The sequence below is a fragment of the Collinsella sp. LCP19S3_A7 genome (assembly GCF_052121995.1).
Classification (GTDB): domain Bacteria; phylum Actinomycetota; class Coriobacteriia; order Coriobacteriales; family Coriobacteriaceae; genus Collinsella.
Genome location: NZ_JBQKDE010000010.1, coordinates 1 through 57,671, shown reverse-complemented (window position 1 = coordinate 57,671; position 57,671 = coordinate 1). Strand labels below are relative to the sequence as shown.

Sequence of the window (57,671 nt, the reverse complement as noted above, 5' to 3'; positions counted from 1 at the left end):
AGCCAGTAGAAAGTTAACCACGATGTCGCAAGATTCCTCGTCAAGTCCGTTGGTAGGCTCGTCGAGCACCAGAATATCGGGGTTCATCGACACGACGGCAGCCAGCGCCACACGCTTCTTTTGCCCGCCCGAAAGCTGATAGGGCGAAGCATCGACCAGATCGGCAACCTGAAACAGCCCCATGGCATCACGGACGCGGCGCCCGAGCTCGTCCGCCGAAAGCCCCATTTGAGCCGGGCCAAACGCGACCTCCTCGCCGACCGTGGCGCAAAAGAGCTGTGCATCGGCGTTTTGGAACACGAAGCCCACGCGCTGATGGAACCGCTGGGCCGTCGCGGAATCCTTGAGATATGCCGCATCGACCACATGTCCATCAAACAGGTACGTACCCGCATCCGCAAGCTCAAGGCCGTTGATAAGCCGCATGATCGTCGTCTTGCCACAGCCGTTGGGTCCAAGCAGCGCAACCAGTTCACCGCGATTAACCTGCAGCGACACGCCATCGACCACCGTATGGCCCGCATAGGAAAACACCACGTTGCGAAACTCGATGAGCGGCGTGGCCTTGGCGCCGGCAGCACCGCTCGCACCCATCGCACCATTTGTATCGTTTGCCAAAACGTCGCCCTTCCCTGTTCACATCGACGGCTTGACCGCCCGCGCTACAGCACCGCGCACAACACGGCGAGCAGCACCACAACGGCCGCATAGACCGCGTCGCGCCAGCCAAAGCCGTTCCGTGTAGGCGCCGGATATGCGCCGGCAAAACCGCGGCAAAGCATAGCCTCGTCCATCGCGCGGCTGCATTCCATCGCCTTGATAAAGGTCATGCCCATGATACCCGCGATCGAATCGGTACGCGAAAATCCTGCAGGCGCGCGGCCCACACTGCGAAGCATGACCGATTCGCACAGGTCGTGCGCCGTGCGACCCAGCACCTCGATGTGTTTGAGCGCCATATCAAACGTAAAGATAACCTCGTCGGGCAGGTGCAGCATCTTAAGCGCCGCCGACATGCGACTCCAGGTAAGCGTCCACGAAACGCCCAGCACCAATGACACATTAACAAAGGTCTTGAGCGCAATCTTGAGCATGGCGCCCGTGGCAGAAGCGCCCAGCAGCAGGGCAGGCAGCGCCAAAACCACGGCAAACCCCGCGGCAGCCAACGCCGGCACAAAGGTCGCGTGCAGCCCGCGTACGGGGCGCACCGCAACGAGCACCAACGCGATCGCTGTCATCAGCATCAAGTACAGCGGGCTCTGCGTCAGGCATACGCACAGGACGCAGACGAACATCCCCACCAAACGCACTGGCGCCGAAACGGCAGAAAGGGCGCGGTCGATAATCGACCCGCCCTTATGCACGCCGCCACCTAGGCGAACCCGCTCAAGGAGGCTCGCCAGGTGCAGGACATTCTTTTGCATCACACGATGCCGAGCCCCCGCGGGCTCATAACGCTGCTCGGCCGCAAGCCAGCTAGGCAGCTCGACCGTCGCCATGGGCTCCGCTTTCCTTGACCGTTAGCGAGACCAGACGGAATGCGATGGTGAGCACCGCCACGCCAATCACGCCCGAAAGAATATACATCGCGGCCTGGCCGGCAAAGCCAAGGCCCTGCTCCTCGGAATAGGCCTGCAGATAATCGCCCGTGGGCAGGGCATCGGCAAAGGTCGGGGTATCGAGACCGACCGAAGTCTGCAGACTGTCGTCACCAGCCTCCTGAACGGCGGTCGCGGCGCCCTCAGCGTCCCACTCGCCCCAGGCGTCACCGGTGGCCAGCAAGCCGAGCGGCGTGGCCACGACAAGCACGGCGACCAGGATGAGCGTGGGGACCAGTGAGGTCTTCTTGGCGGCAGCGCCCTCGGCAGCAAGCTGGCCATCGGCGGCCTCGGGCCCGACGATAACGCTCGGCGCCGTCTTCTTAATGAAACCGTAGATGGCGGCCGTCGCCACGCCCTCGACCACGCCGGCTACCAACATGTGCGGGATCATCATGGCCGGAATGGCAATAGAGAGCGGGAAGGGGCAGTACAGCGGAGCTCCCGAAGCGTTGGTAAAGAACATCGGCTGAATACCAAACTCGATCGCCGTGCACAGGGCCGCCAGGCACAGGCCGACCCAACCGCTTACGACGGCCGAAACCGAGGTGCCCCAGCTCTTGTCGTGCAAACGGCTGTTGAGCGCACGGAACACGATAGCGGCGGCAAACGGCAGCACGAAGGCCATGTTAAAGCAGTTGGCGCCAAAGGACAGGATGCCGCCGTCGCCAAACAGCAGCGCCTGCAGCGCCAGCGCGACCGAAACCGCGATGGCCGCGGCCTCCGGGCCCAGCAGCAGCGCGATGAGCGCGCCGCCGACGGCGTGACCCGTGGTACCGCCGGGCAGCGGCACGTTGAACATCATGAGCAAAAAGGAGAATGCGGCACAGATGCCCAGGAACGCCATGTGCTCGCGGTCGAGCGTGGCGCGCACCTTTTTGATGCAGTGAACCCAAACGGGCACCATCGCCACTGCCATGACGACATCGGTCTGCGGGGACAGATAATTATCTGGAATGTGCATGTACGCCTCCCGGTTATCGGCGCACAGAATTACAACGCCGCTTAAATCACCTTGCCAGTGTTACGTATTGTCAGATTCGTAACACGCCACGGGCTATCATAGCAAAACGGCGCACTGCCGACAAAGCAGCACGCCGTTATGCAATGCGCGTGTCATATATGCAGGCTCAGCAGTGCCTTATACCGAGGATAGCAGTCACGTAAGGCTCGGCAGCAGCCACCGCTGAACCATACCCCAGTGCAGGACCTAGCCGCGGACCTCGCCGTTTACGCCCTTGCACACCTTGGTGACGATCTTCTGGTGCGCTTTTTCGACCTCTTCGCTGGTAAGCGTGTGGTCGTCGGAGCGATACGTAAGCGCAAAGGCCATGGACTTCTTGCCCACGCCCACGCGGACCGGATCGCGGTAGACGTCGAACAGACGCACACCCTCGAGCAGCTTGCCGCCGGCGCTGGTAATGCGGCGCTCAAGGTCCTCGCAAGTCACGGAGTTGTCGACCACGATAGCAAGATCGTGCTCAACAGCCGGGTACTGCGAGAACTCGCGGTAGTTCTCCTGGTTGCGGGCGCCCTTGATCAGCTTGTCCAGGTCGAGCTCAAAGGCAACGACGACCTCGTCGATGCCCATGGCTTCGCGCGCCTCGGGGTGGATCTCGCCGACCCAGCCCAGCACGGTGCCGCCAGACAGAACCTCGGCGGCACGGCCCGGCTGCAAGAAGGCATAGCCCTCGCCCTCGACGGGACGGAAGCGAACCTTCTCGATGCGCAGCTGGGCGAGCAGCTCCTCGACGATGCCCTTGCCAAAGAAGAAACGCAGCTTGCGGTACTTCATGTTCCAAGACTGCTCGCTCCACTGGCCCGAGAGCACGCCCGCCACGGACTTAGTCTCCTTGGGCAGGCTGGCGTTCTCGCGGCCGTGGAACAGGCTGCCGACCTCGTACAGGTGCACGTTGGGCGTGCCATGGGCCTCGTTATAGGCCACAGACTGCAGCAGGCCCGGCAGCAGCGAGCGGCGCATCTCGGTCTGCTCGGCCACCAGCGGGTTCATAAGTACCACGGGGCAGCCGCGGCCCTCGGTGGACATGCCGATCTTCTCCAGGTCGCCCGGGGCGGCAAAGCCAAAGGTCGTAGTCTCGTTGAGGCCGCAGGCGCGCAGGATCTCGCCGACCTTGCGGGTGAGCTTCTGCTCGCGGGTCAGGCCACCGATGTGGTTCTTGGCAGCCGGGATGGTCGCCGTCACGCGGCCCATGCCCCACAGGCGCAGGACCTCCTCGATCAGGTCGATCTCGCGCGGCAGGTCGGGGCGGAAACTCGGCGGGGTAACCATAAAGTCCTCGCCGTCGCGCTCGACGGTGCAGCCCAGGCGGGTGAGCGAGCGCTCGATAAAATCGGGCTCGATGTCGGCGCCGCAGATGGCGTGCACGCGGGCCAAACGCAGCTTAATGCTGTCGATGGTCTTGGGCGCGGGGAACACATCCACGTAGCCGGGAGCGACCTCGCCGCCGGCAATCTCCTCGATGAGCGCGCAGGCAACATTGGCCACATCCACGCAGCCGGTCTCATCAACCTGGCGCTCAAAGCGGATGGAGGCGTCGGAGATCAACGACAGGTCGCGGCTGGTGTGCGAGGTGCGACCGGCGTCGAAGCAGGCGCTCTCGAGCATCACGTCGACGGTGTCGTCCTCGATCTCGGAATCCATGCCGCCCATAACGCCGGCCAGCGCCACGGGGCGCTCGCCGTCGGTGATAAGGCCCATGCCGGCATCGAGCGTGCGCTCCTCGCCGTCGAGGGTCGTGAACTTCTCGTCCTGCTGGGCGGCGCGAACCACCACGCGGCGCCTGCCCTCGCGCTCGGCAAAGGTGTCCAGGTCAAAAGCGTGCAGCGGCTGACCGGTGAGCATCATCACATAGTTGGTGATGTCGACAATGTTGTTGTGCGGGCGCACGCCCAGGGCGTTAAGGCGCTTGACCATCCAGTCAGGCGAGGGGCCGACCTTCACGTTGCGCACGATGCGGGCGACATAGCGGTCGCACAGGCCCTCGTCGGCGATCTCGACCGAAAGCTCGTCGTCGGTCGCGCGGCCGGTCTCCGCCTTGATGGCGGGCAGCTCAACGTGGAAATCGCGGTCGAAGATGGCACCGGTCTCACGGGCCATGCCGATCATAGACAGGCAGTCGGGGCGGTTGGGCGTGATCTCGCAGTCGAGCACGGTATCACTCGAGCCCACGTACTCGGCAAACGGCATGCCGCAGGGCGTATCCTCGGGCAGGATCATGATGCCGGAGTGGTCGCCGCCCAGGCCGAGCTCGCGCGCGGAGCAGTTCATGCCCATGGACACGACGCCGCGAAGCTTGCTCTTCTTGATCTTGACGTCACCGGGAAGCACGGCGCCGATCATTGCCGTGACGATGTGGTCGCCGGCCTCAAAGTTCTGCGCGCCGCAGACGATCTGCAGCGGGGCGGGGTTGCCGTCGGCGTCGAGGTTCTTGTCACCCACGTCGACCGAGCACACATACATATGGTCGCTATCGGGGTGCGGGGTCTTGGTGAGCACCTTGGCAGTCACCACGTGGTCGAAGGATTCTCCCACGGTGTCGATCGACTCGACCTCGGTGCCGGTACGGATATATTCGTCCGAAAGGGTCTTGGGATCCTCCGGAATATCGATCATGGTCTTGAGCCAGTCGTAAGAAACGCGCATCTAACTGGTCTCCTTTCATCTGTAACGTCTGCAATAAACAGACGGAAAACTCCAGCTACGGAGACGGGTTTCCGAGGTGCCGCAGATCGCCCCGAAAGAGGAGCGCCGCGTACTTGGGTACGCAAGCGACGGTTTGAGGGGCAAGGTGCGGTGGCTCGGGAAGCCGCCGGGACAGGTCAACTTAAAACTGATTCAGGAAACGCATATCGCCTGTCATGAGCGTTCTGAGGTCGGGCAGGTCGTAGCGCAGGGCAGCGACGCGCTCGGCGCCAATGCCAAAGGCGAAGCCGGTGTACTTCTCGGGGTCGATGCCGCAGTTGATCAGGACGTTGGGGTCGACCATGCCGCAGCCCAAGATCTCGATCCAGCCGCTGTGTTTGCAGAAGTTGCAGCCCTTGCCGCCGCAGACGTGGCAGCTCACGTCCACCTCGCAGGAAGGCTCGGTGAAGGGGAAGAAATGCGGGCGGTAACGCGTCTTGCGGTCCTCGCCAAACATGCACTTAACAAAGTAGTCGAGCGTGCCCTTAAGATCGCCAAAGGTGATGCCCTCGTCGACGACCAGGCCCTCGATCTGGTTGAACTGCGGCAGGTGACAGGCGTCGGCCGTGTCGGGACGGTAGACGGTGCCCGGGCAGATCATGTAGATGGGCGGCTTCTGCGACTCCATGGTGTGAATCTGCACGCCCGAGGTCTGGGTGCGCAGCAGCACGTCGGACTCGCCGTGGGCATGCGCCTCGGGGTGCGCGACGCTGCCGGGGTTGTTGTCGACCACATAGAAGGTGTCGCGGGCCGAGCGGCTCGGGTGATCCATGGGGGCGTTGAGCGCGGTGAAGTTGTAGTAGGAGGTGTCGACCATGGGACCGGACTCGACGGTGTAGCCGATACCGCTAAAGATGTCCTCGGCCTCCTCGATAATCTGCTTGATCAGGTGCTGATGGCCGATCTGCGGACGGATGCCCGGCAGCGTGATGTCGACGGCCTCGTGCTCCAGTGCGTGCTTGAGGGCGGCGGCCTTCATCTCGGTGGTGCGCTCGTCGAGCATGCCCTCGATCAGCTGGCGCATCTCGTTGGCGCGCTTGCCCATCACGGGGCGATCCTCGGGGGCGAGCTTGCCCATCATGCGCATCAGGCCGGTAATACGACCCTTGCGGCCGAGCAGCTCAACGCGCGCAGCCTCGAGCTTGGCGGCGTCGTCGGCGCCTGCGACGAGCTCCTTGGCCTCTTCCTCGAGTTTGACCAGATCATCAATCAGACTCATGTCTTCCCTTTCGTCTCTCGCGTTCCCCGCTCGCCAGGACGACTGCCGCCGTCTGGCGTTGCAAAAACGCGGCCCGGTTCGGTAACAAAAAACCGTCCTCGGGCATGTGCATTGCCCAAGGACGGTTGAATTCCGCGGTACCACCTTGTTTGACCCGGCGGATGTCTGGCCCGCCGTGCCCACTCTATGCCCCTTATCGCGAGGCTCACGGCTTCCCTACTGGGGCTTCGCCGCCGCTGGCCGCGCGCCCGTTGAGGTTGCTGCTCGGGAGTGAACGCTTGGCCCTTGCCACCGCAGGAAGGCTTGCAGCCCATGACCTTCCCTCTCTTGCCGGCGACGCGGCGGGCAAAACCCTCTCCGTCAACGCATTGGGCTATAGGATAACACATTCTGCGAGCATATCGCCGCGTTCCGTTTTGTTCGCACTGGGTACAAGGCAGGTAGCTGTGCAAACTGGCCGCACGCCCACCCGTGGCGTCCGGTCTGCGAGATCAAGGATATAGGTATGGGAAAGAAACTCGATAAGAAAGCCAAGGCCGCCGTGGCCAAGGCCTCTAAGAACGCCAAGGCGGGCAAGGGCATCAAGAAGCTCCGCAAGCTCGAAGGCAAACTATGGACCCGCGAGTACCTGCTCAAGATTGCCGAGTTCGATGGCGCGACGATTGCCCCCGCCAACGGCGCTGCGGCCCGCGCCGATGCTATGGGCACCCTTGCCGGCGAACATCACAAGCTCCTGACCAGCAAAAAGTCCGTCGAGCTTGTAGGCTCGCTGGCACACGAGACCGTCGCCGGCGGCAAGATCGACGACCCGCAGCTGCTCGACGAGATCCGTGTGCTCGGCCGCGACCAGCGCGAGGCAAGCGCCATTCCCACCGAAGAAGCCGAGGCCTGGACCAGGCTCACCTGCGAGGCCGACGCCGTGTGGCACAAGGCCAAGACGGCCAACGACTGGGCGAGCTTTGAGCCCTACGTGGATAGAATCGTCGCCCAGCTCAAGCATCAGGCCCAGCTCATGGACCCCAAGCGCGACCCATACGATGTTTGGCTCGACCAGTACGAACGCGGCCTTTCCGCCAAGAGCTTCGATAAGTTTTGTGACGAGGTCAAGGCCACCGTCGTGCCGCTCGTTCACGCCATCGGCGAGCGCGGGCAGCAGCCTACTGCCGACTTTTTGCACGCGCATGTGCCCGAGGCCGCCCAGCGCGCCATGAGCTTCGACCTGATGAAGCTCGTCGGCCTTAACCTGGACGACACCACGCTCGCCTTTACCGAGCACCCGTTTAGCGAGGGCTTCTCGGTGGGCGATGCGCGCATCGCCACGCACATCTACGAGAACGACTGCATCTCCAACGTCTATAGCATCATCCACGAGGCGGGGCACGCCATGTACGAGCTGGGCGTGAACCCCGCTTACGCGCGCACGTGTCTGGAGGGCGGCACCTCCATGGGCATTCACGAGAGCCAGAGCCGCTTTTTCGAGAACACCGTAGGCCGCAGTCGCGCTTTTATGGGCCCGCTGCTCGAAGTGCTGCGCCGTCACGCGCCCGAGGTCTACGGCAACGTGGACGAGGACACGCTCTACCACGCCGTGAACATCGCTCAGCCGTCGCTGATCCGTACCGAGGCTGACGAGCTCACCTACCCGCTGCATATTATGGTGCGCTACGAGATTGAGCGCATGCTGTTTGCCGGCGAGGCCACGGCAAAGGACATCCCCGCGCTTTGGAATCGCTTTATGGACGAGTACCTGGGCATTCCTGTTCCCGACGACACGCGCGGCTGCCTGCAGGATACGCACTGGAGCGGCGGCTCGTTTGGCTACTTCCCCACGTATGCGCTGGGCAGCGCCTACGATGCCATGTTTGTGCCGGCCATGTGCCGCGACGGTGTCGACCTTAACGGCGCCTGTGCGAGCGGCGACCTGGCACCCGTCCGCGCTTGGCTGGGCGAGCACATTTGGCAGTGGGGCCGCGCCAAGGACGCGCCGGAGCTCATCAAGGGCGCGTGCGGTATGGCATTCGATGCCCGCTACTACTGCAGCTACCTGCAGGACAAGTTCACCACGCTGTACCAGCTGTAAGGATTGACCAGCACGCCATCGCCAACGCCAACCATGTTGACGTCGATGTCTTGGCAACGTCAGCGAAAACGGCCCCAAGCGAGCAAGGTGACGTGAAATGAAAGGGCGCTGACCTTCTGGTCGCGCCCTTGAAATTGAACGCCAGATTGCCGCTTGGGGCCGTTTGTAGCGTCGAGCGGTTACGCGGTTTGGTAAAACCGCGTAACTACAGAGCCTCCAGCGCGGCGGCGATGCGCTTCATGGCGGCGTCGGCGGCGTCTTGGTCGGGGGCCTCGGCCAAAACGCGAATCACCGACTCGGTTCCGCTCTTGCGCACCAGCACGCGGCCCTCGCCCGCCAGCGACGCCTCGGCCTCGGCAATGGCGGCCTGCACGCCCATGTTGCCCAGCGCAGCATCCTTGTCCGCCACGCGTACGGCAACCTGCGCCTGCGGCAGCAGCTTACACGGCACCGCGAGCTGCGAAAGCGTCTCGCGCTCGGCACGAATCACTTCCATCACACGCAGCGAGGTCATTATGCCGTCGCCCGTACGCTCGATATCGCCAAAGATCGTATGGCCCGTCTGCTCGCCACCCAGGCTGTAGCCGCCCTCGCGCATCTTGGCATACACGTGGCGGTCGCCCACGCCGCTGGTCACGGCACTCAGGCCGGCAAGCTCCAGCGACTTAATCAGGCCAAAGTTGCTGGCGATCGTCGGCACCACGGTACCGCCCGAGAGGCGCCCGTGCTTGTTAAGATACACGCCGCACACGTACAGAATCTGGTCGCCGTCGACCACGCGGCCGCGCTCGTCCACGGCCAGGCAGCGATCGGCATCGCCGTCGTAGGCAAAGCCCACGTCCAAGCCTTGCTCCACCACATGGCGCTGCAGGCGCTCCATATGCGTAGAGCCGCAGTCGACGTTAATGTTAAAGCCGTCGGGTGCGGCGTTAATCACGCGCACATCGGCGCCGAGCGCATCGAACACCGGCTTGGCGACAGAGGACGCCGAGCCGTTGGCGCAGTCAATGCCAATCTTGACGCCCTGCAGCGAAAAGTTCGCGCTTGCAATGAGCGAGGCAATGTAGCGGTTGCGGCCCTGCATGTAGTCAACCGTGGCGCCAATGTGGTTGCCCGTGGCCAGTGGCACCTCGCTCTTGCCATCGATGTAGTCCTCGATGAGCTCCAGCACGTCCTCGTCCATCTTAAAGCCGTCGCTGTTGACGAGCTTAATGCCGTTATCGCAAAACGGATTGTGGCTCGCACTGATCATGATGCCGCAATCGAAGCAGCCCTCCACGGTCTGGTGCGCCACGCCCGGCGTAGGAATCACATGCAGCATATAGGCGTCTGCGCCGCTCGCAACCAGACCGCTCACCAGCGCCGCCTCGAACATATAGCTCGAGCGACGCGTGTCCTTACCCACGATCACGCGCGCCTTGGCCCCGCGCCTGGCGCCGTAATACCAGCCCACAAAGCGGCCGATCTTGTACGCGTGCTCCACGGTCAGCCCAACGTTGGCCTCGCCGCGAAATCCGTCGGTGCCAAAGTACTTCATGCGATCTCCTTACAAAATAGGGGCGAACAGATTGCCTGTCCGCCCCAAAATGGTACTCGATTATCTGCGCTACCAGAAAAACCCTACGCCGACGCGTTATCGCGAGCCGCCTGGCATGTAGGAGTCTGACGCAGCGCAAGCGGCTTGTCCCCCGCCTCGGCCGACGTGGTCAGCGTATACGTGATCGTCGTCGTCTCGCCAGCATGCAGGTCAACGGTGCCCGAATAGAAGGGGATTCCATGCCACGTAGCGGCGCCAAGACCAAACTGGGTGCCCTCAACCGTAAGGCCACTGATGTTGCCGCCCGTCGGGGCAAACAGTGAGACATACAGACGCTCGTCGTCGCGCGCGGCGTCGGGCGCGCTCGCCGCGACGTAGTCGGGCAGCTTGCCTGCCTCCTCCTGCGTCATGATGTTCGTCAGGGTAACGGTGATGCGATACGAGCACGTGCCGTCGCCGTTCTTGATGCCCTGGCCAATCTGCGTATCGGCGTTCAGATACCAATCGAGCTTGGAGAAGCTCAGGTTGTTAAAGTAAACGCCGGCAACGGGATCGGCACTCGGATCATCCGGATCGGGCAGCGAAGCGTCAATGCCCGTCTCCTTGATGGCATTCTGCTCATCATTGTTTCTCATCCAAGCAATCAGACGGCCCTCTTCGGCACCGCGCTCGAATGCACCGACAAGCTTCGTAACGTCGACGTCACCGATGCCACCGAGAATCTTGTCGAAGGCAGCGCTGGCGACGGATGCAAAGATGCCGTCCGACTCCTCGACCGGATAGTTCCAGTACACATCGTGCATGAGAACCTTCGCTGCGTTGGTACCGTCGACGACCGTACCATCAGGCAGCGAGACATTACCGACAAGGCCCAGCAGGTACTGCAAGAACACCGGATCGATGCCGACGACGCCATCAACGTCCTGCCCATACTGGGACTTCCACAGCGCGGCGACACGCTGCGAGTTGCGGGGCCAATCGGGCGAATACGCGTTACCAGAGTTGTACAGGTTACTGTGGTCACCAAACAGTGCCTCGTCCTCTTCGTCGACGCTCTCAACCGCCTCGTCTTTGCTACGCGCAATACGTGGAACAAAGTCACCGATCGACATCTGGCCGTCGGTGACCGAAATCAGGCCCTGCGAACCACCAAAACCGCCGCAAGCACGAATCTCGACGTTGTTCATGGCATACACAAGATAGTTGCGCGTCTGACCGTTGGCGCCGAGCATCTGGGGAAGGACGGGGGCGACCTTCTCCGCCGCGTCAACCGCGCCGTTGAGGGTGGCAAAGCCGTCCTTTGCCTTATCGACCAGCTCGGTCACCTGGGCGATATGCGTATCGCCAATACCCTGAATCTTTTCATTGGCGCTCTTGAACGCCCTCGAGCTATCGGAGAGCGAATCGGCGACCGCCTGCAGCGCGGACACGTTGATTGTTCCGTCCTGGAACAGCTTGCCGGGCGTTGCCTGAGCGAGATTATCGGCCATGGGGACCAGCGCGCCGCTCGAAACATCGGACAGAGCGTCGACCATGGTGCGGACGGCATTGATGTCGCTGCCGTACACCGGGACAAACGAGGCCATCGTCCACAGCGGGCTCGAGGTCTCCGCCTTCATGCTGCTGCAAAGGTCGTTGATCTTCTTCGTATCGTCGGGCAAGGTCGAAAAATCGCCCGACGTGACCTTACCCTTAAGGTCTGCGACGATACCCACGGCCTCCTTTGCCTGGGCCTTCACGGTCTTTGCCGAGTTAAAGAACATGAAGCCGCTCACGCCAAGTGCAACGAGGACAACCGCGACGACAGCAACGACCGCTGTGGCGGCATAACGGTTCTTGTTCTCGCCCTTGCGATGACGATGACGGACCAACCCGTCCGACGTCGTGCTCGACGAAGTGCCGCCGCCGTAGTTCAGGCCAAAATCGTAATAGTCTTCTTTGGAACCCGAGCCCACAAACTCGGCACCGCTATCGTCCAGACGGGCAAACGTGCCGGTCTCGGAAGCTCCCGTGTAAATCGTGCCCAAGTTGCCCGTGATTCCTACATCCTTGGACGACGAGGCGTTGCCGGCAGCATTGGCGCTGCCCGCATTGCCCGCGGGATTTGCGGAGACCTCGCGCGGCGGCACTGCGGGGGTAGCCCCGGTCGCAGCGGCCTGACCGTTTGCGCGGGCGGCCTTTTTTGCCTTCTGAGATTGCTCATACAGAGCGGTAAACATCGCCGTCTCGCCCGGAGACGTGCGATTGCCGGCGCCGTTCTGGCCAATGCCGCCCGGAGCGTCGGGCCTTCCCGCCCCATTAGAACGCGGCGGGACCGCCGGACGGCCGTCTCCGCTACCCTTAAAATGATTTCCAGCCATAGAGAAATCCTCGCAATACAAAAGTCGATAAACGTTATCAGTTTATGTCATATTGAACGCGCGCAGCTAAACTCCAGACATGCGTCCTGATTACACGCAACATGCGCGAATCCCTATTCAGTTTTTAACTTGTATCAGCCGCTGCGTCGACTACACCGTTAAAAACATCATTACGATAATCATGGCAAAGCCGATAAGGTCGGTCGGCAAAAATACCGTGCCCAGCATAACGGCGCTGGTAATGGTTGCCGAGACCGGCTCCACGGTCCCGATGAGGCTCGCGCGCACCGAGCCGATGTCCTTGACGCCCTGCATATAGAGCATGTACGCCAAAAACGAGCCCACGACCACAAACACCGCGAGCGCCTCGACGCCGGCGGCATCGAGCGCCGGCATATGGACCCAAGGCTGCACGATAGTGCAGGTGACGATACCAGCCGTGAGCATGGCTGAGCCCGTAACGATGGGGCTGCCGTATTCTGGCAGAATTTTGGCGGGAATCACCGCCATGCAGGTGGCGCTCACCGCGCACATAAGACCCGCCACCAGACCGAGCGGCGAGATGCTCAGGCTCGTGGGGTCGCCGCCGGTGGCGATCAAAAACGTGCCGCCAAGGGCCAGGCCAATACCGATAACCTCGCGCATGCGCGGTTTGCGGCGATCGGTGATGCAGGTATATCCCATGATGATGACCAGCTGCAGGCACTGAAGGACCGTCGCGGTTCCGGCGTTGGTCAGGCGCACGGCCGAAAGATAGCAAAACTGGTTGAACAGCAGGCCAAAGGCGGTAAAGAGCAACAGCTGCTTGCGGTCGGCCGGCGTCGTCCAAAGCTTAACCAGGCGTGCGCGGTCGCGCGTGACAACCACAGCCATAAAGAGCAGGCCGGCGAGAATCTGTCGTATGCTCATAAGCCACAGCGTATCGACATGGTAGGTATCGAACAAAAAACTCGCGCTGGTGCCCGAGAAGCCCCAAAACGAGCCGCCCACGAGCGTAGCCAACATGCCCACGATCATCTTACGCGTCTGGGCGTCGTTGAGGCGGTCGCGCCATGCACGGCGGGTGCTGCGGCTGAGCTCATCGGTGCCCTCGGGCACATCAATGTTCGATATATCGGTCATCGGCACCGAAGTCCCTGCGCCTTCGACCTGCTCGACACGCTCTTTGCTCATCCCGCTCCCCCGAAACAGCCTGGAAACAATTCGGCTTACCTTACCACGGCGAAGGCTCCAGCTGGGGGCTTGTCCGCTTATCGGTAGGACAATTCCGCAGACGTCTCTTCCATGGTTCGGCATCGCAACGGCTTTGCATTATGCGACAGCCAAATCGCGGCAGCGAGCTCTTTTAAAATGGGCGCGACAAAGCCCTTTGATTCCACAACGTTAGCGATTTTAAAAAATATTCTTGCCACCGAGTTCAAGCTCCGTTATATTATCCCTTGCGCACTTGCGCACCCTTGATCGGGCGTTTAGCTCAGGGGGAGAGCGCTTCCCTGACACGGAAGAGGTCAGAAGTTCAAATCTTCTAACGCCCACCAAATGTTCGCAGCCCAGAGGCTATGCCTCTGGGCTGTTTTGTTTTATGTGCTAAGCCAAAAGGGCGCCGTGGCACCCAAAACCGCTTCGGCAGCTCCAATAACCATCCCAATCGAGGCTGATACCGCCTCTACATAACCGGTAATCATCCCGGCAGACCCCAAGTTGCTTCGGTATCGCCGGCAATTACCCCTGCCACACCCAAAGTCGCCCAGACAACCCCGGCGACTGCCCCAACCAGCCCCAAAATTACCCAAACAGCCTTGGCGACTGCCCCGATCTGGCCTTCGCAAGCCTCGCGGCCACATCCGGACAACCTTCCCATAATCAGGTCTAATACTTTTCCCGAGAAGTGAACGACCTTATTTGGACCCCCGAAGCATCCACACTTTTTACAGCCAAAACCGCAGGATTCCAATGATAAAACCGCAGGAAATAAGCCACCAAAAGTGTCGATGTTTCGGGGGTCCGTTTTGACTCGTTCACTTCTCGGGAAAAGTATTAGACCTGACAATGAGGCCCTTGGTCCCATGCCCAGCAACCGCCCCTACCAATGTTGACGCGCCTCGATTACGGCCTGCCAAAGCTTAAACCGCTTCGCTTCGACGCGCTTGAGGGCAAAGTATCGCTGCTCCTCGCTCATGGGCTTGTTAAAAATGGGTCGCTTGTTCCGGTGCAGCTTCCGTCGGATGCGTTCGCACAGCCGGATGAGCTTGTCGTAGTCATTTGCCTGCTCAGTCGTCACGGTGAAGTGTGCCACGCCGCTTAACAGCTCCAACTCGTTGCGGCGCTCAGCATCCTTGTAAATCTTCTCGCGTCCGTCATGAATGGCATCGCTATCGTAATCGACCATCGCGGTCAGCACCTCTGGCAGCAGCCCGGCCTTTACTTTATCCATGCCCACCTCGACTTTAGCCGTAAGCGTTATGTCGGGTGTGCGCTCCAACACGCGAAGCTTGTGATCACGTCCGTCATTGTATCCATCGCGAATGAAGACCTTCTTGTTAAGGTCGGCCTTGCCCAATGCATACCCGCCGTAGCGCGCAGGCAGCGACATAAACATGCAGAGCCCCGACTCCCTCGGAGAGCGCGACCCCTCGATCACATATGCAAGCAGTGCCTTTGCCTTCGCGATACCCCTCACCTTGGGTGACTTCTCGATATACGCCGCGATGAGCTCCTTAGTCGTGAGCCTGCTATCGCGCATGCCCGCATCCCTGCCTGTTACCCCACCGGGAGCAAGGTTATCCAGCCGGTAATCCGATGTCATCGCATAGCCGGCATAGACGGCCGCTGCCATATCGCCATCGTGCACAGCCTGCAAAAACGCCAGCTCGGGAGAGCACACATACGCATCAAGGTCGCCCATCCAGTGGCCCAGCGAGATAAACGAACCCGCCGGGAGCTCGTTGGTGCACAGATGCGTCTTAACATGCTTGCTCTGCCGACGGCCGGCGCGCGACGGCACCAGCAAATCCAGCGTTTCGATCCCCAGGTCATAGCGATCGATAACCTCCTGCGCTTCTTGGTCCAAGAGCGCACAGGCACCTGCAATCGACACGACCTCTGGCTCCGAATCCCCAAAGCGAGGGTTCGGCATGTGCGCCAACAGCGCCAATGCGGCGTTATGTGAAACGATAAAGTACCTCATGGCGCGAAGATAGCACGCACGCCGGCGGCGGCTGGCGGTTCTGCTAAGTTTCCGACAAACGACCGGCGGTTTTTTCGCCGAGGTGCGCCAAAGTGTTCATTCGACGATGCCCAAACCGCAATCCGTCAAGCTTTTGGCAAGGTTGCCGCTCAACTGGCCAAAAGCCGACCATCTACTTGCCAGTTTATCCAAGGCGTAACCAACCAGTCCGCACCGCGGCTTCTCTGCAAAACGCCACAACGTCCACACCCTGCGGTATCCTTGAGCCACTTACACCTGCAGCACCAAGGAGCCACCATGCGCACCGAGCTCGATGTTCCCTTTTCGCGCAAAGAAGAAGCCAAGGCGCTGGGCGCCAAATGGGACCGGACCAAGAAGATCTGGTATGTACCCAGCGGCGTCAACCCCGAGCCCTTTGCCGAGTGGCTGCCCGGTGTTGACCGATCCGACCCCTCTGCGCCGTATATATATCTAGTACTGGGCAAGCGCGAATGCTGGAAATGCCACAAAGAGACCTCGGTCGCGGCCTTCGGCATTCCCTATCGAACCGATGACGGCGAGGGCATCGCCATCGCGCACGCACCCAACAAGGCCGGGCACATTGCCATCGACACGACCAATGCCAACGCGCTCGCCATTGTTCCCGCTCTTGGCTGCGTGCCGGGCGAGATCCGCGACTATCTTTCTAAGCGCTGTGGCTACAAGCCCGTAGGCGCGCGAGCCTCCAAAGCCCCATCGCTCGGCAACACGTGCACCAGTTGCGGCGCGCTGCAAGGCAGCCGCTATCTGTTCGAAGAACCCACGTCCCCGTTTGCCCTCACTGCCATCAACAAGCTGCCGGCACTGGAGTTTGTGCGCGTCGAAGTTGCCGGCGTCTTTGGCGCCCCGGCCACGCGTACCAATTTTGACCAGGCACTCTTTACCTGGGCACGCGACCATCACGCCGAGTTCCACAAGAAGCTCGGTGAGGGGGTTTATTTGTAGAGACGACATCGAGGTATCAAGGAGCAGGGGCTGATTGTTAAATAATCTCGAAACGCTACAGCCCCAGAATATGCTCCAGGTAGCCCTTGTTGAACCAGAACGATTGCTTCGTCATCCAACGCCCGTCGGGCAGTTCGTAAGCATTCCTTGCGATGTCACCGACCTCTGTTCCATCGGCAAACTTGTAAGCCGCTTTTGACGTATGCGGACGAACGTGAACAATTGGATTGTCCGCCATACCGGGCAGATTGTTAGTCACTTTGAGCTTTCCGCTCGCATCCCGATACGGATTGAGCTCAATGCCCTCACGTATAACCTTTCGCGTCTCATCCCAACAAGCTTTCGCAGGGCCTTCGATTTCGTTTTCTCCCATCGCCCAGAACAAACAACGGTCGAGACGCAGCACGCCATCGTGGTCCTCGCGAAACACAACGAAGAAGAAGCGATTGGTCTCAAGGCACGCATGAAAAGGCGACGTCTCCCAGTCTTCCTCGATCAAACGCTTGAACTCAAACGGTGGGAACGACATAGCCTGTTCGATGTGCCCCCTGTTGTTAACTCGAACGGTTCGGACGGATATGCCTGCCTTGACGAATTCCTCGGCAGCATTGTTCTTGATTCCGAGCATACGATAGACGAGCGTTGTCCACTGCGCCTTATTGCCCGTGTACTCCAACCCGTATTGCTCCGCAATCTGGCGATCAGTTTCGCCATAGTGTTGCTCGATAAGTCCAGTTACGTAACTTTCGAAATCGATAGACTTGCCATCGTCCTGAACAATGCTCTCCCCGACTCGCGGAGCACCGAGGACATAAGTGTGGAGCACATAGTCCATATACGAGCGCTTGAGGGAAAAGGCGCGACGCTTTGCGCGATGGTGCTCAATCTCACCCGTATCGGTATTGAAGTACTCATAATACTGGTCCGCCCACATCGTGGCCTCAGTTGCGCCCTTCGTGCAAGCACCCAGATAAGTCGTCATGCCTTCTGAAAGCTCGTCCGCACGGCCATCCTGAATATAAGAAATGATCTTCTCGTAGTCGGCGCGAATGATTTTCATATCCTCTTCGGGCAGTCGAACCATGACCGCACGCTCAATGCGCTGGTCGTATTTGTCGATAGAGCGATCGCGGCCGTAGTAAATCAGCAGGATATTGCTGAGCTTGGTCTTGAGATGCGAGCTGTCGTAGTCGAGCGAAACGGGACGGTCGTAGGGAATCATCGTCAAGACAAGACGTTCACCGGCAGATTTACGACCGTCTTTAAGTACGTCAAAACACGTTGCCTTGAGCTCGACACCGGCCTCGGGAAAGTCCGGCCGGTCGTCGCTGTTGGCCTTGTAGCCAAAGTAACGCTCCTCGATCAGGGTTCCCATACCGCCCTTGTACTTCTTAGACCCAAAGTCCTTGGGCGCGCTCTCCCCCTCCGGAGCAATGCCAAGCTCAAGAATATCGCGAAACGTCATCCCGTCGAGATTGGCAGCATAGCGCTCGATGCTTGAGGGGTCAGAAAAATCAGTATCGTCAAGCATGCGCTTGAAATCGAGGTGCTTCTTGGACATGGCAAATCCTCTCGAAATAAGACACGATCTAATATGTATGCTACTGTAAATTCGGGTTATACCGTGAAGATCCCCTGGGGATCGTCCATTTGCAACCCGATTTCTGTACCCTTGATCTTTGCATTTGCAGCGATTTGGGGGAGTGAGTATGTCAGAGGTCAAAATCGCCGAGCTTTTTGCTGGCGTCGGCGGATTTCGTCTGGGCCTCGAAGGCTATGCCGACCCTCGTTATCCCAATTTCTATATGAAACCGGCCGGCCCCTTCCGCACCATTTGGGCAAATCAGTGGGAACCGCCCGGAACCAAGGCGCGTCAGTTTGCGGCACGTTGTTACATGGACCGCTTTGGCGAAGATTCCGTTGTCAACGAAGATATCAATAAGGTCTTGGAGCAGGCTGAAGCCGGCGAAATTAAAATCCCCGATGTGCAAATGGTCGTCGGTGGCTTTCCCTGCCAAGACTACTCTGTCGCGCGTCCTCTCAATCAGGCGCACGGCATCGAGGGCAAGAAGGGTGTCCTCTGGTGGGACATCTATCACTTCCTCGAGATGAAGGAACCCAAGTTCGGCCTCTTCGAAAACGTCGACCGCCTGCTCAAATCGCCCGCGTCTCAACGCGGTCGCGACTTCGCCATTATCCTAAGCTGTCTTGCCGACCTCGACTACACGGTCGAATGGCGCGTGGTCAACTCTGCCGAATACGGTTTCCCCCAGCGTCGCAAGCGTGTTTATATCTTCTGCGAAAAGGACGCTGGCAGGGTTGATCTCGTTGATCGCATGCACAACGGCGTCATGGCTAAAGCCTTCCCCGCCATCTATCCCGACGAGATGTCCGAGCTCGACGTTTTACCCGACCCCTACGAGAACTCAACTCGTTTTGGCGTCGGCCAAAAGACCTCTCAATTCAAGAATGCCGGCGTCATGCAGGGCTGTCATGTTCTGACCTGCGCCTTTGCCGAAGACTATCACGGTGAGCGCCACGTGCTTGGCGACGTGCTTGTCGACGAGGCTGATGTCCCGGAGCAGTTCTACATCTCCGACGAAAAGCTTCCCGACTGGCGCTACCTTAAGGGCAGCAAGCGCGAAGAGCGCACTAACAAGAAGACAGGCTTTACGTACACGTATTCCGAGGGAGCCATGAGCTTCCCGGATGCCACCGACAAGCCGAGCCGCACCATCCTCACAGGAGAAGGCGGCACGGGAGCGAGCCGCTTCAAGCACGTCATCGAATGTCCCGATGGCCGTTTCCGCCGTCTTGTTCCCGACGAGCTCGATCAGCTTCAGGGATTCCCGAAAGGCTGGACCGATACGGGCATGACTGACGGCCATCGAGCCTTCTGCATGGGCAACGCACTCGTCACCGGCGTGCCCCACCGTATTGGTGAAGCTATGGTCGAAGTGTATGGCCTCTAAGGCAAGCAATCCGGAGCCGGCAGTTCACGCTGTCGACTCCGTTTTTTCCATCCCACTCCCCTGTATACTGATGTAGCACGTGTTTCATCCGGGCTTATTGGGCCGGATTGTTCATGGGAGGGTTTTGTGGCTGCTTCGAATCCGCCTAAGGGAAGCGTTTCTTCTTCGTCCATCAAGCCGGTTACGCGCAAGGCCGTGCGCTGCCAGCGCGAGGTCGCTTGGCTTGTCACGCAGGCGGCGGGCAGGCTTGTGGCGACCACTCAGGACGTCAATGCGCCTACGCCGAGCTTTGTGTTAGCGGCGGCGCTGGATTCTGTGCGCCAATTGGAGCTTGCCGCACAGGATGCCAGCGGCCACCTCGACTACCAGAATGTTATGGCGCCCGACCTGCAGACGTTCTGCCACATGGCCAAGTTGCCCGCCGCGCCCAATGCGCTTTCGGACGCGGGCTACATGTTTACGCTTTCGGGCGCGGACCTTATCCGCGATATCTACGCATACTGCAGCGAGCTCGCCGAGCGCCACGTCTTTGACGCGGCAGAAGTCAAACCGGGATATGCCATCAAGCTGGTTCTTAGGCTGTTCTTGATGGATGGGTTCGGGACTATGCCAGCGTAAGCCGGATTTTTAACTTCGCCGTCGACTGGGCAACAACCGCCTTACCTTAGCGGGCGCCAATCGAGAGTCGATTATTGGGTCACCTCGTCCGCTGGCGCATTTATTCCGCACGCTCCGACAGTCGATACTTGCGGTTGCGACTCGTCGCCGGCGCTGTGGGCTCAAGCTCGCCTTGAGCAATGAGTGTGTTGACGCGCGACCTAACCTGGGAAATTGTGAGCCCTGTGTGCTCCGCCAACTCGCGCGTACCCAGCTCACCGCAACGCTTAAGTGCCGCCACAATTAAGTCACCGCCGTGGTCGACCGGCTCGACCTTTGAGCGATAGAGAACCACTTTGAACCGATCGAATCCCGGGCAGAACAGGGGCTCGGCCAAACCATGAGCACACATGGCGTCGATCATCATCGGAATGCCCGAGCCATTGCCCTCAGCCGGCGAACCTGCGCCATCCGGCAGCGGAACAATCGACATGAGTTTCATGAGCGTCGCGTTGCGGCACCGGGAGCTGCCGTCAAACAAGTTCTCGCGAGTCTTTCCTCCGTATAGGCCGCCAGGATTCGTCACCTCGACACGATCGTCAAAGACGTCGACGGCAATCGATTGTCCACAGAACCGATCCCCGTATTCTCGGTGGATTACGGCGTTGGCGATTGCCTCGCGCAGGACCTCCTCGGGAATCTCCAGCGAGTCGACACGCGAGACGCCTTGGATCGTCGAGGTTCGCCGCAAATTCTTGGCGACTGCCGCGACGGCATCCGAGATCATTTCGCCCAACGTTCCCTCGCAGATCGTACGGTCCATGAACCTCAACGACCCCGCCGCGCCCTTCTGCGTTCCGGCATAGACCGCCACATCGATAAAGAGCTTAGGATAGAACTGCTGAGGATAGGCACCCGCAGCCAGGAGTCCGGCCTTAGTAACTTTGCCCTGGGAGTCGAGGAAATTCAGGCGCTCCAGCTTCGTTTTCTTGTCCGGCGCGCCGCGCATTGCCCGAGGTGTCAGCGAGAAAGCACGCTCTATCGTGCGATCGACCAGTGCCTCGTCAAGATCGCCTGCAACCGCGCCGGGCACTGCATCGCGATCGCTAGGACTCGTCCGCTCGTATGACGACAGTGCCAAAACCTCGGTCGATGAAAGTGGCACGTCTTTGTCATCAATGCGCTTGTAGCTGCCGCCCTGGGCGCCGCGTTCTATTACATAGCAGGGCTTGCTCGACGGGTCGAGCTCCTCAATCGTGATAACGAGAACCACGGTGCCCCGAAGCTCCACGCGCTCAATAGTGTATTTGGGCGGATTGGCCAGTTTTCCGCGACCGCCGGCATCACCCATGCCTGCGACAAATTGGTTGAGCACCTTCTCGGTCTCAAAGTCCTCAACCGGGACAAAGCCCGCGCGCTCGCTCACGCCGAGCACGATAATTCCGCCGGCGGTATTCGCGAATGCGCTAACCGTTTCCCATACGTCGCGAGAAAGCGTCGTGGCGCTCTCCTTGACCTCGACGCTAAGATCGTCCGAGCCCATGCGCCTTAAAGACTCGAGCAGACCGATCAGTTCGTTCTCGTTCATCTGCACGTCCTTTCGCTCGGTCCGGCGGAGAATGCCGCGAATAGATTTCCTTCGTCTCTCAGTTATCTCTCGTAATTATCTCTTGTCTCTCTGTTATCTCTCGTATTAGAGATGAGTGAAAGATGAGAGATAAGATATCTACCATCTGTTTCATTTAAACATGTTTTTGCTGGTAGAACAATCAGTATTGAGACAATACCGTGATTTCTTGTCTCTTTGCTGCTCAGTTATCTCTCATATTCATCTCTCGTCTTTCTGTTATCTCTCGTATTAGAGATGAGTGAGAAATGAGAAATGCATGAGTGATGGACGGTCCGAAAATCCGCGCTCGTGTGTCCGAATATCCACGCTCGCGCGGCGGTCACGCAGGGCCTTCGCCCAATCCGCCGGCATCGTCTCCAGTTCGCCGCAGAGCCGCGGCCCCATATGGGTATACTCACGAGGATTCGACTCGATTCGCCCCCGCTGGGGCGTCAAAGGAGACTGCATATGCCCACCACCTTAACCGACCCGCGCGCCGCTGCCGCCGCGCTGCTGGTGCCCGGCACCACCTGTCACGGCTTTGCCGTCGAGCGCTGCGAGACCGTGCCCGAGCTCGACTCGGACGCCTACGTGCTGCGCCACACCGCCTCGGGCGCTCGCCTGCTGTACCTGGCGTGCGACGACGAAAACAAGGCTTTTGCCATTGGCTTTAAGACGCCGCCGGCCGATTCCACCGGCGTGTTCCATATCCTCGAGCACTCGGTGCTGTGCGGATCGGCCAAGTTTCCCGTCAAGGAGCCGTTCGTCGACCTGATCAAGAGCTCCATGCAGACGTTCCTCAACGCCATGACCTACCCCGACAAAACCATCTACCCCGTTGCCACCACCAACGAGCAGGATCTGTACAACCTGATGGACGTGTACCTGGACGCGGTGTTCAACCCGGCCATCTATACCAAGCCCACCATTTTTGAGCAGGAGGGCTGGCACTACGAGCTGGACCTGCCGAAGGGCGCCGAGGGCGAGGGCAACGGCAGTTCCGCAAGCCTGCGCGAGGGAACGCTACGCTATAACGGCGTGGTTTTCAATGAGATGAAGGGCGCGCTGTCCGACCCCATGAGCGTGCTGGACGATGCCGTCAACGCCGCGCTTTATCCCGACACCGCCTATGCGCACGAGAGCGGCGGCGACCCGCGCGCGATTCCCGTGCTCACCTACGAGCAGTTCCTGGACACGCACGCGCGCCACTACAATCCTTCCAACTCCTACATCACGCTCTACGGCGACCTGGATGTGGACCGTGCACTGGCCTTTTTGGACGAGCGCTATCTGTCGCAGCCGAGTGCCGCGAGCCGCCGCATGGACGCTGCCGTTGCAGCCGGCGAGGACCCGTCCACGCTGGCGCCCAATCCGCTAGTCGTGCAGGCGCCCGTGACCTGCGAGTACAAGCGCGTCGAGATGGCAACCACACCCGAGAACGCCCTGGTGGGCCTGGGTCTTGTGCTGGGCAGCGCGCTCGACCGCAAGCGCACGATCGCGGCGGACATCCTGTTCGAGGCACTGCTGGGTTCCAACGAGGCGCCGGTTAAGAAGGCCATTCTGGCCGCCGGCCTGGGCGGCAACGTGGTGAGCTACACCGCGGCCGAGAGCCTGCAGCCCTACGAGCTCATCATGCTGCAAAACGCGCAGCCCGGCGTGGCGCGCGAGCTGCGCCGCGTGTTCCAGGACGCCTGCCGCGACCTGTGCGAGCACGGCGTTCCGCGCGAGCGCCTGGAGGCTATCATCAGCAGCAACGAATACGACCTGCGCCAGCGCGACTACGGTATCGCCGACGGCGTGGCCATTGCGTGCGACGCGCTGAGCACCTGGCTCTACGATGACGACGCCGCGACGCTGGCGCTCAAGTACGGCCCGGTGTACGAGGAGCTGCGCGGCGAGCTGGACGGCAGCTATTTTGAGGACCTGCTGCGCGAGCTGGTGCTGGAGAATGACCACATGGCGCTGGTCGAGCTGGTGCCGGTGGATGCCGCCGAGGGTGCGGAGAGTGCCGAGGCCGCCGAGCTGGCAGCCAAGCGCGATACCATGACCGATGCCGAGCTGGCCGATGTGGTCGAGCGCACGGCTGCGCTGCGCGCCGCGCAGGAGGCGGATGACGCGCCCGAGGCCAAGGCCACGCTGCCACGCCTGCGCGTGTCCGACATTGGCGAGGCGCGCCCCGAGCCGCCGCTGGTCGTGGACACGACCGCGCCCATCCCCTGCCTGCGCCACGGCATCCCCACCAACCGCTTGGCCTACGCCATGCAGTATTTCGACCTGAGCTGCGTCGCGTTTGAGGACCTGCCCTATGTGACCCTGCTCTGCCGCCTGCTCAAACAGCTACCCACGAGCGAACACTCGGCCGAGGAGCTCGACAACCTCATCGCCGGCAAGCTGGGCTTTTTGAGCTTTACGACCGAGGTCATGACCCAGCCCGACGTGGACGGCGTGCGCCCCTACCTGCTGGTGAGCGCCGGCGCCCTGTCCGAAAAGATCGATGCACTGGCGAGCCTGCCGCGCGAGGTGTGGTCGAGCACGCTGTTGCTCGATGCCGAAGCCGACCGCGTGCGCGACGTGCTCACGCAGATTCGCATTGGGCTTGAGCAGGGCTTTATTAACAACGGACACTCGGCGGCGCTCGGCCGCGCGATGAGCTACAGCTCGCCTTCGGCCGTGGTGCGCGAGCAGCTTTCGGGCGTGGACTTCTACCTGTTCCTGCGCGATCTGCTCGACCACTTTGACGAGCGCCTGGACGATCTGCGCGCCAAGCTTGCCGAGCTGGCAGGCCGCATCTTTGTGTCTGATGGCTGTCTGGCGAGCTTTACCGGCAGCGATGAGGACTTTGACGCGTACTGGGCCGCCGCGGGCGACCTGGGGTTGGGCGCGAGCGACGGTGCTGTTGCCGGCCGCGCCGCGCTCGTGGTGCCGACGCCGTGCGACCGCCACGAGGCTTTCGTCATCCCCAGCGACATCTGCTTTGCGGCAAGCGCATGCGACCCGCGTCGCTTGGGGCTCGACGTGACGGGCGCCTGGGCGGTTGCCGCCAACGCGCTCTCCTACGACTACCTGTGGAACGAGATCCGCGTGAAGGGCGGGGCGTACGGCTGCGGATTCCGCGCGGCAGGCGAGCGTCAGGCCGCGTTCTACACCTACCGCGACCCGGCAATCGACCCCTCGATTGAGCGCGTGGCGCGCGCAGGCGAATGGCTCGGCGGTTTTGAGCCCGACGTGGCCGCCTTTGAGGGCTTTATCGTGAGCTGCGTGAGCGGCATGGATGCGCCGGTGAAGCCGTACGCGCTCACCAAACGCCGCAACACGACCTACCTGGCCGGACTCGATCCGCATGCACGCGAGGAGCGCCGCGCCCAGATGCTCGCCGCCACGCCCGGTGAGCTGCGCTCGCTCGGCGCCGACGTGACGCGCATCGCAGCCGTCTCGCCCACCTGCGTCTTTGGCGGCCGAGACGTCATCGCTAAGAGCAACGCCGGCTTCAACGTCATCGACCTGCTGGGCTAACGCACAGCAAAGGTAGATTATTGGGACATGCCTGAAAATCTACCTTTACTTTTGCCGCTGCTTGGGCGGGGCAGCTCAGCCCGTCACACCAGTTTGTCTAAATCTGTAACATCTAGGCGACAATATTGGCTCCAGATGTTACAAATCGAGACGTTTTCGGATGACGCCGGCCCTTTGTCTCAATCTGTAACATCTAGGCCCGATTTTGCCGAGTTACTGTTACGGATCGAGACACACCGCCGCGAACACCCACTCTTCGTCAAAACCCACGAAGGTGTCCATGAACTGCTCCCCTTGCGATGGTTTGCGTGGTGGTTTCGACATTTGACCAGATAAAACCTACCAAAATAAACCTGTCCCTTTTTGGTAGGTTTGAGAGAGGGGCCGGGATGGATAAGGCCGAGTTGCGGCGGGCGGTAATTGCCCGGCGCGATGCTCTAGATTTGGATATGCGGGCGGCAAAGTCTGCTGCTGTATGCGCGCGGCTCGTTGAGTTGCTGGGCGGCTCGGGTCCCGCGGCCCCGCGCACCGTTGCCGTCTATGCCGCCATGGGCTCCGAGGCAGATCCTGCCGCGTTTGCCGCAGCGGCCGCAAAACACGGCTGGCGCGTGGCCTATCCGTGCATGTTCTCGGCAGCTGACACCGTGGCTTGTGGCCAGCGCATGTGCATGCGGGCAGTTGCTGCCGGCGATGCGTCCGAGGCCCCGTTTATCGCCCACCCTACGCGGGCCTTCGCAGCCACGGACGTCGACAGCAGCCGCTTTCCTATCGTGCCTGCCGAGGCGCTCGATATGATCGTCGTGCCGCTCGTAGCCTTCGACCACACCGGCGCACGCCTGGGCTATGGCGGCGGCTGCTACGACCGCTACCTGCCCACGCTCTCGCCCGCATGCCAAATCATCGGCATCGCCTTTGACGAGCAGCGTGTCGACCACGTTCCCACCGACACCCACGACCTGCCGCTACCCCACATCATCAGCGCCTAACCGCCGTTGTATCGCACCCGCAAGATGGGCATCCGAAAATCCACGCTCGTCACGCCGCAGCCGAAGCCACAACCGCAACCGCGGCCGTAGCCTAGTGCTCCTCGCCGGCGCGGGCCAGGTCGTAGGGCGTGGTCTGGTAGACGTAGTAGTTGAGCCAGTTGGTGTAGAGCAGCTGGGCCTGGCTGCGCCAGACGTTGCGCGGCTCGGCGGTGGGGTCGTCACCTGGGAAGTAATGCGCCGGCACCTGGGGGTTGAGCCCGCGCTTCACGTCGCGCTCGTACTCCAGGCGCAGCGTGTCGGTATCGTACTCGGGATGGCCAAAGACAAAGAAGCGGCGACTGTCGGTCGACTTGACGATGTACAGGCCCACCTCGTCTGATACGGCCACGACCTCAAGCTGCGGCTCGGCCTCCACGTCCTCGCGGCGCACATCGGTATTGCGTGAGTGCACGGCATAGAAGCGGTCGTCAAAGCCGCGGACCAGCGGGCTTTGCGGCTTCACCAGATAATGCTCAAACACGCCGCTCGCCTTGGCCGGCAGGTCGCACTTCTGGATACCGTAATGATGGTAGAGCCCTGCCTGTGCACCCCAGCAAATATGCAGCGTAGAGTGCACGTGCGTGGTGGACCAATCCATGATCTGGCAGAGCTCGGGCCAGTAGTCGACCTCCTCGAACGGCATCTGCTCCACCGGCGCGCCCGTGATGATCAGGCCGTCGTAGTGGATATCGCGGATGTCGTCGAACGTACGGTAGAACGTCTCCAGGTGGCCGGCACTCACGTGCGTGGCCTCGTGCGTCTTGGTGCGTAGCAGGTCCACCTCTACCTGCAGCGGCGTGTTGGAGAGCTTGCGCATGATCTGCGTCTCGGTGGCGATCTTGGTCGGCATGAGGTTGAGGATGAGCACGCGCAGCGGACGGATGTCCTGGTGCAGCGCGCGGTACTCGGTCATGACAAAGATGTTCTCGCTCTCGAGCTGCGCGGCGGCAGGGAGGGCGTCGGGGATGCGAATGGGCATGGATGCTCCTTACGAGTCAGTTGCAGCTATGGTACAACGAGCGGCCCCATCCGCGCGAGTGCATCGCCCCGAGACACCGTCAGCGGCCCAAATCACTCCAAAAGTAGAGATTAAGGCATGTCCCAAAAATCTACGGCGCTTTAGCCTAGCAAAGTGGCAGCAGGACGCTACAATGGTTCGATGCGAAAAACTCGGCCGAAAGGATATGACTATGTACCAGACGCGTAAGATCGGTGTGGTCGGCCAGGGCCACGTAGGAGCACATGTCGCCAACAGCCTGCTCATGCAGGGCATTGCCGATGAGCTGTACCTCTGCGATATCAACGAGGCAAAGGTGACGTCCGAGGTCCAGGACCTGCGCGACTCCCTTTCGTTTGTCCCGTACAACACCAAGATCGTCAACTGCTACGACCACTACGAGGAGCTGGCCTGCTGCGACGTCATCGTCAACGCCGCCGGCAAGGTCGCACTGGCCGCCGGCAACCGCGACGGCGAGCTGTTCTTTACCACCGACGCCGCCCGCACCTTTGCCAAGCGCATCGTCGATGCCGGCTTCGACGGCATCTTCGTGAGCATCTCCAACCCCTGCGACGTCGTGTGCACTGAGCTGTGGCATCTGACCGGCTACGATCCCAAGAAGATCATCGGCTCGGGCTGTGGCCTGGACTCTGCCCGCCTGCGCACCGAGATCTCCAAGAAGGTCGGGGTGAGCCCCAAGTCCATCGACGCCTACATGATCGGCGAGCATGGCTTTAGCCAGCTGGCCGCCTTTAAGGCCGCAACCATCGCCGGCAAGAGCCTCAACGAGCTTCAGGCCGAGAACCCCGACAAGTACGCCTTCGACCACATGGAGGTCGAGGAGCTCGCACGCAAGGGCGGTTATGTGACCTACGCCGGCAAGCAGTGCACCGAGTACGCCGTTGCCAACTCCGCCGCGCGCGTCTGCGCCGCCGTGCTGCACAACGAGCACGCCGTGCTTTCGGCCTCTACGCTTATGACCGGCCAGTATGGCGAGGAGGGCATCTTTACCTCCCTGCCGTGCGTGATCGGCGCCGAGGGCGTCGAGGAGGTCTACACGCTCGACCTTTCCGAGCACGAGCTCGAGGGCTTCCACAAGAGCTGTCAGCACATCCGCGACAACATCGCCCAGCTCGACTGGTGGGACGCCGAGGCCTACGACGCCAAGTAGTCCGCCGGTTGATGCGACAACTCACTCATACGGACACAATGTAAAGCGGGCCGCGCCGGAAACCCACCGGCGCGGCCCGCTTTTTGACTCACGCGACACGCTTGCAGATTTAGGTCTAATACTTTTCCCGAAAAGTGAACGAGCAAAAACGAGCCCTCGAAGCATCGGCACTTTGTGGAGACCATTTCCTGCAGTTTCATTAAGATTTTCCTGCTGTTTTGGCGTCAAAAAATGTCGATGCTTCGGGGGTCCAAAATAGGTCGTTCACTTCTCGGGAAAAGTATTTGACTTCGTTTTCGACAAACAGAAAGGGGCGCCGTGACGCAAACGGGGCCCGCGCTTGGCGAAGGCCCCGTCATGAAAAATCGCGTTCCCCGTTACCTAGTACTGCTCGACGCCCATGTAGCGGCGAACCTCGGGACTGTGGTCAAATACCTTGCCGCGGGCGGCGCGCAGCTCACAGCTCATCGCATAGAAGAAGATCGGCTCCAGGTACGAACGCACGCTGGCAGGCACCTCGCCCACGCCGTACTCAAGCGCATCGAGCACCATGACTGTATCGGTGTGCGTGTTGAGGAATGCCAGTGCGCGCTCCTCCATGGGGCGACACTCGCCAGCGCCAAGCTGCACAAAGTAGAACACGCCGGGCTCGGTAGCCTCGAAGGGACCGTGGAAATACTCGCCGGAGTGGATGTAGCAGCAGTGCTGCCACTGCATCTCCATGAGCGAGCAGATGGCCATGGCGTAGGTCTGGCTAAAGTTGGGGCCGGAGCCCAGGATATAGAAGAACTTGTGCTGCTGGCAGAGCTCGGCAAAGCGATCGCCCAGCTCGGCGTTGACCTTCTCGCGGGCAGCGGGCAGCAGTGCGTCCATCTGCTTAAGGCCGGCGTACATGTCGGCGAGCGCCTCGTAGCCCTCCTGCTGGTCGAGCAGCTCGGCGGCGATCAGAGCGCCGATGCCCTGCGGAACTTCGGCCTGCGACTCGCCCTTGCCCCACGGGTAAACCCAGGTGGTCCACTTGCTGTTATCGATCTTGGAGCCCGCGTAGTCAGTCATAGTCACGACCTCGGCACCGGCGGCCAGCGCCATCTCGCAGCCGTCGACGACCTCCTGCGTGTTACCGCTGTGGCTACAGGCGATGACGAGTGACTTCGGCCCTAGACTCTTGGGGGCCATAAGGCAAAACTCGCGCGCCGTGTAGACCGTCGAAGTAAACGTGGTTGCCTCGCGCTTGAGCAGCTCATTGGCCGGCATAAGGTCAATCATCGAACCGCCGCAGGCAATCCAAAAGACATTCTCGACCTTACCCTTGCGCTCGATAATTTCCTGAACCAGATCGTGTGCGTTCACGGTGACATTCCTCCCTGTGTGGCGGCTTTGAGCGGCGACAGCTCGTACCTGCGGTCGTTCTATATTGTCCTATTTATAGCACGCAAGCTGTCGCAGGTGAATTCATTTCACCAAACTTGTTCTGTATTGTTCTATCTATGGACGTTAGATGTCGAACACGTAGCGCGAGCCCACGATCTTTTGGCGCCCGAGCAGCAAGGGCCGCTCGTCCTCATCGGTAAAGTACGCCTCCATATAAAAGAGCGGCTCGCCGACCGGCACCTCCAACAGCGGGGCCGTCTGAGCATCAGCGAGCGCGATCTCCACGGTACAGGGATCGGACTTGAGCGGTGCGCGGCCCGAATGCACGGCAACGAGCGCAAAAATCGAATTGTCGGCGAGGTCCTCGTCGGCAAGCTGCTGCAGATAGGGATGGTCGGCCAGCACAAAGGCGTTGTTCTCGAGCATGACGGGCACGCCATCGGCCGTGCGCACGCGCTCGACCACGATGAGCTCGCAGCCGGGTTCCACGCCAAAAAACGCCGCGTCCTCGCGCGTCGCCGCAACCACCGTGCGCGACACCAGGCGCGCTCCGGCCGCCATGTCGTTGGCAGCGCAGGCCTCGGTAAAACTCTGGACGTCGCCTTTCTGGACAATCTTGCGCTTGAGCTTGGGCGCACACACAAACGTGCCCCTCCCCTGCTGACGGTTGAGATATCCCGCGCGCGACAACTCCTCAATGGCGCGACGCACGGTAATGCGCCCCACGCCGTAGGACTTCGCGAGCTCCATCTCGGAAGGAATGCGCGAGCCGGCAGCGTACACGCCGCGCGCGATCTCGCCCTTTAGGTCGTCCATAACCTGCTGGTACAGCGGCACGGCGGACACGTCAGTACGGTCGGTCTTGCTATCGGCTACCATCGTTACGCTCCATCCCGTGCATGCTCGGATTCAAACTCTTCAATCGCCGCCATAAACTGCTCGCCAAAGGCGTCGGCTTTTTTCTCACCAATGCCGTTGACCCGGATAAGCTCGTCGCGCGTCTGAGGGCGCAGGCGGCACAGACCGCGCAGGGCCTTATCGGAGAAGACCATGTACGGCGCTATCTCCAGCTCGATCGAAATCTCCTTGCGGAGTGCCCGCAAGCGCTCGAACAGCTCGGCATCGTCGCCCACGCGCGGGCGCTGATCCAGCTCGGCCTCCTCGCGCAGCAGATCCACCGCACGGAGGGCGCGGGCCGAGGCCTTGCGCTTGGATGCACGACGCTTAACGGTAAAGGCAAACGCCTCGTCCTCGACCTCGCCGGCACGCGGGCCCAGTCCCACGACCGGGTACTGTCCCTGTGAGGTTGCCAAATAACCGCGGCCGCACAGCTGCCCGATGATGTCCTTGATGCGCCCGACCGATTCGCTCGACAGCTCACCGTAGCCGCGGTCCTCGTCCAGATGCATCTGGCGAATGCGCTCGGTGTTGCCGCCGTGGAGCACGTCGGCGATCAGCGACTTGCCAAAACGCATGGGACGCGTAGCCACATAGCGCACGGCGGCGCGGGCCATATCGGTGACGTCCTCGACCTCGAACTGCGTGAGGCAGTTGCTGCAGTTGCCGCAGCCCTCGGCGTCGTCCGTGGCGGCACCGCCAGCACCGGCTGCGGCGGTATGCTCGGCCGCAGCCTCGTCGCCAAAGTAGCGCAGCATGTATTCGCGCAGGCAACCGGTGGTATTGCAGTAGCCCTCCATCTGGCTGAGCAGGCGGTATCGATTCTGGAGCGCCCACGCGCGTTGCTCGTCATCGAGCGCCTCGTCGGCAGCATCGCCGTGATCGATCAAAAAGCGACGCATGCGAAAATCATTGCCGTTCCACAGCAAATGGCAGCTGGCTGGGTCGCCATCGCGGCCGGCGCGGCCCGCCTCCTGGTAGTACGCCTCGATGCTCTCGGGCACGTTGTTGTGAATCACGTAACGCACGTTGGGCTTGTCGATACCCATGCCAAAGGCGTTGGTGGCAACCATTACCTGGATATCGTCGTCGATAAAGGCGCGCTGGCTTTGCCGGCGGGCATCGTTGCCCATGCCGGCATGGTAGCGGCCAACGCGAATGCCGCTGGAGCCCAGCGCCTCGGCAAGCTCGCTTGCCAGCGCATCGACGGTCTTGCGAGTCGAGCAATACACGATGCCGCTTTCGCTCGAATGTGCGATCACATAGTCGCGCACCCACGCGGCCTTGGCCTTGTCGCCCATCTCCTCGCAGCCAAAGTAGAGGTTCTTGCGATCGAAGCCCGTCACCACCGTCGCGGGGTTTTGCAGGCCAAGCATCTGCTGAATGTCCGCGCGAACGCGCTCGGTCGCCGTAGCGGTAAAGGCCGCCACGATGGGGCGCTGCGGCAGGGAATCGATGAACTCGCGAATCTGCAGGTAGGCGGGACGGAAATCCTGGCCCCACTGGCTTACGCAGTGGGCCTCGTCAATGGCCACGAGCGGCACGCCAATGCCGGCGGCGGCCGCGGCCTCCCGCGCAAAAGCTAAAAAGCGCGGCTCGAGCAGACGCTCGGGCGCCACGTACATAAGCTGGTAGCGGCCCTCGCGCGCCCGCTTGAGCACGGTGTTTTGCTGGGCCGGAGTAAGACTGGAGTTGAGATAGCTGGGTCGCGCACCCGCCGCGAGCAATGCACGGGTCTGATCCTCCATAAGCGACAGCAGCGGACTCACCACAAAGGTGATACCGGGCAGCATGAGCGCGGGCACCTGGTAGCAAATGGACTTGCCGGCCCCCGTAGGCATAACGCCCAGCGCATCGCGGCCGGCAAGGATCGCATCGACCATGCGGTCCTGCCCCGGGCGAAACGAGGTGTAGCCAAAATAGGCGCCGAGCGTATCGAGCGCCATCTGCTGCATGCTATCGGTCATGGTTTCCTAACGTCCAAGTCATCTGCCGCCGATTATACGCCGCCACGCGGACCGGTGCCGCACGGCTGCCGGCCACGGGCGATGTAATCCGATGGGAACGAGCGTGGATGATCTCCCACTTTGAGCCCGTCACCAAGCAAAAAACGGGAGATTATCCACGCTCATTCTGCGGGTAGTCATTGGGGACATTCTTGACAAGCGCGGAAACGTCGCTGGTTGAGCATAAGTCAGCGAAAACGCCCCTAAGCGAGCAAGGTGACGTGAAAGAGGAGGGAAGCGTACTTCGGTACGCGACCGACGATTGAACGTCAGATTGCCGCTTAGGGGCGTTTGCAGCGTCGACCGGTCCGCCGTTCGTTAGAACGGCGGAACCAAAGGCGTAGCGTCGAGCCGTTACGCGGTTTGGTAAAACCGCGTAACTTATATGACCATGACGTAGCGGCTACCCACGTAATACTGCTTGCCGAGCAAAACCGACTCGCCGTTGGGACCGGTAAAGCCGGCACGCAGGTTGAGCAGCGGATCGTGCGGAGCGATGCCCAGCTCGGCCGCCTGCTCGGCATTGGCGCGAACGGCCTCGACCGTGCGGTAGCCAACCGAGGCAATCGGCGTTCCACCAACACGCTCGACCTCGGCAAAAATCGACTTGTCCTCAAGATCGGCCGTCAACAGCTCACGGTAGGCGTCAAAGGGCACAAAGATGTTCTCCTCAAAGATAGGCTCGCCGTCGGCCGTACGCACGCGCTTGATATGCAGCAGCAGCGCATCCTTCTGCAGGCCAAAGAACTCCATCTCGTTTTGGCGCGCCGGAACGATCTGGCGATCGATTACATGCGCGCCGGCCTTCATGCCATTGTCGGCACACAGCGCGGTAAACGTCTGCAGCATCGAGGCATGAAACTGGCGGTTGATGTGCGGCGTGGAGACAAACGTGCCACGGCCTTGCTGTTTAACCAGATAGCCATCGGAACACAGCTCCTCTACGGCGCGGCGCACCGTAATACGGCTCACCTCGTACTGCTCGGCAAGCTCAAGCTCGGACGGGATACGCTCCTTGGGTGCATAAACACCTTTCTCGATCGAATCCTTGATTTCGTCGTAAATCTGCTGGTACAGCGGCGCATTTTTGGGTGCAGGCATATCTAATCACTCTTATCGAAATATCGGAATAACAAATACGTATATAACGTCTAGTTTTATGTTACCTCATAACGATAAAACGATACACCCTCCCTACCAAAAAGGGACAGGATTGGGCAGAGCCGGCAAAATGCCAAATACCTTACTTGCCGTCGTCCTGCTGCAAGCTGTCCTGTTCGCTGAGGCGCACCTGCCTGCTGGCCATGCGTGCGGGCTTGTCGGGATCGGGAACGGCCGTGGGCATGGGTTCGTCGACATGACCGCCCCACCAACCGCCCACAAAGTTGAGCGTGTGGAACACGTTGATCACGGCGCCGGGATCAACCTCGCATACCAGCCTGATAATGTCCTGGCTCTCGTAGGTCGAGACAACGGTGTGCAGCAGGTACATCTTCTCGCGGCTGTATCCGCCGACGACCTCGGCGCAGCTAATGCCGTGCTGAAAATGGTTTACGTAGGCAGTCATGACCTCGTCTGCCTTACGCGTCGTGATCTGCAGCGTCACACGATCGTAGCGATGATAGAAACTGTCGATGGTCTTGGTCGAAATAAACTGAAACACAATGGAATACGCCGCCTTGTCCCAGCCAAACATAAAACCAAAGATTGCCAGGATAAAGCAGTTGAAGCCAAAGATGACGCCCCAGATGGTCTTGCCCGTGTGGTTGGAGACCCATAACGCGATAAAGTCGGTGCCGCCGGTGGATGCGCCGGACTTAAGCGCGATGGCAGCACCCAGGCCCGAGACCACGCCGCCAAAAATGATGAGCATGATCTTGTCGCCTAAAAACGGCGCAAAGTGAAAGACGTTGAGGAACAGCGACGAGAGCACGACCTGCATCATCGAGAAGATGACGAAGCGCTTGCTAATGCCGTTCCAGCATAGGAGCGCCACGGGGATGTTGAGTGCGAGCATACCGAGCGAGATGTCGATGTGAACGCCGCCTAGCGAGGTAACGCGATCGAGAAGGACCGCGACGCCGGTAAAACCGCTCGGAAGCAGGTCAGCGGGCCGAATGAACGCCTGGATCAGGAATGTCTGGAGAACGGCAGAGACCGTGACTGCCACGGCAGTAATGGCACGACGGACGATGGTGAGGCGGCCGAGTACGAGCACGCGGTCCGTGAGCTGATCGATGGCATCCGCCACGCAGGCTCCTTTCGAAGGCAGATATAGTTGTGGGGCATGCTCGCGATTGTAGCATGGAGCGTGCGGGGGCGCCTCAATTCACCCTCTCTCGACAACCATCAGAAGGATCGTGAGGCCGCTCAAAAGAAAAACGCCGTGAAGAGAGCGATCCCTTCACGGCGAATTCGGCATTTGCCCAGATAAAACCTGCCAAAATAAACCTGTCCCTAAATGGCAGGTAGGATGTCACACAGATTGTCGATGACAACGTCGGCGGCAGACTGGTCCAGGTTGACGCCCTCGTGCGGACGCAGCGCCAGGACGCGGGCGCCAGAGCGCTTGCCAGCCTCGATGCCCAGAGGCGAATCCTCGATAACCAGGCACTCGGAAGGCTCCACCCCCAGCGCCTCCATGGCACGCTGGTAGATCTCGGGGTCGGGCTTAAACGCACTGCACTCGTGACCGCTGATGGTGTAGTCCAGCACGTCGGCGATGCCGGCAATCTCCACCAGCTCGTCGATCAGCTCGCGATAGGACGAGCTCGCGATGGCACACTTCACGCCGCGCTCATGCAGCTCACGCATCACCGGCTCCGTTTGCTCGTTGAGAAGCTCGGCATACGGAACGGGGTGTTGCGGGCTGTAGACCTGCTTGTACTCCACGCGCAGGCGCTCACGCAGCTCAACATCGTCGGGCACCAGCGCCTTCCAGATGGCCGGCTCGTTAGACCCCGAAAGGTCGGGGATCTCGTCAAAGTGGAACCCCTTCTCTTCCATAAATGCCACGCGGCGACGGTTGTAGAACCACTCGGTATCGACCAGCACGCCGTCCATGTCAAACAGCACTGCCTTGATCATACGCTCCTCCTTCCACCTGCCAAAAAGGGACAGGTTTATTTTGGTAGGTTTTATCTGGGGTTTGCGGCGCGACAAACACGCCCCCAAAGCAAAAAGGGGACGGGGCGAAAACCCCATCCCCTCTCAATCAACCCGTAAGGTCTACTTACTTGTGATTAGTAGGAAAGCTTCCACATGTAGCGACGCATGGTCAGCGGGTGCTGACGGGCCTCAGCGATCTGGTTGCCATACTCGCGCATAACGGCGAGGTGCAGCAGCGGGTTGAAGTAGGTGACGACGCTCGCGGGCACGGCGTCAGCCAGGCCGTAGTCCTTGGAGTCGATCAGAGCGACCTTGGCGCCCATGCGCTTAAGGAAGGTGAGGGCGCGGGCGTCCATCGGACGGGTAGCGCCATCGGACATGAAGAAGACGTAGGGCTTACCCTCGGTGGAAACCTCGAACGGGCCGTGGAAGTACTCACCGGTGTTGTAGGCGGCGGCGTCGATCCACTGCATCTCGGTGAACAGGAAGGCGGCGTGAGAATAAGCCATCTTCTCGGAGGCACCGGAAGCCATGAAGTAGATCATCTTGTCGTCCTTGAAGTCCTGAGCGAACTGCTTGGCAAGACCCTTGGCGGACTGAGCGGCGTTCTCGCAGAGCTCGAAGACGTTGGTGAGGCCGGTGATCATGTCCTCGTAGTGCTCATAGCCCTCGGTCTGCTGAAGGATCTCGAGAGCAAGAGCGATGGCGTAGCCGGGCTTCTCGCACTTGGCAGCGTAGTTGGCGTGGAAGCCGTGGATGATGACGTGGTCGGCGTCGACGGTCAGAGCGGAGCCGGCCTTGTTGGTGAGGGAGACGACCGGGCAGTTGTGCTTCTTGGCGGTCTTGTTGGCCTCGACGGTCTCGGGCGTGGAGCCACCAAGGGAGCAGGTGATCACGAAGGTGTGCTCGTTGACCCAGGAGGGCGTGTCGTAGTTGAACTCGTTTGCGGTGAAGATCTGAACGTTCAGCTTGTCCGTGTTGTTGGCCAGGAAGTACTTGGCGGGGTAAAGGTCGGACATGGAAGCGCCGCAGCCAACGAAGGCGACGCTGTGGATCTCGTGGTTGGACAGGACGTCAGCGACGATCTGCTTAGGGAGGTTAAGGTCGATCTCGTACATCTGACACATTCCTTTCGATTTTTGCGGCGCCACTTTGCCGGACGTGCGCAGGATTACCGTGATTTGGACCGAGTCGCCGGCCCATTGAAGATGTGACATAGGGACTGTCCCTTTGACACATTTAGGGATGGAAGCCTGCCTGGGGTATGGGATGCCAGGCAGGCTCCCCGGGGAAAGCGGTTAGACGCTTGGGCGCGACTAGGCCAGGATGCCGGCCGCGGAGAGGGCGATGCCGCCCACGATGGCGATCACAAGAAGCCAACCGGTGTTGACGTTCTTCTTGATGAGCCAGTACATAAGGCCGGTGAGGCCAAGGGAAATCATCTGGGGCATCATGCCGTCCAGGATGTCCTGGATCACGACGGTGCCGTCAGCGAACTGCAGCGGGGTGGTAGCGCCGATCAGCGTAGCGATCATGCCGCCCACGGACATAAGACCCACGATGCCGCAGACATACATGAGCTTCTCCATGAGGTCGCCGCCCTGAAGCTTGCTCAGGTACTCGTGGCCGCCCTGATAGCCCATCTTGGCTGCGAACCAAGTGATCAGCACGGAAGGCACGATGGAGATGAGCATGGCCAGGATCGGGCCCATGATGGAGCCCTGCTGAGCCAGCTGAACGCCCAGACCAAAGGCGATAACGCGGATGGTGCCCTGGAAGAAGGAGTCACCAATACCGGAAAGCGGGCCCATGAGGGAGGTCTTGACCGCGTTGATCGAATCGGGATCGAAGTTCTCGGGATCCTTGGCGTACTCCTCCTCCATGGAGGCGGCGAGGCCCAGGACGAAAGCACTCGTCTGCGGAGTGCAGTTGTAGAACGCCATGTGACGGCGGTAAGCCTCTTTCTTGGCAGCGAGCTGCTTGGGGTCGGACTCATCCGGATAGAGGCGATCGAGCGTGGGAACCATGCCATAGAGGAAGCCCATGTTCATCTGACGCTCGTAGTTCCAAGAGGCCTGGATGGCCCAGGAGCGCCAGAAGAACTGGCTGACCTTCTTGTTCAGGGACACGTCCTTGGTTGCGGTTGCCATAGTGTGTTCCTCCTTAGTCTTCGTCGTCTTCGAGCGGATCGTAGTCGGAATCGACACCGGCGGCTGCATGGGAACCGTTGAACTTGAAGCCCATGAAGACGACAGCCAGGCACACACCGATCAGAGCGACCGCGATGACGGACAGGTTGAGGTAAGCGGCGAGCAGGAAGCCGATGAACAGGAACGGAGTCATACCCTTCTTGATCATCATGGTGAGCAGCAGGGCCAAGCCGTAGGCGGTCATGATCTTGGTCGAAACGTTAAGACCAGTGGACAGCCACTCGGGGACCATGTTGACGATGGCCTGAACCAGGTCGGTGCCAACAAAGACGGCGAGGAAGATCGGCAGGAAGTACATGACGGCGTACAGACCAGTGCCGACGCAGATGTGCATACGGTAGGCGGTCTTGAACTTTCCGTTATCGATCGCGCTATCTGCCACATGGGTGAGGGCGGCGATGATGGAACGGAACACGATGCCGAGGAGCTGACCCAGGACGGCGACCGGGATGGCGATCGTCATGGCAGTCTCGGCGGAAGCATCGGTCAGGCACGCAAAGGCAGCGGCCACGATGCCGCCCAGGACCATATCGGGCGGAACGGCAGCACCGACCTGCACCAGGCCCATGGACACGAGCTCGACGGCGGCACCGACGGCAAGGCCGGTGGGCACATCGCCCAGCAGCAGACCGACGAGCGTAGCGCCAACGAGGGGCTGCTCGAAGTTAAGACGACCGAGCAGGCGGGAGTCCCACATGCAGAACACGCCGACGAGGCCGACGAGCACCGCACTGATGAACGTATTCATACCCTTCTCCTTTCAGTCAGGCAAAAGCCTGGTTGACTACAGCTTGGCGTCGATGTCGACGCTCTGATACGTGGGGGTCTGCTGGACATAGAGCTTGATGCCCATGTCGAGCAGCTGGTTGATGTCGGCCTTCTGGGTGGCGTCGAGGAAGACGGAGCTGTCCTTGCCGCCGACCTGATCGGCACCGTCGTGGTTGGCGGTGGCGCCCAGGTTGATGGCGTCGAGCTTGTAGCCCTGGCAGAACTGCAGCATCTCGGCAGTGTTGCCAAAGACGAACATGACGCGCTCGCCGAGGGTGTTGAGCTTGTCCATCTTGGCGAGGGCACGCTCGACGGTGAAGACGTTCAGGCGCACGCCCTGGGGCTTGGCCAGCTTAAGAGCGCCCTTCTTGATGTCATCGTTGGCGGCAGCGTTGTCGACGACGATGATGCGCTCGGCCTGAACCTTGGTGGTCCAGGTAAAGACGACCTGGCCGTGCAGCAGACGGTAGTCAAGACGTGCGAGGACGATCTTGGCGGGACCGGAGCTGTGACGGGACGCCTTGGCCTTCTTGGCGGGAGCCGCGACGGCCTCGACCGGTGCGTTGGGGTTGGTCAGACCAGTGCGGGCCTCGTTGATGAGGGCCGCGAGCTCGGTGCCCTTGACGGGGGCGGGGCTCATAGCGAGCGTGAGCGCCAGCGGGATGTTGAAACCGCTGACAACCGTGAACTTCGTGCCGTTCTTGGAAAGCTCGACCATGCTGTTGTTGACCGAGCTGCCGAGCATATCGGTCAGCACATAGACGGTATCGTCCGCGTTGAACGTGGCGATCATGGCGTCCACCTTATTGGTGATGGGCTCCTTGTCGTCACGAGCAAGCGACACGACGTGGACGTTCGACACGTCGCCGAGAACCATCTCGAGCGTGTCTTTGGCGCCTGCGGCCAGGCCGCCATGAGATGCGAGAATGATCTGATTCATCTTGCCTCCTCCTTTTCGTTATGGTCATTATAACGTCTTATACGCTACTTATATTGATAATTAGTATAAAGACCGTTCGCGGTTAAAAATCGACCGTTTACGGGTTTAACGTACTCGAAAGGTTGGGGCTGGATAAGCGGACACTGGCTGGATAACCCCAGGTCGGATGCCGCACGCAATTCCCTATCGCACGAAGTACCAGGGACTTTCCTGTACGGTGGGCTCCAGCGCGATGCCGGTGCGTTCCTTAAACAGATCCATGTCCTGCGATTTCTCCGTCCACCACGCGTTGGGCTTAAAGGTCATGCTCTCAATGACATGGCCGACAAACACACTGTTGCGCAGCTTGGAGAAGTCGGTATTCATAATCAGGATGGACGCGAGCACCAGCACGATGCCCAGGACTTTGATCGCGCCGGCGGGCTCGGCGTAGACACCAATGCCCAGCAGTACGGTGACAACTGTCTCGAATGACATTACGACGGGAACTTTCGACGTCTCGAGCCCCATGGACAGACCCTGCATATATAAGATGTAAGCCACGGCTGTGGGGATGAGTCCAAAGCCAAGGAACAGCAGCAGCAGCTGTGGCGACATTGCCGCGGCGACATCTGGCCACGGAGCCGCGATAGCTGCCATAACCGCACCGCCAAAAACAAAGCCCCAAAACGTGACAGCCAGCGGGTGGACCGTCTTGGTTGCTATTCGGCTAAACACCGCGAGCGACGCACCGCAAAGGCCTGCAATCACGCCCGACGTGACGCCCCAAACCGAAAAATGAAAACCGGAAAGGTCGCCATTGGTCACTGCAAGTACACAGCCAACGATGTTAAAGACAATGGCAACGAGCTTATTAGGGGTCACGTCCTCGCGATAAAGCATGCGGCCGAGCATGACGCCAAACACCGGCGAGGTGTAGAGCAGCACCGAGGCCGTGGACATGCCCACCTCGCCCATGCACTCGTAATAGCAGGTGTTGGCGGCGGCCAAACCGACGATACCGACAAGCGCGCAGGGAACAAGCTCTTTAGGGCTTGCCTTGAACAGGGCCAGCGGACCCTGAGCCACGGTAGACCCCTCACCCGGGCGGCAGCCCATAAACATCAGGACCGGCGCCAAGATAAGCGCTCCGACCAACAAGCGAAAGGCAGCCATGCTCTGGGACGAAACGCCCATGGCCGAGATGCCGTTTACAAAGATTCCGATGCTGCCCCACATAAGCGCGGCGATCAGCACCAGCACATAGCCCAGATTGCTTTTCTTCAACGCAGCCTCCTCGGTATTGTTTCCAATATGTTTCATACTACGTTATAGTCGTTATATACATTTTTCAAGCCACAAATCGCCGAACGGAAAGATCTGCTCCCCCACATACTCATTGGGGACGTACTTAAACGACTAGCCATTGGGGACGTTCCTGAATGACTAGTCGTTTAAGTACGTCCCCAATGACTACCCAACGGCTAGGACTGTCCCCAACTGCCGGCAGAAAGGGAACGTCCTCAACTGCCACATCTGGACCAAGCCGACGCCGATGCTTTGGCAACGTCAGCGAAAACCCGCCAGAGCGGGCAAGGTGCCTTGAAACGAGGCGGCATTGACCTTCTGGTCATGCCGCCGAAGCTGAAAGGCAGATTGCCGCTCTGGCGGGTTTGCAGCGTCGAGCCGTTACGCGGTTTGGCAAAACCGCGTAACTCCTAGTAGTCCAGCTTCCACATATAGCGGCGCGTCATATAGTCCTTGTGGGTGACGGCAGAGAGCGCGCGCATGTAGACGTTGTTGAGGATCGGCGCGAAGATCAGGTGGTTGAAGTACTCGCTCACGCTGTCCTTGATGTCGTTGAGGCCGAGCTCCTTGGCGTCGAGCTGATAGACGCGCTCGCCACCGTACTGGTTGACGAAGCGGATGCCGCGCTCGTCGTTGCAGCGGCTGCGGCCGACGCTGATGAGCTGGAACAGCGAGGTACGCTTGTCCAGGATCTCGAAGGGGCCATGGAAGAAGTCGCAGGTGTTGATGGTGCAGGAGTCGATTTGCAGCATCTCCTGCACGTTGCAGATGCTAAAGACGTAGGCGGCACCAAAGAGCGGACCCTGAGCCATCACGTTGATGCAGGGCTTGTCGGCGTTCTGCTCGGCCCACTTGGCAGCAAGCGGACGGGTGTACTCGACGGCCTTGCGATAGATGGGGTCGACCAAGTCGAAGGCGGCCATGGCGGTCTCGTACTCGGCATAGCCCTCGGTCTGCTGCGTGAGCTCCATGGCGATCATGGTCACGACGGCGGAGTTGGTGCGGCCCATGCAGGACTCGTCGACGGCCAGGCTGTCGTACTGGATCTTGTAGTCGCAGACCTCGGTGAGGGCGGACTCGTCGACATAGATGGCGATGGTGCTGGCGCCGTGGTCCTTGGCCACCTGGGCGGCGACGATAGTCTCCTTGGTGCCGCGCATGGACACGACGACGGCCAAGGTGTTCTCGTTAACGTAGGCGGGCGTGGCGTGCACGAACTCGTTGCTGGTGTAGCTGGAGCTCACGACCTGCGTGGCCTCGTGCTCCATAAAGTACTGGGCAGGATAGTTACCGCCGTTGGATCCGCCGGCGCCAATCCACACGACGCGCTTGATGCCGCCCTTGTCTGCCTTGTCGGCCAAAACCTGGGAGACGACATCTTTAACCTGTTCCTGAGTAGTCATCGTGCATCAGCCTTTCTTCTCGTTTGATGCTCATCACAGGCATACAAGTTACATACATGTTTTGGTTATGTCGACTAGTTGTATGCTATATTTGTCTTAGAAATTTTGCTGCTGTGGTTTTCAGTAGCTCGCTACCAGCAGTTTTATTGTTTTATTTAATACATGCTTGCTTAGGTAAGCATACAGGTTAGATATAGGTTGGCAATATGGGCGTCACATCTAAAAAGAAACTGACCCAATACGAGCGCTTGGCGGGCACGCTGCGCGATCGCATCGCTGCCGGCACGTATGCGCGCGGAGACAAGCTGCCGTCCGAGATGGAACTCATGGACGAATCGGGGCTGTCACGCAGCACCGTACGCCACGCCCTTAAGGTGCTCGTTGATGAGGGCCTGGTGCGCACCGAGCGCGGGCGTGGCGCCTTTGTGGCCGACACGCCCGCGCTCCACGAGAACAACCTGGTGTTTTCGAGCTATACCAAGCAGGTCGAAGGCCAGGGCATGAAGCCCACCACGCGCACCGTGGACTCGGGCTTTGCCAAGGCGGCCGGCAGCATAGCTAAGTTCTTTGACGCCGCCGTGGGCAGCAAGCTCGTCAAACTTGTCCGCCTGCGCTACCTGGACGACGCGCCGCTGTGCCTGGAGACCACCTACCTGCCGCCAAGCTTCGAGACGCTCATCGATCGCGATATCAACGGTTCGCTCTACGCCACGCTGCGACAGGAGTTCCATCGCGCACCGGCACAGGGGCATAAGACCTTTGAGGTGTGCTACGCCTCGCAAAACGAGGCGTTTTTGCTCAACGTTGAGCGCGGACAGGCGCTGATCCTGATCACCGACTACGTCTACGATACCGACGGCCGACCGCTCCATGTCTCCAAGCGCATCCAACGCACCGACCGCGCCAAATACATCGAACCCATCGGCTAACCTGCCAAAATAAACCTGTCCCTAAATGGTAGGTTTGGGGAGGTCGGGGAACCAGGTTGGTTTGGGTTGGTTGGGCGTGCGCTCGGCTAGGACCAACTCCATCCAACACATGTCGTACCAGCGACCGAACTTTTGGGCGCAGCGATCGAAGGTGCCCACCAGGCGATATCCCATATGGGCATGGAAATCCTGGCTGTTGTGCGTCAGGTACTCGTCGTCCTTGTCGTGCGGCACGGCGATGAGCGCGCACATGTTGGTGATGCCCATCGCAATCAGGCATTGCTTGAGCGCATCGTGCAGCTTGCGGCCCAGCCCGCCGTGGCGCACATCGCGCGCCAGGTAGATCGACGTCTCGACCGACCAGTCGTATGCCTCGCGGCTGTTGAGCGGGCTCACATAGGCATAGCCTACCGGACGCCCGTCCAGCTCCATCACCAAATACGGGTAGCGCTTGAGCGTACGCTCGATACGCCCGGCGAACTCCTCAACGCTCGGCACCTCGTATTCGCAGGTAATCGCCGTCTGGCGCACATACGGCTCATAGATGGCAAGCAACGCCGGCGCATCGTCGGGCGTCGCCAGGCGAATCGTCGGCTCGGACATTTCGGTCATACAACCCTTCCCCCTCAAAAACAAAGGCTGCCCTGCACCAAGCTCAGGCGCAGGGCAGCCCCTTGTCATTACATCAGGCTACAGGACAGCCGCCAACGCGTCGATGTCCTCCTGCGTCGTGGCCCAGCTGGTGCAAAAGCGCACCACCGTGTGGGTCTCGTCGTACTTTTCCCAGTACTCAATCGAGGCATGCTCGCGAATGCGGGCCATGTCCTCGTTGGGCAGAATAACAAACTGCTGGTTGGTCGGCGTCTCCAAAAAGAACTGGTAGCCGCGCTCGTGCAGCACGCGACGAAGCGCCTGAGCGGTCTCAATCGCCTGGTGACCAATCTCAAAATACAGGCCATCGGTAAAAAGAGCCTCGAACTGCACGCCTGTCAGGCGGCCTTTGGCAAGCAGCGCGCCATGCTGCTTAATACGCGGAATGGGATGCGCCGGGGCGTGCATACCGCAGAACACCACAGCCTCTCCGCAGAGCGCGCCGCACTTGGTACCGCCGATGTAGAACACGTCGCACAGCTGCGCCAGCTCGGGCAGGGTAATGTCGCACTCATCGGCCGCCAGCGCATAGGCCAGGCGGGCGCCATCCACAAACAGCGGAATCTCGCGCTTCTGGCACACTGCGTGAATCGCCGCGAGCTCGGCCTTGGAGTACAGCGTGCCGTACTCGGTCGATAGACTCACGTACACGGCACCCGGAAACACCGTGTGCTCGTAGCTCTCGTTTTCGTAGAACACCTGGATATAGTTCTCAAGGTCCTCGGCGTGCATCTTGCCCTCGTAGCCGGGGATGGTGAGCACCTTGTGGCCGCCAAACTCGATGGCGCCCGCCTCGTGGCAGGCGACGTGGCCAGTCTCGGCAGCAACGACGCCCTCGTACGGCGCGAGCAGCATGTCGATCACCGTCGCGTTGGCCTGCGTGCCGCCCACCAGAAAAAACACGTCGGCATCGGGGGCCTGACAGGCCTCGCGGATAAGCTGCTTGGCACGCTCGGTATGTGCATCGGTACCGTATCCGGGCTGCGGCTCCATATTGGTGTCGACGAGCGCCTGCAGCACCGCCGGGTGTGCGCCGTGGGAATAATCGTTGTTAAACGCGAGCATGGCAATCCTCTCTTACCGGGTATCGGCCAGATGATTCAAACGGAGCTATTGTACGCCGCTGGGATAGGCAATGCGCGCGGCAAGGCACTCAAGTGCCAGCACCAGAGCAAAACCGCAGCTCACATCACTCAAAAAGTGCGCTCCAATCACGATGCGGCCAAACGCGACGAACGCCACAACCACAGCCACCGTCCAAAAGACCACACGACGGCGCGACGGCTTTTCCTTAAAGGCCGCTGCGGGAAGCCCGGCGAGCATAAGGCCAATCGCCGCGTGCGCCGTGTGTCCGCTCGCAAACGACTTAAAGCCGTCCTTGACTACACCGGCGGCAATATAGACCCACTTGTCGGGGTTGCCGATTACCCACCACGGCTGAAACTCGAGCCCCGGCGTCACCTCGACCACGCGCATGCGCGGGCGCGACCACAGCGGCTTGACGATCACGTTGAGGATGATGGCCTGAGCGACCCACACGGCAAGCACCATGAGCGCCCAGCGTGTGAGCTCGTCGGGCTCGGTCGTGCGCGTGAGGCGATAGACGATAAGGTTGGCGACGATGGCCAGCACAAACGTCAGCACCAACTGAGCCACGATGAGTTTGCCGCCAACCCTCAGGGACGAAACGATCTCGTAGCCGGTCAGGCCAACATTGACGAGGATGCCGAGCACGGCGAGCCATTTGCTCCCCCTGGAGTCGGGACGCACCGCGCGCACGAGCATAACGCCCGCGACGCTCGCCGTCAGCTCAAACGGCAGCTCGCCGGCCGCCTCGATAAAGCGGCCGTACATACTGCCGATGTTGAACAGCGCGCTCGAGATCTGATAATCGAAGAAACTGCCCACGCCCAGGCAGAGGGCAAGGATAGCCGCGATAGCAGCGGCATCTTTCTTATAGATGTACCCGAACATGCTTTCCTTTCGATGGGACCAGATTGCCCAAATGGGGCGTTTACGGCGTCGACCCGTTAGTCATCGTCGGACGTGCCCAGCTGCTGCAGCAGCATGAGTGCCGCGGCCACGGGGCCGGTGCCGTCGTTGGCGTCGAGACCGCGACCCAGGCCGCTGCCCGCGCCGGCGCCCGCCTTGTAGGGCACCGACAGTTTGCGGCTCTTGGGGAAGTTCACCGCACCATAGCGGGTCTTAAGCTCATAGGCCACCTTCTTGGGAACGTCGACGCCCAAAAACGTGATGCGACCGCCGCTGAGCGTAACGCTCTCGAGCCCCAGGCGCTCGCCGCGAATGCGGATTCGCGCGCGATTGAACAGGTTGAGTCCCGCCAACGGCAGCTCGCCATGCGCGGCCTCGGTCTCTTCCTGCACCTCGTCGATGCTCTCCAGGTCCCCGGCCGCCGCAAGCTTACGGTATACGAGCACGCGCTGATCCACCGCCGGCAGGTACTCCTCGGATAAGAAGTAGTCGGCCGGCAGGTTGATGCCCACGCTCGCCGCCTCCACACCGGCATCGTCGTCGCCGCGCGCCTCGGCCACGGCCTGACCCAGCATCTGCGTAAACAGGTCAAAGCCCACGCTCGACAGATTGCCGTGCTGCTCGGCGCCCATGAGCGATCCGGCGCCGCGAATCTCCAGGTCGCGCATGGCGATACGCATGCCACTGCCCAGGTCCTGGAACTCGGAGAGTGCGGTCAGGCGCGCCGTAGCCTCCTCGGTGAGCGGCAGCTCGCCCGGGAACATAAAGTACGCGTAGGCTTGCGTGGCAGAACGGCCCACGCGGCCCTTGAGCTGGTAGAGCTGTGCCAGGCCCAAGCGCTGCGAATCCTCGATGATGAGCGTGTTGGCGGTCGCGTTGTCTATGCCGCTCTCCACGATGGTCGTGGCGATGAGCACGTCGATCTTTTTGGTCGCGAACTCGATCATCACGTCCTCGACCTCGCGCGGGCTCATCTTGCCGTGCGCCACGCCCACGCGCGCCTCGGGCGCGGCCTCGTGCACGCGTGCCACGGCGTCGTCGATGGTCTTGACGCGGTTGGAGACGTAGTACACCTGGCCGCCGCGGCCCACCTCCAGGCGAATCGCCGCGCTCACCACGTCGGGGTCGTACTCCCCCACGTGCACGATCACGGGACGGCGCCCGGTCGGTGGCGTGGTGATCAGGCTCATGTCGCGCACGCCGCTCGTGGCCATCTGCATGGTTCGCGGAATAGGCGTGGCCGAAAGCGTGAGCACGTCAATCTGCTCGCGCAGGTTTTTGAGCTGCTCCTTGTGCTGCACGCCAAAGCGCTGCTCCTCGTCGATGATCACCAAACCCAGGTTCTTGGGGTTCACATCGGCCGAAAGCAGGCGATGCGTGCCGATGAGCACGTCGATCGTGCCCTCGGCAAACGCCTTGAGCGCGCGCTTCTGCTGCGCCGGCGTGCGAAAGCGGCTGAGCACCTCGACCTCGAGGCCAAACGGGGCAAAGCGCTCAAAGAAGGTCTCGTAGTGCTGTTGGGCCAGAATGGTCGTGGGGCAGAGCACCATGACCTGACGGCCGGAGTCCACGCACTTAAACGCCGCGCGCAGGGCGACCTCGGTCTTGCCAAAGCCCACGTCGCCGCAGAGCAGGCGGTCCATGGGCTTGGGCGCCTCCATGTCGGCCTTAATATCGGCGATAGCCTCCAGCTGGTCGCGCGTCTCGTCGTAAGGAAAGCTCTCCTCCATCTCGATTTGCTCGGGCGTGTCGGGCGGGCAGGCGATACCGGTAATCGACGAGCGGCGCGTATACAGATCGACCAGGTCAAACGCCAGCTTTTTGGCGTTCTTGCGCGCCTTGTTGGTGGCACGCGTCCAGTCGGCGGTGTTGAGCCTAGTCAGGCGCGGCTTGTCGCCGTCGGGACCAACATAGCGCGTGATGCGGTCGAGCTGCTCGAGCGGCACGTAGAGCTTGTCGCCATCGGCATATTCCAGCAAAAAGTAGTCGCGCTCCTTGCCGCCCACTTCCTGGCGCGCGATCTCGCTAAAGAGCGCGATGCCGTGGGTAGCGTGCACCACGTAGTCGCCCGGCTTAAACGGAAACGTGATCTGCGTAATGTCCACCTTGCGACGGCTGCGCGCGCGGTTGGCGTCCATGCGGGCATTGAGATCGGCGATCGAGAACACGGCTAGGTTGGCATCGGGCACCACCACGCCCTGCGGCAGGGCAGCATCCACAAAGGTCACGCGTCCGCGCGAGATGGTGGGTACGGAAGCACCGGCGGCAGCCTGGGCGGCGCCCGCCTCGAGCGAGCGGGCGTTGAGTGCGTCGACGCGGCGCTCGCGGATCGAGGCATGGGCCTCCTGGCGGGCAGCACGGTCGGCAGAATCTGCCGCTGCCACGCGTACGCGCTCGCCAATAACACCGGCGTTTTCGGGGGCGGCCGTCAGCGACTCCTCAAAGGTAATGCCCTCGTCGCCAAAGGTGAGCTCCATCGACTCGCGCGCTCCGCGGTCGGGAATGGCAAACACGCAGGCATAGCGCTTGCCCACGACTTCCTGAACGCGCGTCATAAAGCGGTTGTCCGAGCCCGCGATAGCCGGCTGCTCAATCTTGAGCTCTGCCGTAGCCGCACCGCCGGCGCGGATCAGGCTCACGTAGTTCAGGCGCTGCTGAGCACCAAAGTCGAGCTGCTGGGCGCGCACGTACAGGCCGTCCAAGCGGTCAATCCCCGCCTCGCCGGCGCGCGCCTCGATATCCTCGTAGGCACGCAGGCAGTCGTCGAACAGCGAGCGCGGCTCGGACAGAACCACAAGCGCCTTGCCGCTCACGTGCGCCAACGGGCTCACGGTCTGGCCGTACATCACCGGCAAAAAGCGGTCGAGCTCGGGTGTGACGATGCGCGCATCAACCATCTCGAGCAGCGCCGCCAGCTTGCTGTCGCTCTGGCTTGCGCGATAGAGCGCCACGTGCATGTTGTGAACGGCTTCGTCGGTAAGCGCCAGCTCGCGGCACGGGAAGATCTCGATGCTGTCCTCGTTGCCGATGGTTTGGCCCGTAGAGCTCACCATACGGCGAATGCGATCAATTTCGTCGCCAAAGAACTCAATGCGCACGGGCGCTTTCTCTTGTGCGGGGAATACCTCGACGGTGTCGCCGTGCACGCGGAACAGGCCGGGTGCGTCGGCGGCGCCGGCATTGGTGTAGCCCATGCCCACCAGGCGCTGCGGCACTTCGTCAAAAGGAATCTCCTCGCCCACCGCAAAGGTCGTGGACTCCCAGTAGCGGCTCTCGACTGGCGGCACGCAACGCAGCAATGCACGGGCCGAGGCAACCATGATGCAGTTGTCCCCGCGCACGATACGCCCCAGAGCCTCGCAGCGCTGCGCCACCACGGCATCGTCGGGCGCCTGCTCGCGCCACGGATAGTCCTTGCGCTCGGGAAAGCGGCACACGTGCGCCAGGCCCACGTAGGCGGCAAGGCTGCGCGCGGCGCGATCGGCCGCGTCCTCGCCGCTCACAATGTAGACCGTAGGGCGCGGGCGGCGCGCAAACTGAGCAGCCGCCATAAGCGTGCGGCCCGACTGCGACACGGCCAGCGTCACATCCTCGCCGGCGTCGAGCCCGGCCTCGACGGTCTGCAAGGCCTCGGCAGTGTAGAGCTGCGCGGCTATACGGTGAATGAGCATGCTGTTCCTCCGGCATCGCAACGCCAAAAGCCCGCCGGGGCAAGCTCGGCGGGTCGTGCGTCAAAAGTATTGATTATCATGGTAGCGCATGAGGTGAACACGCCAGCGCACGCCAAACAGCTACCCCAAAACGCGCATGCTCGGGCAAAGATCTGCCAGCGGGCACTCGTCGCACTTGGGTTTGCGGGCATCGCAGATCTCGCGGCCAAAGGTGATCCACTGGTGGTTGACCGACTCCCAATACTCGTGCGGCAAGATCTTGAGCAGATCCTGCTCGGTCTTGAGCGGCTCTTTGGCGTGCGTCTTGGGACTCAGCATCAGACGGTGCGCGATGCGGTTGACGTGCGTATCGACCGCGATGCCCTCGACAATGCCAAACCCCACGTTGAGCACGATGTTCGCCGTCTTGCGCCCAACGCCCGGCAGCTTGACAAGCTCCTTCATGTCGGCCGGCACCTCGCCGCCGTAGTCGGCGACAATCATCTGTGCGGCCTCAACGGCGTGCTTGGCCTTGCTCTTATAGAAGCCGAGCGACTTAATGGTATCTGCCACATCGGCAACGCTCGCCCCCGCCATGGCCTCGGGCGTGGGCCACTGGGCAAACAGCTTCGGCGTCACCTTGTTGACCTGCGCGTCGGTCGTCTGCGCCGAGAGCAACACCGCTATGAGCAGCCTATAGGGATTCTCGTGGTCCAAAAAGCACTCAACCGGGCCATAGCGACGGTTAAGGCGCTCGCACACCTCAACGGCGCGCTCGCGCTTGGCGGCATTGGTCTCGCGTGGCATAACGACTCCTCGGATTGGCGGCATAACTTACCTATGGGCACGATTGTCCCACGTATGGGGTCTTTACGCCTCCAAAAATGCGCCGGTCTGGCGGCCCCACAAGCTTGCGTACTCGCCGCCTGCCTCGACAAGCTGCGCATGCGTACCGTCCTCGACAATCTCGCCGTCCGCCAGCACCACGATGCGGTCGAGCGCCGCCACGGTGGACAGGCGATGTGCCACCACAATGGAGGTACGGCCGCGCATCAGGTTCTCAAGCGCCTCCTGCACCAGCGCCTCGGACTCGCTATCCAGGGCAGAGGTCGCCTCGTCGAGCACCAGAATCGGCGCGTCGGTGAGGATGGCACGGGCGATGGCCACGCGCTGGCGTTGGCCGCCCGAAAGCTTAACGCCGCGCTCGCCCACCATGGTGTCAAAGCCCCGGGGCAGGCGGTCGATAAACTCCAGGGCATTGGCCAAGCGGGCCGCCTCGCGGATCTGTTCGTCGGTGGCGTCGGGGCGGCCGTAGGCGATGTTCTCGCGAATGGAACGGTGAAACAGCAGTGCCTCCTGCGGCACGTAGGCAACCTGGCGGCGCAGGCTCTGCTGCGTGCAGCGCGAGACATCCTGACCGTCCACGAGTACGCGACCGCCCTGTACGTCGTCCAGGCGCAGCAGCAACTTGGTGAGCGTCGTCTTGCCCGAGCCCGATTTGCCCACCAGGCCCACGCGCTGACCCGCCGCCACATGGAGCGTCAGGTCGTCGAACACGCTCTCGCCCGCCGCGGCGTCACGGTATGCAAAGCTCAGGTGCTCAAAATCAATCGCGCCCTCGCCCACCTTGAGCTCGGGAGCGTTCTCGTCGTCTGCCACCAGACGCGGCTCGTCCAGCACGCGCGTCATCTCGGCCGCATCGCCCAGCGCGCGGTTGATGCGCTGCATCATGGAGCTTACGTAGTTCAGGCGCATGGTGAGGTTGTACGTATAGGTAAAGATCATGACGAGCGCGCCGGCAGAGATGCCAAACCACGCGTTGCCGCCCACGACGAACACGCTCACCACGGCCATGGTGATGACGATAAGGCCCGAGGTCGTAAAGTTGCGCTGCATCATGGCGTGCATCGAAACCGTCTCGGCGTCGCGCGCGGCGCGGTCGGCAGCATCGAACAGGTCGCGCTCAAAGTCTTCGCGCCCGCAGGTCTTGACGGCCAGGATGTTCGTGACCGCGTCGGAAAGCACGCCCGACAGCTTGTTCTGCGCGGCGGACGTCGCGGCCGAAAGCGGCATGATGCGCTTATACATGAGCCAGACAAACGCAATGTAGACGACCATAATGCCCACCAGGATCACGGTAAACGTCGGCACCACCGGAGCGAGCGCCGCCACCGTGCAGACAACCGAGGTGACAGTGGGGATGAGCGAATACACCGTCACGTCCACCAACCCCGTGTAGCCGCTCATAAAACGGCTCGTCTGGCTCACAAGCGATCCGCCAAAACGGCTGGTGTGGAATGTCATGGATTGATTGGAGAGCGTGTCGAAGCACAGGCGCGCCAAGTGATAGTTACCCGCAATCTCGAGCTTGTAGACGGTGTAGTCCTGCAGCTTGGAGAGGATTTGGCCCACTAGGTTAACGAGCACGAGCGCCAGAATGTAGGGGCCAAAGACCTCAAACACCCGGTCGCCCGCCACGGGGCCGGCCTGGACGCGGTCGACGATAAGCGCCATCACGTAGGTGTTGGCAAACGTGAGCAAAAAGATGTAGCCCGCCGACGAGAGCACCGAGAGAAAGACGATCAGCGGCTGCGTGCGCGTGACGTCCCAAAAACGCTGTAGCGTGCGGCGCACGGTTGAGCGTTTGAGCGGACTGGTGCTTCTCTGTGACATGGGCTTCCTTTCACATCTGGCGGGGCTAAACGTCATTGTTGCATACTAAAGCGCACTTCAGGCAAGCACGATGCGAAAAGCAGCGGGGTGCCCGCGTTTGCGCCGGCGCCCCACCGTCTTGTTGTAATTATTCCTCGTCTTCTTGGTCTGTGAGAAGGCCCGCGGGCGTGAGTCCCAAGATCTCATCAGCTTGGTCGGCGTCTTCCAGCGCGTCGATGTCCTTGAGTTTGCGCTCCATGACGTTGGTGCGCGTGGTGATGATGCCCTCGACCGTCTTTCCCGCGGTCTCGATTTGCTGCTGGGCGCGGCGCAGCGCCGCCTGATAGCGCGGCAGCTCGGCCTTGACGGCAGAAAGCACTCGCAGCACGTCATCGGTGCGTTTTTGCAGACTAAACGTCTGGTAGCTCATCTGTAGACTGTTAAGGATAGCCGCCATGGTGCTGGGACCGGCAACGTTGACGTGATAGTCGCGGCCCAGGGTCTCGATAAGTCCCGGACGACTGACAACCTCGGCGTACAGCCCCTCAAACGGCACGAACATAATGCCAAAGTTGGTCGTTGCCGGCACACTCAGGTACTTTTCGCAGATGTCCTTGGCCTCGCGCTTGACCATGGCGTCGAGCGTCTTACGCGCAGCGGCGACGGCCTCAGCGTCACCCGACTCCTGGGCGTCGAGCAGATGCTCATATGCGTCACCCGGGAATTTGGAGTCGATCGGCAGCAGCACGGGATCGTCCTCGTCTACTGGCAGCTTGACGGCAAACTCAACGCGCTCCGAGGCGCCGGGCTTGGTGGCGACGTTTTCCAGATACTGGTCGGGCGTGAGGATGTCCGCCAGGATTGCACCCAGCTGCACCTCGCCCAAAATGCCACGCGCCTTTACGTTGCCCAGCACGCGCTTAAGGTCGCCCACGCCGGTGGCGATGGACTGCATGTCGCCCAGGCCCTTGTACACGGCCTCGAGCTGGTCGCTCACCTGCTTAAACGATGCCGACAGGCGATCGTTGAGCGTGCGGGAGAGCTTCTCGTCCACCGTCGCGCGCATCTGATCGAGTTGCACGTTGTTATCTTTGCGGATAGCACCCAGCTGGGCATCGACCGTCTCGCGCACCTTGTCCAGGCGGTGCTCGATGCCCTCGCGGTTGGCACCGAGTTGTTGGGCCGTCTCGCGGCGCAGGTCATCCATCCGGTCACCAGCTTGCGAAAACTCGCGTGCGATGTTCAGGTAACGTTGCTGCTCCACGGCCGCATCTGTCGTCTGCTGCTGCGCGATGGCATTGGCCGTGCGGCGGGTTTCTGCCAGCGCGACGTTCAGGGCATCGAGCGCGTTGTTGGCCTGCTCGAGTGCCGCCAGCGCCTCCGCACCGCCATCGCTGCGCTCTCGCAGCTCGGCGCGAAGACCCTTGAGCTGCAGGGCGCAAGCCACAGCCACTCCTACCGCTACCAAGGCGATCACGACCAGCACAATATCAACAGCAGACATAGACTCCGCCCAACAAACCCAATCGAACAATAATCGAACCGCAATCAATCTTACCCTGTCATATGCAGCGCGTGGCCGGCGGCGCATCAAGTTACCTTTGCGCTATGAATACTGGCACGCTAACTCTCCCAGCCGGCGCGGATGGTTGTTACGACATCGCCCAGGCGCTGGCCGAGAGCTGTTAAATGTTGGAGCACTTCGCTGGGCGAAGCGCCGTTGAGAATGCACGTAAGGGCATATGAGGCCAAGAAGATTGCCGCGAGTCCCAACGGGATCAGCACGATCATCGCCAGCGTACGCAGGCGCTGGGCCCAGCGACGGCGACGCGCACGACGCTTGTCGAACGCAAGCTCCTGCGCATATGAATCTTGCTGTACGGAATAGGCTCCTGGGTCCACCTCACCCGCAGACGATACCGCGGGCGCGGCGTTTTGCGCAGGAGGCTGGACGGCTGCCCCTTGCATTTGCATCTCCATAAGCCGCTGCTGTTGGCGCAGCATGCGCTCGGCTTGTTGCTGCGGGGTCTCAAGAAACAGATCCATGTTGGCCTCCTCAATAGGAGCATTCGATGCTTGCGCCCAGCATCCCGCACCATCGCGGCCGCGGCAACGAAATCCGCGGCAATAGCCGCAAAGATTCTTTTGTCAGAAAACTGTCGAAAAGTTCAACAACTCCCCTACCAGCACTTTCTTTGAGCTTTTTTCGCCAGCAATCTTTTGCCCTCTCGCCCTTGCACCATCCGACCAAAACCTAACCAAAAGCTTGACGGAAATTGTGAAGACAGGGACCCCAAACAAAACGTGCCGCCCCAAAAGGGGCGGCACACAAACTAATCTATGAGCCAAAACTCGTTGGCAAGCCCGCGCCGTCAGAACCGCGGCGCATGCCTTTGCCTCGCGCGACCCTGCGAAGCCGTGAGCGAGAGGGAAAGGGATGCGCCGCGGTTCTGACGCCCGGAGCGGCGAGGCCGGCAGTTGCCCTGCGGAGCCGTAAGCAAGAGGCAAAGGTATTCCCCGCCCTGCGCTCCGCAGCAGCCAGCGCCACGCGCTAGTAGTTCACCACCTGCTCCTCAAAGTACGCCTTGGGATGGTTGCAAACCGGGCACACCTCGGGCGCCTTGGCACCAACATGCAGGTGCCCGCAGTTCAGGCACTTCCACACCTTTACGCCCTCGCGCTCAAACACCTCGCCCGATTCAATGCGCTCGACGAGCTTGTTATAGCGCTCCTCGTGAGCCTTCTCGACAGCGCCAACGCCACGGAACTTCGCAGCAATCTCGGCAAAACCCTCCTCTTCGGCGGTCTTGGCGAACTCGTCATACATCGTGGTCCACTCGTAGTTCTCGCCCGCGGCGGCATCGCGCAGGTTGTCCAGCGTATCCGGAACAGCACCGTCGTGCAGGTACTTAAACCACAGCTTGGCATGCTCGGACTCGTTGCCCGCCGTCTCTGCAAAGATATTCGAAATCTGAACGTAGCCGTCCTTTTTGGCCTTGGATGCATAGTAACGATACTTGGTGTGCGCCTGGGACTCACCGGCAAAAGCGGTCTCGAGGTTCTTCTTGGTTTGAGAATTCTCAAAATCCATAGGTGTACTTCCCTTCAATACGCGCCGCCCACAGACTTTGAGCGGTATTGTCTTTAGGATACCCTCATGCCGAGAATCTAAACCTTACTATCCTGTTCTGCAAATTCGCGTCATCACACACTCAGCCAGCGCTCGCCTTCGGCACGACAAAAGCCTTCGCGCTCCAGGTCGGCAAGAATGCCCGCAATAAAATCGCAACCAACCGGTTCGCGACCCGCTGCGGCCTCCATCTTGTTAACGCCTGCAACAGCTTCAACAAGCGTTATGCCCGCCGGCTGTCCGTCGCGAGCTGCAAGCAGCATGCGCACGATATGGGCACGCTTTTGCCGACGCGAGCCCTCAAACTTGGACTGGCGGCTGTAGCCCGCCGAGCGCCTAGACGGATTGGGCAGCGTCTTTTTAAGATACGCGCCGTAATCCAGCAGCGCGTAATACCACACGCGCGGCGTATCGGCATCGTCGAGCGGCACGGCAAAGGGAGCGACCTCATCCGCCGCCGCACCGGGCGCCGCCGGGCAGGCCGCCTGGATCAACGGCACCAGCTCGCGGTCGGGAACAGACGGAACGTCAGGAAAAAAGTGATGCAGAAAGACCGTGCGCACATTGGTCTCCAGGTACACTCCCGGAAGATCAAACGCAAACGACCGAATGCCCTGCGCCGTTGCGGGCCCAATACCGGGCAGCGCGACCAGGTCGCGTGTATCACGCGGAAACTCCCCATCCCAGTCCTCCACGAGTCGCTGCGCGGCCTTATGGAGCGCCAAAGCACGGCGGTTGTAGCCCATGCCCTGCCAAGCGTCCAAAACATCAGAAGGAGCGGCCTGGGCGAGAGAATGCACGGTCGGAAAGCGGTCGAGCCATGCCGGCATGCGCGTCTCTACGCGTGGAACCTGCGTCTGCTGCAGCATGACCTCGGAAAGCCAGATGATGTACGGGTCGCGTGTGCGGCGCCACGGAAGGTCGCGATAACGCAGAACCCCTTCCGAACGAATCATCGAACGAAAGGGGTCCTGAATCATAGCTATGCTCCTTATGCGGCGCTACTCCTCCCGGCAAGCACACGCGCAAACGGCATACTCGGGAAAGGCGTCGCGGTCGGCGAACTTGGGATCGACGGCTGGGAACTGGCGGCGAGCGACGACATCGTCCAGCGAAACGGAATCGAGGTAGTCACGCATCAGCGCCTGGGCCCCAGCCCACAGGGGATGATAGCAGCACGTGCCCCTGCGTGCACAGTCGCCATCGAGTGCCGTGCAATCATTCATAACCATAGGGCCCTGAACGGCCTCGACGACCTGACGGATAGTGACCTCGCTCGGGTTGACCTTAAGACGCATACCGCCGTGGACGCCACGCAGGCTCTCCACAATACCGGCCTGAACCAAACCGTGTTGGATCGAACGGGCAAACGAATACGGAACATTGACCTCTTCGGCAGCAGTGCGAACAGAAAGCAACCGCTCCGGCTCCTCGGCAAGCATCGCAAGCATGCGGAGGGCATAATCAGTCTTCCTCGATATGTCCATGTTTCCCCTTTCAAGGAATACGAACAGCTCGAACGGGCTCCGGGGCCGAGCTTACGTCGAGACGCTAAATAACCGCCGGGACAACCAAATAGTGAATTAGATGTCCGCTGAAGGTCGAATCCAAAGCAAATTACATCAGACTAGGCCTGCAGTGGAATTTAGTATAACCTAACCCCCTGTTTCATTGAACGAGTGTTGCGCAACAAACCCCCCTTGTTTAAACCGATATACTTAATTCTCTTCCGCATCTCGGAAACAAGGAGCTGAATGAAAGGGACGGCCGAGCGGTTGTCCTATTAAACGCAAAAAGCCACGTCCGAAGACGTGGCTTTAATTGCGTTGGCGGGAAGTACGGGGCTCGAACCCGCGACCTCCGACGTGACAGGCCGGCGCTCTAACCAAACTGAGCTAACTCCCCAGGCAGTCGTTCGCGTTTGTTTCCGCTCGCGTGCGCTGCGGGGATTAGTATACACAGAAGTCTGTTCGCCGCGCAACAACTTTTTTGAAAATATTTTTTGGGTCCCTCCGGGAGGGTCTCCGGGGCCGGCTGGCGCGGGTTAAGTTTGTCGCGAGTTCCGCACGCAAAGGAAAGCACTTAATGTGCTTTCCGTCTTGCGCAGGACTGTAGAGCAGCAAAC

Annotated in this window: 44 protein-coding genes, 2 tRNA genes and 1 pseudogene (1 of these 47 running past the window's edge); 11 read left to right on the top strand and 36 right to left on the bottom strand. The window is 60.8% G+C overall.

Annotated features, from left to right (window positions below):
- The 5 genes from ACTQV3_RS05990 to pheS form a co-directional block, all read right to left on the bottom strand.
- Positions 1-618: the 5' portion of an energy-coupling factor ABC transporter ATP-binding protein gene (locus ACTQV3_RS05990; protein ID WP_441068973.1), read on the bottom strand. Its footprint begins 153 nt before the window's first position; only the first 618 of its 771 coding nucleotides appear in the window; it begins with the start codon at positions 616-618; the stop codon falls past the left edge of the window.
- A 44-nt stretch (positions 619-662) separates the two neighbouring features.
- Positions 663-1,499: an energy-coupling factor transporter transmembrane component T gene (locus tag ACTQV3_RS05985; protein ID WP_441068971.1), complete on the bottom strand. Its 837-nt coding sequence runs from the start codon at positions 1,497-1,499 to the stop codon at positions 663-665.
- Entirely contained in the window at positions 1,477-2,562 is a 1,086-nt protein-coding gene (gene cbiM / locus ACTQV3_RS05980; protein WP_441068969.1) for a cobalt transporter CbiM, read from the bottom strand. Before cbiM ends, ACTQV3_RS05985 begins: the two co-directional genes overlap by 23 nt.
- Before the next feature lie 246 nt (positions 2,563-2,808).
- Positions 2,809-5,262 carry a phenylalanine--tRNA ligase subunit beta gene (gene pheT, locus ACTQV3_RS05975; protein ID WP_441068967.1) on the bottom strand — a complete coding sequence of 818 codons (2,454 nt, stop codon included), beginning with the start codon at positions 5,260-5,262 and terminating at the stop codon, positions 2,809-2,811.
- A gap of 181 nt (positions 5,263-5,443) precedes the next feature.
- Positions 5,444-6,520 (bottom strand): phenylalanine--tRNA ligase subunit alpha, encoded by a 1,077-nt coding sequence (pheS, locus tag ACTQV3_RS05970; RefSeq protein ID WP_154517607.1) that lies wholly within the window; start codon positions 6,518-6,520, stop codon positions 5,444-5,446.
- A 505-nt stretch (positions 6,521-7,025) separates the two neighbouring features.
- On the opposite strand from pheS, the gene ACTQV3_RS05965 reads away from it, so the two are divergent.
- Complete coding sequence (locus ACTQV3_RS05965; protein ID WP_441068965.1) at positions 7,026-8,600, top strand: carboxypeptidase M32; 1,575 nt, start codon at positions 7,026-7,028, stop codon at positions 8,598-8,600.
- Positions 8,601-8,805: 205 nt separating this feature from the next.
- On the opposite strand, the gene glmM is transcribed toward ACTQV3_RS05965, so the two are convergent.
- From glmM to ACTQV3_RS05950, 3 genes are all read right to left on the bottom strand, one after another.
- Positions 8,806-10,137, bottom strand: coding sequence for a phosphoglucosamine mutase (gene glmM / locus ACTQV3_RS05960; protein ID WP_154517601.1), 1,332 nt, complete (start codon positions 10,135-10,137; stop codon positions 8,806-8,808).
- An 83-nt stretch (positions 10,138-10,220) separates the two neighbouring features.
- Complete coding sequence (locus ACTQV3_RS05955) at positions 10,221-12,497, bottom strand: DUF4012 domain-containing protein (RefSeq protein ID WP_441068963.1); 2,277 nt, start codon at positions 12,495-12,497, stop codon at positions 10,221-10,223.
- A 150-nt stretch (positions 12,498-12,647) separates the two neighbouring features.
- Positions 12,648-13,670: a DMT family transporter gene (locus ACTQV3_RS05950; RefSeq protein ID WP_441068961.1), complete on the bottom strand. Its 1,023-nt coding sequence runs from the start codon at positions 13,668-13,670 to the stop codon at positions 12,648-12,650.
- 290 nt (positions 13,671-13,960) lie between these two features.
- On the opposite strand from ACTQV3_RS05950, the gene ACTQV3_RS05945 reads away from it, so the two are divergent.
- Positions 13,961-14,035 (top strand) — tRNA-Val (locus tag ACTQV3_RS05945).
- Between the two features lie 545 nt (positions 14,036-14,580).
- On the opposite strand, the gene ACTQV3_RS05940 is transcribed toward ACTQV3_RS05945, so the two are convergent.
- Positions 14,581-15,594, bottom strand: coding sequence for a hypothetical protein (locus tag ACTQV3_RS05940; RefSeq protein WP_441535744.1), 1,014 nt, complete (start codon positions 15,592-15,594; stop codon positions 14,581-14,583).
- Between the two features lie 387 nt (positions 15,595-15,981).
- On the opposite strand from ACTQV3_RS05940, the gene ACTQV3_RS05935 reads away from it, so the two are divergent.
- Complete coding sequence (locus tag ACTQV3_RS05935) at positions 15,982-16,668, top strand: DUF5710 domain-containing protein (RefSeq protein ID WP_441067311.1); 687 nt, start codon at positions 15,982-15,984, stop codon at positions 16,666-16,668.
- Positions 16,669-16,723: 55 nt separating this feature from the next.
- Here the strand turns inward: ACTQV3_RS05935 and ACTQV3_RS05930 are convergent, their stop codons facing one another.
- Positions 16,724-18,229, bottom strand: a complete 1,506-nt coding sequence (locus tag ACTQV3_RS05930) for a Sau3AI family type II restriction endonuclease (RefSeq protein ID WP_441063968.1) — start codon at positions 18,227-18,229, stop codon at positions 16,724-16,726.
- A gap of 148 nt (positions 18,230-18,377) precedes the next feature.
- On the opposite strand from ACTQV3_RS05930, the gene dcm reads away from it, so the two are divergent.
- Positions 18,378-19,640 carry a DNA (cytosine-5-)-methyltransferase gene (gene dcm, locus ACTQV3_RS05925; RefSeq protein ID WP_441535745.1) on the top strand — a complete coding sequence of 421 codons (1,263 nt, stop codon included), beginning with the start codon at positions 18,378-18,380 and terminating at the stop codon, positions 19,638-19,640.
- Positions 19,641-19,766: 126 nt separating this feature from the next.
- Entirely contained in the window at positions 19,767-20,258 is a 492-nt protein-coding gene (locus tag ACTQV3_RS05920) for a hypothetical protein (protein ID WP_441535746.1), read from the top strand.
- A 100-nt stretch (positions 20,259-20,358) separates the two neighbouring features.
- On the opposite strand, the gene ACTQV3_RS05915 is transcribed toward ACTQV3_RS05920, so the two are convergent.
- Positions 20,359-21,825, bottom strand: a complete 1,467-nt coding sequence (locus tag ACTQV3_RS05915) for an ATP-binding protein (protein WP_441535747.1) — start codon at positions 21,823-21,825, stop codon at positions 20,359-20,361.
- Between the two features lie 489 nt (positions 21,826-22,314).
- Between ACTQV3_RS05915 and ACTQV3_RS05910 the strand changes: the two genes are divergently transcribed.
- Positions 22,315-25,359, top strand: a complete 3,045-nt coding sequence (locus ACTQV3_RS05910; RefSeq protein ID WP_441535748.1) for an insulinase family protein — start codon at positions 22,315-22,317, stop codon at positions 25,357-25,359.
- 389 nt (positions 25,360-25,748) lie between these two features.
- Entirely contained in the window at positions 25,749-26,345 is a 597-nt protein-coding gene (locus tag ACTQV3_RS05905; RefSeq protein WP_441067331.1) for a 5-formyltetrahydrofolate cyclo-ligase, read from the top strand.
- A gap of 91 nt (positions 26,346-26,436) precedes the next feature.
- Here ACTQV3_RS05905 and metA read toward each other — a convergent pair whose 3' ends face one another.
- A complete protein-coding gene (gene metA, locus ACTQV3_RS05900; RefSeq protein WP_427719472.1) occupies positions 26,437-27,363 on the bottom strand; it encodes a homoserine O-acetyltransferase MetA in 927 nt (308 codons plus the stop codon).
- Positions 27,364-27,574: 211 nt separating this feature from the next.
- Between metA and ACTQV3_RS05895 the strand changes: the two genes are divergently transcribed.
- Positions 27,575-28,552, top strand: coding sequence for an L-lactate dehydrogenase (locus ACTQV3_RS05895; RefSeq protein ID WP_152067319.1), 978 nt, complete (start codon positions 27,575-27,577; stop codon positions 28,550-28,552).
- 381 nt (positions 28,553-28,933) lie between these two features.
- Here ACTQV3_RS05895 and ACTQV3_RS05890 read toward each other — a convergent pair whose 3' ends face one another.
- The 3 genes from ACTQV3_RS05890 to ACTQV3_RS05880 all read right to left on the bottom strand — a co-directional run bounded on the left by ACTQV3_RS05890 (position 28,934) and on the right by ACTQV3_RS05880 (position 32,787).
- Complete coding sequence (locus tag ACTQV3_RS05890) at positions 28,934-29,902, bottom strand: SIS domain-containing protein (protein WP_441067333.1); 969 nt, start codon at positions 29,900-29,902, stop codon at positions 28,934-28,936.
- Between the two features lie 144 nt (positions 29,903-30,046).
- On the bottom strand, positions 30,047-30,802 hold the full coding sequence (locus tag ACTQV3_RS05885) for a GntR family transcriptional regulator (RefSeq protein WP_441067335.1): 756 nt from the start codon (positions 30,800-30,802) through the stop codon (positions 30,047-30,049).
- Between the two features lie 2 nt (positions 30,803-30,804).
- Positions 30,805-32,787 (bottom strand): RecQ family ATP-dependent DNA helicase, encoded by a 1,983-nt coding sequence (locus tag ACTQV3_RS05880; protein ID WP_441067337.1) that lies wholly within the window; start codon positions 32,785-32,787, stop codon positions 30,805-30,807.
- Between the two features lie 330 nt (positions 32,788-33,117).
- On the opposite strand from ACTQV3_RS05880, the pseudogene ACTQV3_RS05875 reads away from it, so the two are divergent.
- A pseudogene (locus ACTQV3_RS05875) lies at positions 33,118-33,183 on the top strand (hypothetical protein); the annotation flags it as partial.
- A 24-nt stretch (positions 33,184-33,207) separates the two neighbouring features.
- Here ACTQV3_RS05875 and ACTQV3_RS05870 read toward each other — a convergent pair.
- From ACTQV3_RS05870 to ACTQV3_RS05830, 9 genes are all read right to left on the bottom strand, one after another.
- Positions 33,208-33,927 carry a GntR family transcriptional regulator gene (locus ACTQV3_RS05870; protein ID WP_441042277.1) on the bottom strand — a complete coding sequence of 240 codons (720 nt, stop codon included), beginning with the start codon at positions 33,925-33,927 and terminating at the stop codon, positions 33,208-33,210.
- Positions 33,928-34,069: 142 nt separating this feature from the next.
- Positions 34,070-35,077 carry a YitT family protein gene (locus ACTQV3_RS05865; protein WP_441054364.1) on the bottom strand — a complete coding sequence of 336 codons (1,008 nt, stop codon included), beginning with the start codon at positions 35,075-35,077 and terminating at the stop codon, positions 34,070-34,072.
- Positions 35,078-35,283: 206 nt separating this feature from the next.
- The gene (locus tag ACTQV3_RS05860) at positions 35,284-35,913 is read right to left on the bottom strand and encodes an HAD family hydrolase (RefSeq protein ID WP_441067339.1); all 630 of its coding nucleotides are present in this window, start codon (positions 35,911-35,913) and stop codon (positions 35,284-35,286) included.
- A 155-nt stretch (positions 35,914-36,068) separates the two neighbouring features.
- Positions 36,069-37,052: an SIS domain-containing protein gene (locus ACTQV3_RS05855; protein WP_441067341.1), complete on the bottom strand. Its 984-nt coding sequence runs from the start codon at positions 37,050-37,052 to the stop codon at positions 36,069-36,071.
- Between the two features lie 198 nt (positions 37,053-37,250).
- Positions 37,251-38,084 (bottom strand): PTS system mannose/fructose/sorbose family transporter subunit IID, encoded by an 834-nt coding sequence (locus ACTQV3_RS05850; RefSeq protein ID WP_154518549.1) that lies wholly within the window; start codon positions 38,082-38,084, stop codon positions 37,251-37,253.
- A gap of 13 nt (positions 38,085-38,097) precedes the next feature.
- Positions 38,098-38,892: a PTS mannose/fructose/sorbose/N-acetylgalactosamine transporter subunit IIC gene (locus ACTQV3_RS05845; RefSeq protein ID WP_154518546.1), complete on the bottom strand. Its 795-nt coding sequence runs from the start codon at positions 38,890-38,892 to the stop codon at positions 38,098-38,100.
- 36 nt (positions 38,893-38,928) lie between these two features.
- Positions 38,929-39,852 (bottom strand): PTS mannose/fructose/sorbose transporter subunit IIAB, encoded by a 924-nt coding sequence (locus ACTQV3_RS05840; protein ID WP_427719486.1) that lies wholly within the window; start codon positions 39,850-39,852, stop codon positions 38,929-38,931.
- A gap of 183 nt (positions 39,853-40,035) precedes the next feature.
- A complete protein-coding gene (locus ACTQV3_RS05835; RefSeq protein WP_427728920.1) occupies positions 40,036-41,118 on the bottom strand; it encodes a DMT family transporter in 1,083 nt (360 codons plus the stop codon).
- Positions 41,119-41,549: 431 nt separating this feature from the next.
- A complete protein-coding gene (locus ACTQV3_RS05830; RefSeq protein ID WP_117648180.1) occupies positions 41,550-42,542 on the bottom strand; it encodes an SIS domain-containing protein in 993 nt (330 codons plus the stop codon).
- A 206-nt stretch (positions 42,543-42,748) separates the two neighbouring features.
- Here ACTQV3_RS05830 and ACTQV3_RS05825 point away from each other — a divergent pair, with 206 nt between their 5' ends.
- Positions 42,749-43,471: a GntR family transcriptional regulator gene (locus tag ACTQV3_RS05825; protein ID WP_154518535.1), complete on the top strand. Its 723-nt coding sequence runs from the start codon at positions 42,749-42,751 to the stop codon at positions 43,469-43,471.
- Positions 43,472-43,492: 21 nt separating this feature from the next.
- On the opposite strand, the gene ACTQV3_RS05820 is transcribed toward ACTQV3_RS05825, so the two are convergent.
- From ACTQV3_RS05820 to ACTQV3_RS05785, 8 genes are all read right to left on the bottom strand, one after another.
- Positions 43,493-44,083, bottom strand: a complete 591-nt coding sequence (locus ACTQV3_RS05820; RefSeq protein WP_427793957.1) for an N-acetyltransferase family protein — start codon at positions 44,081-44,083, stop codon at positions 43,493-43,495.
- Positions 44,084-44,161: 78 nt separating this feature from the next.
- Positions 44,162-45,187 carry a threonine aldolase family protein gene (locus ACTQV3_RS05815; RefSeq protein WP_441067343.1) on the bottom strand — a complete coding sequence of 342 codons (1,026 nt, stop codon included), beginning with the start codon at positions 45,185-45,187 and terminating at the stop codon, positions 44,162-44,164.
- 45 nt (positions 45,188-45,232) lie between these two features.
- The gene (locus ACTQV3_RS05810; RefSeq protein WP_441067345.1) at positions 45,233-46,096 is read right to left on the bottom strand and encodes a phosphatase PAP2 family protein; all 864 of its coding nucleotides are present in this window, start codon (positions 46,094-46,096) and stop codon (positions 45,233-45,235) included.
- 56 nt (positions 46,097-46,152) lie between these two features.
- Complete coding sequence (mfd, locus tag ACTQV3_RS05805) at positions 46,153-49,785, bottom strand: transcription-repair coupling factor (RefSeq protein WP_441067347.1); 3,633 nt, start codon at positions 49,783-49,785, stop codon at positions 46,153-46,155.
- 120 nt (positions 49,786-49,905) lie between these two features.
- Positions 49,906-50,571 (bottom strand): endonuclease III, encoded by a 666-nt coding sequence (gene nth / locus ACTQV3_RS05800; protein WP_427719497.1) that lies wholly within the window; start codon positions 50,569-50,571, stop codon positions 49,906-49,908.
- Positions 50,572-50,634: 63 nt separating this feature from the next.
- Positions 50,635-52,437, bottom strand: coding sequence for an ABC transporter ATP-binding protein (locus ACTQV3_RS05795; protein WP_441067349.1), 1,803 nt, complete (start codon positions 52,435-52,437; stop codon positions 50,635-50,637).
- Positions 52,438-52,564: 127 nt separating this feature from the next.
- The gene (locus tag ACTQV3_RS05790) at positions 52,565-53,920 is read right to left on the bottom strand and encodes a DNA recombination protein RmuC (protein WP_441067351.1); all 1,356 of its coding nucleotides are present in this window, start codon (positions 53,918-53,920) and stop codon (positions 52,565-52,567) included.
- Positions 53,921-54,039: 119 nt separating this feature from the next.
- Positions 54,040-54,462: a hypothetical protein gene (locus ACTQV3_RS05785; RefSeq protein WP_154518493.1), complete on the bottom strand. Its 423-nt coding sequence runs from the start codon at positions 54,460-54,462 to the stop codon at positions 54,040-54,042.
- Between the two features lie 26 nt (positions 54,463-54,488).
- On the opposite strand from ACTQV3_RS05785, the gene ACTQV3_RS05780 reads away from it, so the two are divergent.
- Complete coding sequence (locus ACTQV3_RS05780; protein WP_427794497.1) at positions 54,489-54,674, top strand: hypothetical protein; 186 nt, start codon at positions 54,489-54,491, stop codon at positions 54,672-54,674.
- 293 nt (positions 54,675-54,967) lie between these two features.
- On the opposite strand, the gene rbr is transcribed toward ACTQV3_RS05780, so the two are convergent.
- From rbr to ACTQV3_RS05760, 4 genes are all read right to left on the bottom strand, one after another.
- On the bottom strand, positions 54,968-55,507 hold the full coding sequence (rbr, locus tag ACTQV3_RS05775; protein WP_154518486.1) for a rubrerythrin: 540 nt from the start codon (positions 55,505-55,507) through the stop codon (positions 54,968-54,970).
- A gap of 113 nt (positions 55,508-55,620) precedes the next feature.
- Complete coding sequence (locus ACTQV3_RS05770) at positions 55,621-56,526, bottom strand: adenine glycosylase (RefSeq protein WP_441067353.1); 906 nt, start codon at positions 56,524-56,526, stop codon at positions 55,621-55,623.
- A 21-nt stretch (positions 56,527-56,547) separates the two neighbouring features.
- Positions 56,548-57,033 (bottom strand): RrF2 family transcriptional regulator, encoded by a 486-nt coding sequence (locus tag ACTQV3_RS05765; RefSeq protein WP_154518481.1) that lies wholly within the window; start codon positions 57,031-57,033, stop codon positions 56,548-56,550.
- Positions 57,034-57,373: 340 nt separating this feature from the next.
- Positions 57,374-57,451, bottom strand: a tRNA-Asp gene (locus ACTQV3_RS05760).
- Positions 57,452-57,671: the final 220 nt, after the last annotated feature.

Excerpts from the sequence above, each read along its gene's own strand:
- ACTQV3_RS05985 (WP_441068971.1), bottom strand. The coding sequence starts at position 1,499 with ATGGCGACGGTCGAGCTGCCTAGCTGGCTTGCGGCCGAGCAGCGTTAT.
- cbiM (WP_441068969.1), bottom strand. The coding sequence starts at position 2,562 with ATGCACATTCCAGATAATTATCTGTCCCCGCAGACCGATGTCGTCATG.
- pheT (WP_441068967.1), bottom strand. The coding sequence starts at position 5,262 with ATGCGCGTTTCTTACGACTGGCTCAAGACCATGATCGATATTCCGGAG.
- pheS (WP_154517607.1), bottom strand. The coding sequence starts at position 6,520 with ATGAGTCTGATTGATGATCTGGTCAAACTCGAGGAAGAGGCCAAGGAG.
- ACTQV3_RS05965 (WP_441068965.1), top strand. The coding sequence starts at position 7,026 with ATGGGAAAGAAACTCGATAAGAAAGCCAAGGCCGCCGTGGCCAAGGCC.
- glmM (WP_154517601.1), bottom strand. The coding sequence starts at position 10,137 with ATGAAGTACTTTGGCACCGACGGATTTCGCGGCGAGGCCAACGTTGGG.
- ACTQV3_RS05955 (WP_441068963.1), bottom strand. The coding sequence starts at position 12,497 with ATGGCTGGAAATCATTTTAAGGGTAGCGGAGACGGCCGTCCGGCGGTC.
- ACTQV3_RS05950 (WP_441068961.1), bottom strand. The coding sequence starts at position 13,670 with ATGAGCAAAGAGCGTGTCGAGCAGGTCGAAGGCGCAGGGACTTCGGTG.
- ACTQV3_RS05935 (WP_441067311.1), top strand. The coding sequence starts at position 15,982 with ATGCGCACCGAGCTCGATGTTCCCTTTTCGCGCAAAGAAGAAGCCAAG.
- ACTQV3_RS05930 (WP_441063968.1), bottom strand. The coding sequence starts at position 18,229 with ATGTCCAAGAAGCACCTCGATTTCAAGCGCATGCTTGACGATACTGAT.
- dcm (WP_441535745.1), top strand. The coding sequence starts at position 18,378 with ATGTCAGAGGTCAAAATCGCCGAGCTTTTTGCTGGCGTCGGCGGATTT.
- ACTQV3_RS05915 (WP_441535747.1), bottom strand. The coding sequence starts at position 21,825 with ATGAACGAGAACGAACTGATCGGTCTGCTCGAGTCTTTAAGGCGCATG.
- ACTQV3_RS05910 (WP_441535748.1), top strand. The coding sequence starts at position 22,315 with ATGCCCACCACCTTAACCGACCCGCGCGCCGCTGCCGCCGCGCTGCTG.
- ACTQV3_RS05905 (WP_441067331.1), top strand. The coding sequence starts at position 25,749 with ATGGATAAGGCCGAGTTGCGGCGGGCGGTAATTGCCCGGCGCGATGCT.
- metA (WP_427719472.1), bottom strand. The coding sequence starts at position 27,363 with ATGCCCATTCGCATCCCCGACGCCCTCCCTGCCGCCGCGCAGCTCGAG.
- ACTQV3_RS05895 (WP_152067319.1), top strand. The coding sequence starts at position 27,575 with ATGTACCAGACGCGTAAGATCGGTGTGGTCGGCCAGGGCCACGTAGGA.
- ACTQV3_RS05885 (WP_441067335.1), bottom strand. The coding sequence starts at position 30,802 with ATGGTAGCCGATAGCAAGACCGACCGTACTGACGTGTCCGCCGTGCCG.
- ACTQV3_RS05880 (WP_441067337.1), bottom strand. The coding sequence starts at position 32,787 with ATGACCGATAGCATGCAGCAGATGGCGCTCGATACGCTCGGCGCCTAT.
- ACTQV3_RS05870 (WP_441042277.1), bottom strand. The coding sequence starts at position 33,927 with ATGCCTGCACCCAAAAATGCGCCGCTGTACCAGCAGATTTACGACGAA.
- ACTQV3_RS05860 (WP_441067339.1), bottom strand. The coding sequence starts at position 35,913 with ATGATCAAGGCAGTGCTGTTTGACATGGACGGCGTGCTGGTCGATACC.
- ACTQV3_RS05855 (WP_441067341.1), bottom strand. The coding sequence starts at position 37,052 with ATGTACGAGATCGACCTTAACCTCCCTAAGCAGATCGTCGCTGACGTC.
- ACTQV3_RS05850 (WP_154518549.1), bottom strand. The coding sequence starts at position 38,084 with ATGGCAACCGCAACCAAGGACGTGTCCCTGAACAAGAAGGTCAGCCAG.
- ACTQV3_RS05845 (WP_154518546.1), bottom strand. The coding sequence starts at position 38,892 with ATGAATACGTTCATCAGTGCGGTGCTCGTCGGCCTCGTCGGCGTGTTC.
- ACTQV3_RS05840 (WP_427719486.1), bottom strand. The coding sequence starts at position 39,852 with ATGAATCAGATCATTCTCGCATCTCATGGCGGCCTGGCCGCAGGCGCC.
- ACTQV3_RS05830 (WP_117648180.1), bottom strand. The coding sequence starts at position 42,542 with ATGACTACTCAGGAACAGGTTAAAGATGTCGTCTCCCAGGTTTTGGCC.
- ACTQV3_RS05825 (WP_154518535.1), top strand. The coding sequence starts at position 42,749 with ATGGGCGTCACATCTAAAAAGAAACTGACCCAATACGAGCGCTTGGCG.
- ACTQV3_RS05820 (WP_427793957.1), bottom strand. The coding sequence starts at position 44,083 with ATGACCGAAATGTCCGAGCCGACGATTCGCCTGGCGACGCCCGACGAT.
- ACTQV3_RS05815 (WP_441067343.1), bottom strand. The coding sequence starts at position 45,187 with ATGCTCGCGTTTAACAACGATTATTCCCACGGCGCACACCCGGCGGTG.
- ACTQV3_RS05810 (WP_441067345.1), bottom strand. The coding sequence starts at position 46,096 with ATGTTCGGGTACATCTATAAGAAAGATGCCGCTGCTATCGCGGCTATC.
- mfd (WP_441067347.1), bottom strand. The coding sequence starts at position 49,785 with ATGCTCATTCACCGTATAGCCGCGCAGCTCTACACTGCCGAGGCCTTG.
- nth (WP_427719497.1), bottom strand. The coding sequence starts at position 50,571 with ATGCCACGCGAGACCAATGCCGCCAAGCGCGAGCGCGCCGTTGAGGTG.
- ACTQV3_RS05795 (WP_441067349.1), bottom strand. The coding sequence starts at position 52,437 with ATGTCACAGAGAAGCACCAGTCCGCTCAAACGCTCAACCGTGCGCCGC.
- ACTQV3_RS05790 (WP_441067351.1), bottom strand. The coding sequence starts at position 53,920 with ATGTCTGCTGTTGATATTGTGCTGGTCGTGATCGCCTTGGTAGCGGTA.
- ACTQV3_RS05785 (WP_154518493.1), bottom strand. The coding sequence starts at position 54,462 with ATGGATCTGTTTCTTGAGACCCCGCAGCAACAAGCCGAGCGCATGCTG.
- ACTQV3_RS05780 (WP_427794497.1), top strand. The coding sequence starts at position 54,489 with ATGCTTGCGCCCAGCATCCCGCACCATCGCGGCCGCGGCAACGAAATC.
- rbr (WP_154518486.1), bottom strand. The coding sequence starts at position 55,507 with ATGGATTTTGAGAATTCTCAAACCAAGAAGAACCTCGAGACCGCTTTT.
- ACTQV3_RS05770 (WP_441067353.1), bottom strand. The coding sequence starts at position 56,526 with ATGATTCAGGACCCCTTTCGTTCGATGATTCGTTCGGAAGGGGTTCTG.
- ACTQV3_RS05765 (WP_154518481.1), bottom strand. The coding sequence starts at position 57,033 with ATGGACATATCGAGGAAGACTGATTATGCCCTCCGCATGCTTGCGATG.